Source organism: Kitasatospora sp. NPDC024654, assembly GCF_055559155.1.
In genome coordinates this window covers 1-50672 of record NZ_JBVHLF010000056.1, presented here as the reverse complement: position 1 = coordinate 50672, position 50672 = coordinate 1, and the positions used below count along the sequence as shown (strand labels likewise).

Genomic DNA, 50672 nt, shown 5'->3' with positions numbered 1-50672 from the left:
GCACGCTGTTGAGTTCTCAAGGAACGGACACTTCCTTCAGACCGCTCTCGCAGGCCCTCCGGGCGTTTCGTTCGTTCTGCGTTCAGCTTATCAGACCCGATCCGCACTGTTTCCCGCGGCTCTTTCCCGACTCACTTCCCACAATTTCGCTTCCGGCCTTCCGGCTTTCCGCTGCCCCGACTCTACCAGAGTTTCCGAACCGCACTTTCCTCCGAAAAGGACATGCAGAAACCGAATGCTCATCGCATAATCGGGAGGGGGTTTGTCGCTCTCCCACCACCATCAGGCGCCGGGGCAACCCGGAGAACACTACGCACCCCCACCGACGAAGTCAAACCGGCCCCGGGCGAGCGCCCGGGGCCGGTTCGTGCGGTCGAGCGGGGTCAGGCCCCGACCGGTCAGACCTCGACCACGACCGGCAGGATCATCGGCCGGCGACGGTAGTTGTCGGCCACCCACTTGCCGATGGTGCGGCGCACCAGCTGCTGCACCTGGCGCGGCTCCAGCACGCCGACGTCGGCGGACTTGCGCAGCGCCTCCTCCAGCTTCTGCACCACCGGGCCGAAGGCGTTGTCCTCGATACCCGAACCACGGGCCTGGATGGTCGGACCGCTCACGATCTTGCCGCTGGTCGAGTCGACGACAACGAAGACCGAGATGAAGCCCTCTTCGCCGAGGATCCGGCGGTCCTTGAGCGAGGACTCGGTGATGTCGCCGACCGAGCTGCCGTCCACGTAGACGTACCCGGCCTGCACCTTGCCGACGATCCGCGCGACGCCGTCGACCAGGTCGACCACCACGCCGTCCTCGGCGATGACCGTGTGCTCCTTCGGAACGCCGGTCTTGATGCCCAGGTCGGCGCAGGCCCGCAGGTGGCGCCACTCGCCGTGCACCGGCATCAGGTTCTTCGGCCGGCAGATGTTGAAGAAGTAGAGCAGCTCGCCCGACGAGGCGTGCCCGGAGACGTGCACCTTGGCGTTGCCCTTGTGCACGACGTTCGCGCCCCACCGGGTCAGGCCGTTGATCACCCGGTAGATCGCCGTCTCGTTGCCCGGGATGAGCGACGAGGCGAGCACCACCGTGTCACCCTCGACGATCCGGATCTGGTGGTCACGGTTGGCCATCCGCGACAGCGCCGCCATCGGCTCGCCCTGCGAGCCGGTGCAGATCAGCACGATCTCCTTGTCCGGGAGGTCGTCCAGGGTCTTCACGTCCACGATCAGGTTGCCCGGCACCTTGAGGTACCCGAGATCACGGGCGATGCCCATGTTGCGGACCATCGAGCGGCCGACGAAGGCGACCTTGCGCTTGTACTCGTGCGCGGCGTCCAGCACCTGCTGGATCCGGTGCACGTGGCTGGCGAAGGAGGCGACGATGATCCGGCGCTCGGCGTTGGCGAAGACGTTGCGCAGCGCGGCCGAGATGTCCCGCTCGTGCGGGATGAAGCCGGGGACCTCGGCGTTGGTGGAGTCCACCAGCAGCAGGTCCATGCCCTCCTCGGCCAGCTTGGCGAAGGCCGGCAGGTCGGTGAGCCGGCCGTCCAGCGGCAGCTGGTCCATCTTGAAGTCACCGGTTGCGACCACCATGCCGGCGGCGGTGCGCACGGCGACCGCGAGGGCGTCCGGGATGGAGTGGTTGACCGCGATGAACTCGCAGTTGAAGGGGCCGATCTGCTCGCGCTGCCCCTCCTCGACCTCCAGCACGTACGGGCGGATCCGGTGCTCGGCGAGCTTGGCCTCGATCAGGGCCAGGGTGAGCTTCGAACCGATCAGCGGGATGTCCGGGTTCTCCCGGAGCAGGTACGGGACGGCCCCGATGTGGTCCTCGTGCCCGTGGGTGAGGATGATGCCGTCGATCTTGTCCAGGCGGTCCCGGATGGACGAGAAGTCCGGCAGGATCAGGTCGATGCCGGGCTGTTCGTCCTCGGGGAAGAGGACACCGCAGTCGATGACGAGCAGCCGGCCGGCGTGCTCCAGCACCGTCATGTTGCGGCCGATCTCACCGAGGCCGCCGAGCGGAGTGATCCGGATGGCGTTCGGGGCGAGGGCCGGGGGCTCGCCGAGTTCGGGATGGGGGTGGCTCAAAAGACTCTCCTCACGCAGCACGCCATATGCCCGGGGACCTCCCCCTGGAGACATATGGCGTGCGGCTTCGTTGGCTACCTACTGGGTCGTCCGCCCGTCTCCGAGCGGTTGGCTCTGCTGTGCCCTCGCGCCGTGATCCGGTCCAGCGGCAGGCCCCTCGGTGCAGGGGCCCGGCGAGCCGGGGGCGCGCACGTTTCTGTCTGTTACAGGTGTACCCCGCCTGTGGCGAGATCCTCCTTCAAGCGGGCGATCTCCTCGGCGGTGGCGTCCACCAGGGGCAGCCGGACCGGACCGGCGGGCAGGCCCTGGAGGCTCAGCGCGGCCTTGGTGAGGATGACGCCCTGGGTGCGGAACATCCCGCTGAAGACCGGGAGCAGCGCCTGGTGGGCGGCGGTGGCCGCGGCGACGTTCCCGGCGGTGAAGTCCTCGATCATCCCACGCAGCCGGCCGGCGGCGACATGGGCGACCACGCTGACGATGCCGACGGCCCCGACCGAGAGCAGCGGCAGGTTCAGGATGTCGTCGCCGGAGTACCAGGCCAGGTCGGAGCGGGCGATCGCCCAGGCGGCGGCGCCGAGGTCGCCCTTGGCGTCCTTGTTGGCCACGATCCGCGGGTGCTCGCCGAGCCGGACCAGGGTCTCGTGCTCCAGCGCGACTCCGCTGCGCCCGGGGATGTCGTAGAGCATCACCGGCAGCCCGGTGCTGTCCGCGATCGCGACCGAGTGCCGGTACAGGCCCTCCTGCGGCGGCTTGCTGTAGTACGGCGTGACGACCAGCAGCCCGTGCGCGCCGGCGGCCTCGGCCTGCCGGGCCAGCTCGATGCTGTGCGCCGTGTCGTTGGTGCCGACCCCCGCGATGACGTGCGCCCGGTCGCCGACCGCCGCCACCACGGCCCGGACCAGCTGCGCCTTCTCGGCGTCGGTGGTGGTCGGCGACTCGCCGGTGGTGCCGTTGAGGACCAGGCCGTCGTTGCCCGCGTCGACGAGATGGGCGGCCAGGCGCTGGGCGCCGTCGAGGTCGAGGCCGCCGTCAGCGGTGAACGGGGTCACCATCGCGGTCAGCACCCGGCCGAAGGGGGTCTGCGGTGTGGAGGTCGGAGCCATGGATCCAAAAATACTCGTAGCCGGTGAGGGGGCGGCCAGGCTGGTCCAGTCTTCGGACATCCGCCCTGGATGAACCGGACAAACCATAGGATTCCGGTGCTGCCCGCTCGGGGGTTCAAGCAGCACCGGAATCCGTGCCCCGAGCCTAGGGACGGCCCAGAAACGCTGCAATCCGGACATGTCGGACCGATACATCCATATGCCTATCCACCCAGGTCAGGGCGCGACCCGGCCATGGGTGTTGAAGGCCGCATGGGTGAGCGGCATGAGCTTGGCCCACTCCGCCTCCATCTTTTCGGCCACCATCTCGATCTCGCGCTGTGGGAAGGTCGGCACGATACCGCGCTCGTCCTTGGTGCGCAGCGACAGGAAGTGCATCAGCGACCGGGCGTTGCAGGTGGCGTACATCGAGGAGAACAGACCGACCGGCAGCACCGCGCGGGCCACCTCACGGGCCACGCCCTCGCTCAGCATCTCCTGGTAGGCCTCGTACGACTGCCGGTAGGAGCGCTCCATCGCGGTGGTGACCGTCTTGTACTGCTCCGGCGTGCCCTCGTGGAACTCGTACTTGCCGGGCCGGCCCTGCTGGACCAGCCGGCGGTCCTCGCCCGGCACGTAGAAGACCGGCTCCAGCTCGCGGTAGCGGCCGCTCTCCTCGTTGTACGACCAGCCCGCCCGGTGCCGGTGGAACTCCCGGAAGACGAAGATCGGCGCGCTGACGAAGAAGGTCAGCGAGTTGTGCTCGAACGGCGTGCCGTGCCGGTCCCGCATCAGGTAGTTGATCAGGCCCTTGGACTTCTCCGGGTCCTGCTGGAGCGCCTCCAGGGACTGCTCGCCCGCGGTCGAGACCCGGGCCGCCCAGATCACGTCCGAGTCGGCGGCGGCGCTGCGGACCAGCTCCACCGTGACATCGCTGCGGAACAGCGGGGTGGTCTCCGCACTGTCGGTCACGCGTTACTCCTCTTTCTCACCATCGTCGGCGACAGCCTAAGGCGTGCGCCCGGCGTCACCCTCGAAGCTTGATCGCATGCTGCATGGTCTTGCGTGCCCGCGGGGTGTCGCCGGCGTCCGCGTACGCCACGGCCAGCCGGAACCAGACCCGCCAGTCGGCCGGCTCGGCCTCGGCCTCGGCCTGCCGCCTGGCGAAGACCTCGTCGGCCGAGTCCCGGTCGATCCGGCCGCCGGCGGTGCGCCGCAGCTCGTCCACCGGCAGGCCGCCCTCGGCCTCCAGCTCTCGGGACATCGCCTCGGTGACCCGGCCGAACTTGACGGTCTGCCACAGGAACCAGATCCCGATGGCCGGGATGACGAACGCGCAGACTCCGATGCCGATCCCGAACGGCTTGCCGGTGGCGATCAGTTGGCCCCCCTCGCCGATGCAGATCAGCGAGACGAGCAGGAGGACGGCGGCGAGGATGAAGAACCCGGTGCGCGAGGTCATGGTCGGCTCACAGGTCCAGGAAGTGTTCGAGGCCGAAGGTCAGCCCCGGGGTCTCGGTCACCCGCCGCACGCCCAGCAGGATGCCCGGCATGAAGCAGCTGTGGTGCAGCGAGTCGTGCCGGATGGTCAGGGTCTCCCCGGTGTCCCCGAAGAGCACCTCCTGGTGCGCCAACAGGCCGCGCAGCCGGACCGCGTGCACCGGCACCCCGTCCACGTCGGCACCGCGGGCGCCGGGCAGGCCGTGGCTGGTCGGGTCCTCCTGGCGCGGGCGGCCGGCGGCCTCGCGGGCGGCGGCGATCAGCTGCGCGGTGCGGGTGGCGGTGCCGGAGGGCGCGTCGGCCTTCCGGTTGTGGTGCAGCTCGACCACCTCGACCGACTCGAAGTACTTCGCCGCCTGCTGGGCGAACTGCATGGTGAGCACCGCGCCGATGGAGAAGTTCGGCGCGATCAGGCAGCCCACCGGGCCGGTGCTGGTGCTGGGCGCGGCGGCCAGCCAGCCGGTCAGCAGCTCCAGCCGCTCGGGGGTCCAGCCGGTGGTGCCGACCACGGTGTGGATCCCGTTCGCGGTGCAGTACTCCAGGTTCCGCATCACCGCGTCGGGGTGGGTCAGCTCGACGGCGACCTGGGCACCGCTCTCGACCAGCGTCTCCAGTCCGGAGTCACGGCCCAGGGCGGCGACCAGCTCCAGGTCGGGCGCGGCCTGGACGGCCCGGACGGCCTCGGAGCCGATCCGGCCGGTGGCGCCGATCACGGCGACGCGCAGCGTCATGGGGGGTCCTTTCGGAGGGTCGGGCCGGCTCAGGCCAGCAGGTCGACGAGCTTGGCGGCCCGTCGGTCGGTGATCGGACCGATCAGGGCGAGCGAGGGCCGGTACGCCCCCAGCACATCACGCGCCACCTGCTGGACGTCCTCCAGGGTGACACCGGAGATCTTCGCCAGCATGTCGTCGACCGACAGGTGGCTGCCGTAGCAGAGCTCGGCCTTGCCGATCCGGTTCATCAGCGAGCCGGTGTCCTCCATGCCGAGCACGGTGGAGCCGGAGATCTGGCCGATCGCGCGGCGCAGCTCCTCCTCGGTGATGCCGTCGGCAACCACCTTGGCGAGCTCCTCGCGGCAGATCCGCAGCACCTCCTCGACCCGCTTGGGCTGGCAGCCGGCGTAGATGCCGAACAGGCCGGTGTCGGCGTAGGAGGAGGAGTACGAGTAGACCGAGTAGGCCAGCCCGCGCTTCTCCCGCACCTCCTGGAAGAGCCGCGAGCTCATCCCGCCGCCGAGCGCCGCGTTGAGCACGCCCAGCGCCCAGCGGCGCTCGTCGTGCCGGGGCACGCCGGGCACCCCGAGCACCAGGTGCGCCTGCTCGGTGGCCCGGTTGAGCACCTCGACCTGGCCGGAGGTGCGCACCGGCTTCCGCCCGCGCCGGACCTCGGCCGGGGCGGCGTCCGACTTGGCGAGCACCTCGGCGAAGGCGGCCTCGACCTGCTGGACGACCTTGCGGTGGTCCAGGTTGCCGGCGGCCGCGACGACCAGTTGCTCGGGCCGGTAGCGGCGCTTGAAGAAGCCGGCGATCTGGTCCCTGGTCAGGCCGTTGACGGTCTCCTGGGTACCCAGGATCGGCCGGCCGAGCGGGGCCGAACCGTAGATCACCTTGGCGAACAGGTCGTGCACCACGTCGCCCGGGTCGTCCTCGGCCATCGCCATCTCCTCGAGGATGACGCCGCGCTCGGCCTCCACGTCCTCGGTGCGGATCAGCGAGCCGGTGAGCATGTCGCAGACCACGTCGATGGCCAGCGGCAGGTCGGCGTCCAGCACCCGCGCGTAGTAGCAGGTGTTCTCCTTGGCGGTGAAGGCGTTCATCTCGCCGCCGACCGCGTCCAGCGCGGCCGAGATCTCCAGCGCGCTACGCCGCGCGGTGCCCTTGAAGAGCAGGTGCTCCAGGTAGTGGGTGGCGCCACCCAGGACCGGGGTCTCGTCGCGCGAGCCGACCCCGACCCAGATGCCGAAGGTCGCCGAGCGGACCGTCGGCAGGGTCTCGGTGACGACCCGCAGGCCGCCGGGCAGGACGGTGCGGCGCACCGTTCCGGCGCCGTCCACGCCCTTGAGCAGGGTCCGGGTGCTGCCGGGGCGCTGCTTCGCCGCCGAGGCCTGGGACACGGAACGTCCTTTCACCGGAGCACGGCTCCGGGGTGATGCGGTGACAACAGGGTGCGGCCCGTACGCCGCGAGGGGCGTACGGGCCGCGGGATCAGCGGACGAGCGTCACTCGGCCGCGGCGGCCTCGCCGCCCTCGGCGTCCTCGATGACCGGGATCAGCGAGAGCTTGCCACGCGGGTCGATCTCGGCGATCTCGACCTGGACCTTGGCGCCGACGCCGAGCACGTCCTCGACGTTCTCCACGCGCTTGCCACCGGCCAGCTTGCGGATCTGCGAGATGTGCAGCAGGCCGTCCTTGCCCGGCATGAGCGAGACGAACGCGCCGAACGTCGTGGTCTTCACCACGGTGCCCAGGTAGCGCTCGCCGACCTCCGGCATGGTCGGGTTGGCGATCTGGTTGATCGTCGTACGGGCAGCCTCCGCCGAGGGGCCGTCGACCGCACCGATGTAGATGGTGCCGTCGTCCTCGATGGTGATGTCCGCGCCGGTGTCCTCCTGGATCTGGTTGATCATCTTGCCCTTGGGGCCGATGACCTCACCGATCTTGTCCACCGGGATCTTGATGGTGATGATGCGCGGCGCGTTCGGCGACATCTCGTCGGGCGCGTCGATGGCCTCGTTCATCACGTCGAGGATGTGCAGGCGGGCGTCCTTGGCCTGCTTGAGGGCGGCGGCCAGGACGGAGGCCGGGATGCCGTTCAGCTTGGTGTCAAGCTGCAGGGCGGTGATGAAGTTGCGGGTACCGGCGACCTTGAAGTCCATGTCGCCGTACGCGTCCTCGGCGCCCAGGATGTCGGTCAGCGCGACGTAGTGGGTCTCACCGTCGATCTCCTGCGAGATCAGGCCCATGGCGATACCGGCGACGGCGGCCTTCAGCGGCACACCGGCGTTCAGCAGCGACATGGTGGAGGCGCAGACCGAACCCATCGAGGTGGACCCGTTGGAGCCGAGCGCCTCGGAGACCTGGCGGATCGCGTAGGGGAACTCCTCGCGGGTCGGCAGCACCGGGATGAGCGCCCGCTCGGCCAGCGCGCCGTGACCGATCTCGCGGCGCTTCGGGGAGCCCACCCGACCGGTCTCGCCGACCGAGTACGGCGGGAAGTTGTAGTTGTGCATGTAGCGGCGCCGGGTCTCCGGGGAGAGGGTGTCCAGCTGCTGCTCCATGCGGAGCATGTTCAGGGTGGTGACGCCCAGGATCTGGGTCTCGCCACGCTCGAACAGCGCCGAGCCGTGCACCCGCGGGATCGCCTCGACCTCGGCGGCCAGGGTGCGGATGTCGGTGACGCCGCGGCCGTCGATGCGGACCTTGTCCTTGATGACCCGCTCGCGGACGATCTTCTTGGTCAGCGCGTTGTAGGCGGCGCTGATCTCCTTCTCGCGACCCTCGAACTCGGGGAGCAGCTTCTCGCCGGCCAGCGCCTTGACGCGGTCCAGCTCGTTGTTGCGCTCCTGCTTGCCCGCGATGGTGAGCGCCTGGGCCAGCTCGTCCTTCACGGCGGCGGTCAGCGCGGCGAGCACGTCGTCCTGGTAGTCCAGGAAGACCGGGAACTCGGCGGTGGGCTTGGCGGCCTGGGCGGCCAGCCGGGCCTGCGCCTCGCAGAGCACCTTGATGAACGGCTTGGCGGCGTCCAGACCGCCGGCCACGACCTCCTCGGAGGGGGCCTCGGCGCCACCGGCGACCAGCTTGATGGTCTTGTCGGTGGCCTCGGCCTCGACCATCATGATCGCGACGTCGCCGTCGGCCAGCACCCGGCCGGCGACGACCATGTCGAAGACGGCCTCCTCCAGCTCGCTGTGGGTCGGGAAGGCCACCCACTGGCCGCGGATCAGCGCGACGCGGACGCCGCCGATCGGGCCGGAGAACGGCAGGCCGGCCAGCTGGGTGGAGGCGGAGGCGGCGTTGATCGCGACCACGTCGTACAGGTGGTCGGGGTTGAGCGCCATGACGGTGGCGACGACCTGGACCTCGTTGCGCAGGCCCTTGACGAAGGACGGGCGCAGCGGGCGGTCGATCAGGCGGCAGGTCAGGATGGCGTCCTCGGAGGGGCGGCCCTCACGACGGAAGAACGAACCGGGGATCCGGCCCGCGGCGTACATCCGCTCCTCGACGTCCACGGTCAGCGGGAAGAAGTCGAAGTGCTCCTTCGGCGCCTTGGACGCGCTGGTGGCCGACAGCACCATGGTGTCGTCGTCCAGGTAGGCCACGGCCGAACCGGCGGCCTGGCGGGCCAGCCGGCCGGTCTCGAAGCGGATGGTACGGGTGCCGAAGGAGCCGTTGTCGATCACGGCCTCGGCGTAGAACACGTTCTCTTCCACCTGGAAGATCTCCTCTTTCGTACGTCTCCGGGAGAGCGCCCCCGCGCTGCCTGCCTGCGGGGCCCTGACCTGCCGGGCCGGTCTTCGATCGAAGCCCCCGGGCGCTACCGCGCGGTCTGCGGTACTCCCGGCGGCCACTACCGAGGACCGGCGCCTCTCGGCTGCCTGGCCTGATCGGCGGGCTGCTGCACGCCTCGGCGATTGGACGCTCTCTCGGACGCGGGCGGCTTCCGTTTGAAGCCTGCGGCCCGCTGGGGGTTTGTGCCACTGCTCGGGTGGGGCGCCATGAACCGGCGCCATTTCCCGGCATGCCCACAACCCTACGGTGCAATCCTCGGCTGCCCCGGGAGGCGACCGCGATTTGCTCGCGCGCGGTGTCCGGCGCGCGGTACGCGCGAGGGGCGGCTCCCCGGTGGGGAGCCGCCCCAGGCAGCGGTCTTAGCGGGCGCCGCCGGCGGCACCGCGGCGGATGCCGAGACGGTCGACGAGCGTACGGAAGCGCTCGATGTCCTTCTTGGCCAGGTACTGCAGCAGCCGGCGGCGCTGGCCGACCAGGATCAGCAGGCCACGACGGCTGTGGTGGTCGTGCTTGTGGAACTTGAGGTGCTCGGTCAGGTCCGAGATGCGGCGGGAGAGCATGGCCACCTGGACCTCGGGGGAGCCGGTGTCGCCCTCCTTGGTCCCGTACTCGGCGATGATCTGCTTCTTGACGGCGGCGTCGAGGGCCACTGCGTCTCCTTCTGGGATTCCTACCGAGTGACTCTGGTCTACGGCACAGAGTCTGCTTGAACTCGGATCGAAGGCCAAGGGTACCAGCAGCCGCCCGACCGGCCGTTCCGCACCGTCCGGCCCGACCGGTTGTCCCCTCTGTACCCGAAACCCGGGGTGGCCCCCGCCCGGCGACCGAGGGTGACCGGTGGGCGGGGGCGCGACGGGCGTCGACCGTCCGCCTGTCGGGATTTTCGGGAACTTTTTCCGGGCCGTCGGCTGCGGTTATCGTCGCAGGCCGCGGAGGCGATTGGGGCGCTCTGACATGCCTGGGCCAGCCGTGGCCAGTGTGGCAGCTGACCTTTGATTCATGGGCGCAACATGCAGTTCACCTTTGATCCAAGCCTCGTTGGCCAAAGGTAACAAGTCGGACATCGAGCGCGACGGGCTTAGGTGATCTTCGCTTTGGATAGTCATGCGGTTCGACGCAACGGATTCCGAAGCAATTCCGCCATTGACGCGATCAATACGCCCCCCGCACCATGGGCCGGCCGGGAGCGAGCTGCACCACAGAGGCCGAACACCCCCCGCCGGAGGCGATACCGCTCCCCGCCCAGCACCGCACAGGACCGCGCCCCTCGCGCTGAGCCGATCGGACCCCCGCCATGACCGACACGCTTCGTCCGCCCTCCGCCACCACGCCGGTGACGGTCCGTACCACCGAAGCCCCGCGGACGCTCAAGCGTTCCCTCGGTGTGGTCGGCGGCACGCTGCTGACGCTCTCCTGCGTCACCCCGGCCTCCTCGCTCTTCGTCCTGGTGCCCTCGCTCTTCAACGCGCTGGGCACGGCCACCGCGCTGACCATCGGGATCGGCGCGGTCCTCTGCGTCGCGGTGGCCTTCTGCTACTCCGAGCTGGGCACCCTGATCCCCAGCGCCGGCGGCGAGTACGCGATGGTCGGCACGCTGGCCGGGCGGTTCGCCGGCTGGCTGGTCTTCATCCAGTCGCTGATCGTCGTGATGATCGTCCCGTCGGTGATCGCCATCGGCACGGCCGCCTACCTCGCGCCGATCGTGCACCTCAGCCCGGCGGTGGCCGGCGCCGGCGTGATGCTCGCCGCCACCGTGGCCGGCCTGCTCGACCTGCGCGCCAACGCCTGGATCACCGGCATCTTCCTGGTGCTGGAGGTGATCGCGGCCGGCGTGGTCTCGGTGCTCGGCTTCGCGCACAGCCAGCGCGGCGTCGGCAGCCTGTTCCACGGGGTGCTGGCCGACACCCACGGGGTGACCAGCCCGGTCGGCCTGGGCGCCATCTTCGCCGCGATGGGCACCGCGCTCTTCGTCACCCAGGGCTTCAGCACCGCGATCTACCTCTCCGAGGAGCTGGAGAACCCGCGCCGCAACGTCGCCCGGACCGTGCTGTGGACGCTCGGCCTGTCCGCCGTGGTGATCATGGTCCCGGTCATCGCGATCACCCTGGGCGCGCCCGACCTGGCCACCCTGACCGGCGGCGACATCTCCGGCATGGTGGCCGGCTGGAGCGACTCCGCACTCGGCACCTTCATCAGCCTCTGCATCGCGCTGGCGATCATCAACGCCGGCATCGTCATGGTGATCCAGAACTCCCGGGTGCTCTTCGCCTCCGGCCGCGACAAGGCCTGGCCGGCGCCGGTCAACAAGGCCTTCGGCACCCTGAACAAGTTCAACGCCCCCTGGGTCTCCACCCTCGCGGTCGGCGTGCCCGGCGCGGCGCTCTGCTTCGTTCCCGGCACCCTGCTCACCAACATCACCGGTGTCGCGGTCGCCGCGCTCTACCTGCTGGTCGCCGTCGCCGCGCTGTTCTCCCGCCGGGCGCAGCACAAGGACGTCCCGGCCTGGCGCCAGCCGCTCTGGCCGGTACTGCCGGCGCTGCTGATCCTGGTCCTCTGCTACGTGCTGACCCAGCTGGACACCACCGCGCTGATCTGGACCGGCGGGATCACCGCAGCGGCCAGCCTCTACTGGGTCTTCTTCCTGCGCCCGCGCGCGGAGAGCCACTGGGTGATCACCCTTCCGGAGGACGAGCGGATCTGACCGCCACTTGACCCCACCCGCCCCGGACGGCCCGGGCACCTCCCCCACGGTGCCCGGGCCGTCCGGCTGTCGGGCCGGGGGCCTCAGCCGCCCATCGCGCGGGCCCGTGCGTAGAGGTCGAGCACGCCGAGGCAGAGCGGCACCAGGGAGAGCAGCACCGCGGCGTCCACCAGCTCCAGCAGCCGGCCCCAGCGCGGGGTCAGGCCGCCCCCCGGGACGAGCACGCCGATCGTCAGCAGGACCGCCGCGAGCAGGGTGAGGGCGAGCGCCGGACCGAGCGCCCGGGCACCGGCCGGCGGGTACGTCGCCAGGCCGAGCGTGAGCAGGCAGAACGTGCCGAGGCCGGCCACCAGCAGCGCGACCACCTGCCCGGTGAGCCGGAACAGCCGGGCCCGCAGCAGCGCGGCCAGGCCCAGGGCCGGCGCGAGCAGCCGGGCGAACGCGGAGTCGGTGCCGCCCAGCACCCCGGCGGCCACCACGAGGACGGCCGCGCACCCGCCGACCAGGCCGAGCAGCAGCTCGTGCCCGCGCCGCGCCAGCGCCGCGATCCGCTCGGCGTCCGGCTGGTCGGGGCCACCGGGCCGATCAGGGCCACCATCGTCGGCGCTGCCCCTGCCGCCGTCGCCGCCGTCCAGCGGGTCGCGGAAGGCGATCGGCAGCCGGGCGAACCGCGCCGCGAGGCCGGGCAGGAACCCGATCAGGCCCACCGCCGCGACGCCCGCCACCGCGGCCGCCGCGCTCGGTGCGGCGCCGGTCAGGATCGTCGCGAAGGCGGCCACCACACCGGTGGCCGCCAGCAGCGCGGCCGCCACGAAGGGTGCGTCGCCCAGCGGCAGCAGCACGACCAGCAGCACCGAGGTGACCAGCAGCGCGGTGCACCCGGCGAGCAGCTGCGACCGGCCCGGTCCCGCCCCGGCATCGGGCGGGAGCAGCGCGGTGCCCGCGACCAGCGCGTGCGGCAGGGCACCGAGGCCGAGCGCGACCGCCGAGGGCCGGTCGTCGTACACCCGGGCCCTGGCCCCGGCGAGGGCGACCAGCAGGACGGCCAGCACCGCCGCGGTGGTCCCGGGCAGGCCGCGGGTCAGATGGCGAACCGGGTCGGCGGACCAGAGCAGCAGCGCGGCCAGCGTCAGCAGCAATACCCCGGAGGCCAGGCCGAAGAAGAGCAGCCGGCCGTCGTGCCAGTGCCGCGGGTCGCACCGGACGGCCGCGGCGACGGCCTCCGTGACGTCGTCGTAGATCGGTGCGGGCGGCGGGTGGCCGAACGGGCGCAGCAGCAGCAACTCGCCGTCCAGCACCCGCTGGGCGGCCAGGCTGCGCGAGGGGTCGAGCGCCGAGCCGTCCCGCCGGACGAGTCGGCGGCCGACCGGCTCGCCCTCGGCGGCCGGCTCGCCGCAGAGCCGCCACACCTCCGGGTACAGGTCGGCCAACGGGACGTCCTCCGGAAGGGCCAGATCGACCCGCCGCTCGGCCCCCGTGACGGTGAGCCGGCAGAAGCCGGCGGCGGTGGGCTGCACCAAGCGGACACCTCTCTCTGGTCTCTCTCCGGCCCCTCCCCAGGGGGTCGCCCCGTACCTTAGGCGCGCCGACCGGGTGTCCCGGCCCCACTACGATCGTCGCGGCCCGGGCCGGGAGGCGCCGGGCCGCCGTCAACCGTCGAGGATTGGTGCCGAGTTGAGCGTGGTCACCGTCAAGCGGCTGCCCAGGCTGTCACCCCCGGAGGTGCCGGGTGAGCCGGTCGTTCTGGTGACGCCGCCCGAACTCCCCCCGGAGCGGGACGGTGGGGGCGGGTGGACCGAGCTGCTGCCGCTGCTCGGCATGGGCTCCTCCGCCGCGTTCCTCTTCCTGCCCGGGGCCACCGGATTCATGAAGGTGATGGGTGGCCTGATGGCCGCCTCGACCGTGGCGATGGCGCTGGCCCAGCTCGTCCACGCCCGCCGCGGCGACTCCGGTGACCTGACGCGTGGCCGACGCGACCACCTGCGCCATCTGGGCCAGGCCCGCCGCGGGCTGCGCCGGACCGCCCGGCTGCAGCGGACCGCCGCGCTCTTCACCCACCCCGATCCCGGGCAGCTGTGGGCGCTGGCCGCCGACGGTCGGCGGGTCTGGGAACGCCGGCCGGGGGACCCGGACTTCGGCCAGATCCGGATCGGCACCGGCACCCAGCGGCTCGCCACGCCGATCACGCTGCCGCCGACCGCCCCGCTGGACCGGCTGGAGCCACTGACCGCGCAGGCCGTCCAGCGGCTGGTCGCCACCCACGGCACGCTCGACGCGATGCCGATGACCGTCGCGCTGCGCGGCTTCCGCCACCTCGCACTGGCCGGCGACCCGGAGACGGTCCACGGGGTGACCCGGTCCCTGCTCGCCCAGCTGGCCACCCTGCACTCGCCCGAGGACCTGGTGCTGGCGGTGGCCTGCGGGCCTGGTTCGGCGGCGGCGTGGGAGTGGACCAAGTGGCTGCCGCACGCACAGGACGTCGGCTCGGCCGACGGTGCGGGCAGCGGCCGGCTGATCCGGGGCGGCCTGGACGAGCTGGAGCCCCTGCTGGCGGACCGGTTGACCGGCCGACCGCGGTTCGACCCGGGCGGTCCGCCGGTCCTCGACCGGCCGCACCTGGTGGTGCTGCTGGACGGCGGCCGGGTGCCCGGTGACTCACCGCTGGTCGGCGGCGAGGGCCTGCAGGGCGTGACCGTCATCGAGCTGCTCCGCGGCAGGGCGCGCGGTGACCTGCGGCTCACGGCCGTGCCCGAGCGTCTCTCCGTGGAGCTCCCGGACGGCACGACGTACCGCGGCGGGCCGGACCGGATCAGCGGCGTCCAGGCCGAGGCGCTGGCCCGGCTGCTCGCACCGCTCCGGCCCGCTGGCACCGGTGGCGACGAACCGCCGCTCTCCGGGCTCGACTTCACCGATCTGCTGGAGCGACCGCGCGCCGCGCAGGAGCGGCTGCGGGTGCCGATCGGCGTCGGCGAGGGCGGCGAGCCGGTGCTGCTCGACCTCAAGGAGGCCGCGCAGGAGGGGATGGGACCGCACGGCCTGTGCGTCGGCGCGACCGGCTCCGGCAAGTCCGAGCTGTTGCGCACCCTGGTGCTCGGACTCGCGGCCACCCACTCCCCGGAGAGGCTGAACTTCGTCCTGGCCGACTTCAAGGGTGGTGCCACCTTCGCCGAGCTGGCCGAACTCCCCCACGTGGCAGCGCTGATCACCAACCTGGCCGAAGACCTCGCGCTGGTCGAGCGGATGGCCGAGGCCGTCTCCGGCGAGTTGACCCGCCGCCAGGAACTCCTGCGCGCGGCGGGCAACTTCGCCAACCTCACCGACTACGAACGGGCCCGGACGACCGGCGCGGCGCTCGCGGCGCTGCCCACGCTGCTCCTGGTGATCGACGAGTTCAGTGAACTGCTCACCGCCAGGCCGGAGTTCATCGACGTCTTCATCCAGATCGGCCGGATCGGGCGCTCGTTGGGGGTGCACCTGCTGCTCGCCTCGCAGCGCCTGGAGGAGAGCCGGCTGCACGGCCTGGAGGCCTACCTCTCCTACCGGATCGGGCTGCGGACCTTCTCGGCGGCCGAGTCGCGCACGGCGATCGGCGTGCCGGACGCCTACCACCTGCCGCCGGTCCCGGGCGTCGGCTACCTCAGGACCGGCACCGACGGGCTGGTCCGGTTCACCGCCGGATACGTCTCCGGGCCCCACCGACCGGGCGGTTCGGGCTCTCCGGCCGGCGGCGGGCGGCGTCCGGCGCTGTTCACCGCCGCGCCGGTGCCGCTGCCGGCGGTCGAGCCGCCCGTGGTGGGGGTGGGCGGCGAGACCGTACTGGAGGCGGTGGTGCGGCGCCTCGCGGGCCAGGGCCCGCCGGCGCACCGGGTCTGGCTGCCGCCGCTGGAGCGGTCCCCGTCCCTCGACGGGCTGCTGCCGCCGCTCGGCGCCACTCCCGAGCGCGGGCTCACCGCCCCCGGGCACCCCGCGCTCGGCCGGCTCACCGTGCCGGTCGGCCTGGTGGACCGGCCCGCCCAGCAGCGCCGTGACGTGTGGTCGCTGGACTTCTCCGGCGCGGCCGGCCACGCGCTGGTCGTCGGCGGACCGCGCTCGGGCAAGTCCACCCTGCTGCGAACCGTCATCGCCTCGTTCGGGCTCACCCACACGCCGGCCGAGACCCAGTTCTACTGCCTGGACTTCGGTGGCGGCGGCCTGCTCGCGCTCGACGACCTCCCGCACGTCGGCCAGGTCGCCACCCGGCTCGATCCGGAGCGGGTCCGCCGGACCGTCGCCGAGGTGCACGGCGTGCTGAACGCCCGGGAGGAGCTCTTCCGGGCCGAGCGGATCGACTCGGTGGAGACCTATCGCCGGCACCGGGCGGCCGGCCGGTTCCCGGAGCAGCCCTGGGGTGACGTCTTCCTGGTCATCGACGGCTGGGCCGCCTTCCGCGGCGAGAACGAGCCGCTCGACCCGGTGGTCCAGGACATCGCCGCCCGCGGCCTCAACTTCGGCGTGCACCTGGTGATCACCGCGGCCCGTCCCGGCGAGCTGCGGCCGGGCCTGCGCGACCAGCTGCTCGGCCGGGTCGAGCTGCGGCTGAGCGACCCGATGGACTCCGAGGTCGACCGCCGGCGGGCCGGAACCGTCCCGATCGGCCGGCCGGGCCGTGGCCTGACCCCCGACCGGCTGCACTGGCTGGCCGGACTGCCCCGACTGGACGGCTCGGCCGCCGTCGAGGACCTCGCGGACGGCACCGCGGCCCTGGTGACGGCGGTGCGCGACGCCTGGCCGGGCGCGCCGGCGCCCCGGGTGCGGCTGCTGCCCGAGCTGCTGGACGCCGACCAACTGCCCGGGGGCGGCGAGCAGCCGCGCTCCGGGGTCGCCTTCGGCATCGACGAGGACGCGCTGGCGCCGGTCTTCGTCGACTTCGAGACCGACCCGCTGTTCCTGGTCTACGGCGGCGCGGAGTCGGGCAAGAGCGCGCTGCTGCGGCTGCTGACGCACCAGATCGCCGAGCGCTACCCGCCGGAGCGGGCGCTGCTGGTGGTCGCCGACTACCGGCGGGCGCACCTCGGGCGGTTGCCGGAACGCCACCTGCACCAGTACTGCACCGCGCAGCCGCAGCTGCGGGAGGTGTTGACCTCGCTGGCCGGTTCGATGGGCCGCCGGCTGCCCGGACCGGACGTCACCCCCGAGCAGCTGGAGGAGCGCAGCTGGTACCACCAGCCGGACGCCTTCGTCGTCGTCGACGACTACGACCTGGTGGCGGTCGCCGGTGGCAACCCGCTGCAACCGCTGCTGGAGTACCTCCCGTTCGCCCGCGACCTCGGGCTGCGGGTGATCGTCGCGCGGAACTCGGCCGGCGCCGGGCGCGCCTCGTTCGAGCCGGTGACCACGCGGATGCGGGAGTTGGGCGCGCAGGGCGTACTGCTCTCCGGGGACGCCGCCGAGGGCCCGCTGCTCGGCGGCGTCAGGCCGCGGGCACTGCCGCCGGGGCGCGGAGTCTTCGTCGGGCGAAGGGGCGCGCCGCGCGTGGTCCAGACTGGGTGGCACGCAATCCGGTGAGGATGTTCCAGATGGTGAGGGGGTCGGGTCAGTGGTCGAGGTGACCAGGGGTCATGGTTGTCTGTCGGCCGGCACGCCCCCGCCGACCGCCGGCACCACCCAGCACCACCTATCTGCCGCCGACTGCCGTCCGCAGCGGCCCGCAGCGTGAGGACTCGACTGACATGAGCAACTACCAGCAGCACCTGGGGCCCGGTGGGCAGCCGTACGCGCAACAGCAGCAGCCGCAGGCCTGGGCGCAGCAGGCACCACCGGCACCACGGCAGCCCGCTCCGGCGCCGCCGGCCGGGCGCAGGCTGTTCGGGCCGGTCAACTGGCGGGTGGTCAGGATCTCCATCCCGATCATCGTGGTGGTCGAGGGCCTGATCACGGCGCTCGCCTGGCCCGCCATCAGCAGGCAGGCCCAGCCCACCGTGTCCATGCACAAGCTGGTCGAGCCGCCGGCCGTCACGCTCAACGGCCTGCCGCTGAAGCTGGTGCCGCTCACCAGCGACGACCGGCCCGGAACGGACGCGGAGACCAACCAGACCGGGCACAACAAGCAGGACCTCGGGCTGACCCGGCTGGACAGCCTCACCTACAGCCCGGACGGGCGGATGGGCTCGGCACCCGGCTACCAGGTCTTCTCCGCCTACGGGGACATCAAGGACCCGGCCGCGCGGATGAAGCTGGCGATCGCCAACATCAGGGTGGTCGGCGCGCAGCAGCTCGGACCGATGCTGCAGTTCCCCGCGAAGGGCAACAACTCCGGTGACGTCGCGATCGAGTGCACGGGCATGGAGGTCAACGGCGCCATGGGCACCGAGGGCTGGTGCACCTGGTCGAACCGGAGCACCATCGGCACGGTCACGCTGATCAGCCAGACCCCCGGCGGGCCCTCGGCCGCCGAACTGGGCAGGCTCGCCGACGCCACCGCGCAGCTGCGCGACCAGATGTACGCGCCGAGCTGACGGGCGGTCGCTCCGGGGTCCGGTCAGCCGAACGGGCTCTCCGGGCGCGGCACGGTGTACGGCCGCGCCCGGACGGGATCGGCGGGATCGGCGGGGTCGGCGGCGCGCCGGTACGACCGCGCCAGCAGGTCCACCGCGGACCGCCAGCCCGGACCCGCGGGCTCGGCGGCCGGCCCGGTGACCGCCCGCAGCGGGACCGCGACCGCGCTCTCGACCCCCTTCGCGACCAGGCGGTTGGCCAGCCAGTCGCGCTTCGGCACGTCGGCGCGCAGCAACCGCCCGACCCGGCCGGCCCGGCGGATCTCCGCCGCCACCCGGCGTGCCTCGTTGCCCTTCCGGAGCCGGTCGGCGACCCGCTCGGCCCGCCGCAGCTCCCGGGCCGCGCGCTCCAGACGCCGCAGCGTCAGGCCCAGTTGGACCGAGACCCGCTCCACCCGGGCCACCCAGCCGGCGATCTGGGCCGCCGACAGCACCGGCTCCAGCAGCACGGCCAGGCCCGCGCTGGCGACGTCGACCAGCGCCATCGCCGCGAGTTCGGCGATCAGCCACTCGACCGCCTCCCGGACCAGCCCGACCGCCACCTCCTCGGCCTGCCGGCACTCCCGCGCGGCCTGCGCCAGGATCCCGGCGGTCCGCGCCGCGTCCTCGGCCGTCGCGTCGATCGCCGCGACGACTTCGCCCAGGTACCCGCCGAAGGCGTCCGAGGCCATCCCCTCCCACTGGGCGGCGACGGTGAGCGCGCCGGTGCGCAGCGCCCCGGCGACCTCCGCCAGGGTGACGGCCTGCCGGTGCCACTCCTCGGCCGCCGCCCGGACCTCGGCGGACCGTCCGGTCACCGACTCCAGCAGGGCCGGCAGGCCGGTGGCCCGCAGTGCGGTCCGGACCAGCCGGTCGAGCCCGTGGTCCGGCGGGGCTGGGGCCGGCTCCGGCGGGTCGGGCAGCGCGGGGAGGGGCTGCGGGTCGCCGTCCCGGGCCCACCGGTAGGCGTCGTCCGTCGGGCGTCCCACTACCCGTCGCCGCTGAGACCGGCGGCCGCGTCGTCCTCGGCCTGGCGGTAGGCCCGGGCGTTGTCGCGGAGCCCCCGGGCCGTGCGGGCGAGGGCCTCCAGCAGGGCCTGGCGGTCGCGCTGCCCGGCCCGGTCGTGCCGCGCGCACGTGTCGTGCAGCACGGCGGAGTCCGGCAGCCGGCCGAAGGCGTCGGGTGGGAGCCGGACGTCCGCCAGGGCGGCCCCGGCGGCGCTCAGCCGCTCGTGCTCGGCTTCGACGATCGCGGCGAACTCCTCCAACGCCTGGAGGTGGACGGCGTATCTGACCATTCCTCGGCCTTCTGTGCGGTGCGCTCACGCCTCGTTCGGGGCGGCGCGTTCGTCGGGATCCTTCGTGGGAACCGGGGCCGGGGTCGGGGCCGGAACCACCGCCGGGGCCGGGAGCACCACCGGGTAGCGCCGGCGCCGCCCCGCGTCGCTGGACACCGCGATCAGCGCGGAGACCACGCTGATCAGCGAGAAGAGAACCAGCAGGCTGCTGTCGGGGACGATCGCGGCCAGTGCGCCGGGCTCCGCGGGGCCCACCCGCCCCTCCGGGTCCTCCAGGACCGTGAGGGTCTCCCCCGCGTGACGGTCACGGCAGTTGGTGGTCGGGCCGCCCGGCACCGGGCTCCCGTCCAGGTGCGTGACCCTGCAGGTGTAGTAACTGTCCTGCGGGTCACGGTAGTTCTTGTGGAAAACCGCGTCCTGCACGGTCACCACCTGGACCTGGCGGCCGTGCAGCGCCAGCAGTGCCAGGTCCGCCGCGTGGCTGCCCGTCGCGGCACCGATCAGGCAGCCGGTCATCACCATCACCGTGCCGCCGATCCGGTTGGCCGGCAGGGCGTCCCGCTGCAGCAGGAACACCAGGCCCGCGAAGGCGATCCAGAGCACCACCCGCGGGACGATCCCCAGATACGGCATCAGGAAGGTCAGGCCGGTCGCGCCGATCGGCACCAGCACGATGATCATCAGTGCCCGGCGCAGGGCGAGTAACTTCCGCCGGCGCGGCCCGGCCGGGGCGGGTCGCGCCGCTGCGGTACTCAACTCCGGTTCAGTACTCAACGCCGGTCCCCTCATCCGAATACGCTACGCACATCATCGCGTACCGTCACCGCTCCGGTCGCCGTAGTCACGGATGACGGCTCCCCGTCCCGTGGTTCCGTCGCCGACACACTGGCCAGGACGTGCGAGAACACCCCGAGGTAGTCGCTCCAGCTGTCCGCGTCCCGGGTGGTCAGGGTCAGGATCGCGGCCCGGTCGTGCGTGAGCAGCGGCAGGCCGGCCCGCAGCTGGTAGACCTGCTCGACCTGGGGATGCCCGACCCCGAACACCGCTGCCGGCACCAGGACCTCACGACGGGAGGCGAGCAGCGCGACCGGCCCGTACGGCACCTCCAGCACGCCCGCCTCCAGCTCGGCCCCCTCCTCGCCGGCCCACTGCCGCGCGGTGCTCCGGGCGAACCGCCGCCGGTCGCGGCAGCGCGCCCCGACGAGCTGGACCGCGAGCAGGGCGGTGGTGAGCCCACCGCCGTCCGTCCGGAACAGACAGCCGGCCAGGTAGGCCGTTCCCGCGGCGAGCAGTCGCCGGGCAGCGGCCTCGCTGCTCCGCAGCAGGCTCAGCTTCTGCTGGGGGGTGGCGTGCGGGAAGAGCGGCGCGAGGGCGTCCGCGAAGGTCGGCAGGCGGTTCTCGAGGGCCCCGGTCAGCGGGATCTCCAGGAAGCCGGCGGGCAGCGTGAACCAGAACGCCGATGGCGGGTGCGGGAGTTGCTCAGTGCTGGTGCGCATGGCTCGCGTACCACTTGCCGAGGCCCACGGTGCTGCCGATCGCCGCGCCGGCGCCGGCGATCGCGGCGACCCTGTTCCGCTCCGCCGACATCGGCACGCCGGTGACGACGTTGCCGCCACCGGTGGCGTAGACCGAGGCGTCGGTGGCGGTCGGGTCGCCGCCCTCCTCGTCCTCCGCGTAGGCCGCCCAGGCGGTCGGCGCGGCGAACGCGACACCGGTCCCCGCCTGCGCCACGTCACCGGTCAGCTGCACTGCGTCCGGCGACGCGCCGAGCCGGCTCGCCAACGCCTCCGGCAGCCTGGTGACGAGCGGGTTGGTCGGATCGTCGGCCTTGGTCCAGCCGGCGAACTCCCGGACTCCGACGGTCACTCCGGACCGGAGACCGGCGACCGTACCCTCCTCCGCCACGGTTGCCGCCCGAGCCGCCCGAGCCGCCGTGAACCCCTTGGCCGCCGGGCCGATCCCCGGGATCGCCCCCAACAGGTCACCGCCGAGCGTCAGATAGTCGCCGATATGCCGTCCCGGCGGCCACAGCCGGCCGGTGGTGGCGTACTGGGTGGTGTGCACTCCCAGCGCCAGCAGGCTGAGTCCGACGGTCAGCACCGCGAACGCCGGACAGAAGACCGCGATCGCCCCGCTGATCCCGGCCGCCACACTGAGCCAGTCCGAGTGCGACTCCACCCACCCCCAGGCCTGGTCGAGCCAGTCCGGCTCTGGCGGCGCCTTGCTGTCGGCGGCCTCGCGGATCAGGTCCGCTCGGGCGTCGGCGACGCGCTGGTGCTCGTCCTGGAGGCGGTCGGCGGCGGCGAGGAGGGCGTCGAGCGAGGTCGTCGCCGTGTCGAGCCGGGTCTGCGCGTCGCTCAGCACGGCGACCGCCCGGTCGTAGCGGCGTTGCGCGGCGGCGAGCGCGTCGGGACCGGGGTAGGTGCGGGCACGATCCACGAGCCTTAGGTCGGGGTCGGCGGCGGCCCGCTGGTGGGACGCTCGGGCGTCGGCCAACTCGGCCCGGGCGCTGGCCGCCTGGCGCTCCAGGTCGGCCGCCTTGGCGTGGTTGTCGTTGAGCTCCGTCCACCAGGCGCTGAGGGCGTCGCGCGCCTTGCGCACCGAGTCGCCGGCCTGCTGGAGGTAGCCGGGCAGCTCGCCGAGCTTGGCGGCGAAGGCCTCGGCGGCCGAGCCGGTCCACTCGCCGTCGTTCCTACCGATGGTGGCGAGGGTGTCGTGCACCGAGACCAGGTGATCGGCCACCTTGCCCAGGCCGGCGGCCAGGGCCTGCACACTCGCGGGATCCCCCGGTGCCGGATCGAACCCGAGGCCGGGCCAGGGCGTCGCCGCGGTGTTCGAGGACGCGGTGTTCGAGGACGCGGTGTTCGAGGACGCGGTGCTCAAGGGCTCGTCTCCTTGCCGATCGAGGCGGCCACCTCGGTTTCGGTCTGCTGGTAGTTCCGCCTGACCGCGGCCAGGCCACCGTCGAGCGCCTGCACACAGTCCCGGAGCCGGCCGAGGCCGTGCTGCCACCTGCCCCTGAAGTGCTCGCAGGCCTGGTCGATCGACTCGGTGCCCGTGCGATGGCCATCGGCGGGGCCGAGGCCGCCCAGCGCGGTCGCCAGGTCGTCGGCGCTGGATCTGAGGCCTGCGACGAGCTTGTCCAGCTCGGCGAGGTCGACGCTGAAGTCGGTGCTCACGATGGCTCCTCGGAAGATCGGGAGGATCGGGAAGATCGGCGGACTTCCCTGCGCCGCCGGATCACCACGTACGCCGCGCCGAGCAAGCCGCCCAGCGCGAGGGTCGTCGCGCCGGCGGTGAATGCGGTGCCGGGCCTTCCCGGACTCGCGGTGGGGGCGGGGGTGGCGGCGGGCTGCGGAAGCGGGCCGGCCGCCGGCCCGGGATCGATGTCCATGGTCAGCGCGGAGTACGGGCGGACGAACCCGTACCCCAGCCGCGGATCGGGGAGCGCGAGATGCGCGCCCTGAACGGAGGGGGGCAGGCCCGCGCTCCTGATCAGACGGTTCACGACCTGACCGGCCGTGAGATGGGGAAACCTGGCCCGCACGAGCGCGGCGGCCGCGGAGACGTAGGCGGTCGCATCGGAGGTGCCATCGGCTTGGCTGTACGCCCCGTGGGGCGCGGTGGAGACGATCCCCACGGCGGGCGCGAGGAGGGTGAGGTAACGGCTGGAGTTGGACTCACGCCAAAGCTCGCCGTTCTGGTCGACCCCGCCAACGGAGACTACGCCGGGGAAGGTGGGGAGGCCGATGTCGTTCTCGGTGGCGGTCTGGCCGATGCCGACAACGACGATGACGTCCTTGTCGTGGGCATACTGCAGGGCGTCCCGCTCGGGCTGGCCGAGGACGTTGAGCAGGGCTGAGATGTTGATGACCTTGGCACCATGATCCACTGCGTAGCGGATGCCACGGGCAAGGGGATTTCCGGAGCCGTAAGTCGAGCCACCATCGCTCAGCTTTACCGGGAGAATCTTGGCACCCGGGGCCAATCCTTTGACCCCTTGACTGCCATCAGGACCATGACCCTTGGCGGCAATTAGCCCCGAGATACGGGTGCCATGGCCAAAGTTGTCTGCGGCATTTGCAAGATCCCCTCCTCGAATCATGCTAATACCCGATAAGGTCTGCCCAACCAAGTCAGGATGGCCACTATCCACTCCACTATCGAGCACTCCGACGGCGACTCCCGTACCAGTTGAGACTTTCCAAACTGCGTCCACATTAAAAGCAGAGAGGGCCCACTGCTTGCTGCGATAGTAGTCTTCCGCAACCGCCGAATTAGACGCCAGGCACACCGAGGCCACCATCAATGGCGCACAAGAAACACCCGCAGCCCGCCACCAGAAACACCCCTTGAGGCGGATCCGCGACAATTTAGAGCAGCGCCAAACCTCACAAACTACTTGATAACCGGGGGAATAATTTCCCGCTTCGGCAGCCATGTCTCCCGATCCTCAACTAAGTAGCTCGGACAATTCTCCCCACTCACTCTTCGATTCTTGCACCGCCCTCCACCAGGCATGCCACCCACTATTCCATTGCCCTCAATCCCATACCCCTCGCTCTGGCCGCCTTGTAGACCAGGATCAGCGGCGGAATCACGGATCATAGGGTCGTGATCCACAGGTGCACTTGTTGCCCTGCCAATACCGGGGAGGCCCACCGAACGACCTTTCACAATTGCGAAACGAGGATCACCCCTCATGCCTTCTTCGCCTCGAAAGATGACTCCGGAAGATTCTTCTGGCCAGCCGTTGACCGTAGCTTCTTCAGCTCTATCCAGACCGCTTTCGATGAACTTATCTTCCGAAACTTCACTCGGGCCATAGATACCCTCGGAGCTGTCGGTGAGGTAGCCATCCGATTCCCTCGCAGCACTGCTATCCTCTGAGATTCCAGGACTGGCAGCCCCAAGGAGAGAAGCAGGTCCTCCGCCAGGAATAGCAACTGAGCTGCTTTTTTCTGGGACAGTTCCCAACCCCAATCCAAGGTCACCACTGAGCCCCGCGCCATTACCTTTGCTGGCAGACGAAACTAGCATTGACCCATAAAATCCATGGTCGCTCCTGCTGGGTTGCAACGGATTTCTCTCGCCAGCCGATCCCCGTGGCTCTCCCGACACGGCCCGCCTGCCCCCAAAACGGGAAATATAATTCCCCACACCACGCGAAGGGAATGCTACTTCAGGAGGTGAGAAAAATGCAGGGGCTGGAGGGATCGTCGTAGCGCTGTTGTCCACATATGACAGCGATCCCAGCACCCCCTGCCACCCCTTATAACTACTCGCCAACCCCTCCAACACCACCGCCGCCCTCAACTCCTGCTGCCTCCCCAGTGACAGCGTGCCCCGGTTCAGTTCCAGGGCCGTTGCCGTGTCGATTTCCGGGTTGGCCAGGTCCTTCGTCAACTGGCGGTCGTCGTACCTCGTCGTCATCGCGTGCATCACGTTCGCGGCCTCGCTCGGTGTGCGGATCGCGGCGATTGCACCCTGCGCCTGGCGGAGGGAGTCGGCTGCGCCTTTCAGGGCCTTGCTCGTGTTGGCGATGTAGCCCGCGCCGTTGGTGAGTTGGGTGGCGATCGAGGCTGCTTCTGTCGCGAAGGCGTCGGCGGCGGGGCCGGTCCAGGTGGTCAGGGTCCGGGAGACGGCGGAGTTGAGCTGATCGCTGATGCCGCCGGGGCCGATCAAGGCGTCGTGGACGTTGTCCCAGTGGCCGGCGATGGTTTCCACCTGGCCGGGGTCGGCGTTCTCGATCAGGGCCTTGAGTTGGTCGAGGCGGAGGTTGGTGAAGCAGCTGTCCGGTTTCGGGGCCCCGTTCGCCGGCTTCGCTCGGGCTTCGCGGAGGAGTTTCGCGCGGTGTTTCTGGGCCTTCGCCGCTGCGCGGTCGTCGGCACTGGCGTTGATGGCCCTGCTGTCCCAGGCACCGTCGGGCATTTTCGAACTCCCCTACTGCATCAGGTGCTTGGCTGCCGCGTCGCTGTCCTGGTAACTGCCGTGCACGATCCCGGTCTTGGTGCGGTAGCCGTCGATGAGGCTGGTGAGGTGGGTGACGATCGCGCCGATCGACTCCTTCGCCGTGTCATGGGCGAGGCGCAGGCCGGCCGCCTCCTGGAAGCGGTCTTCGCGGGCGCCGAGGCAGCCGGCCGGGATCGTCGTCTTGTACTTGGCGTCCACGGCGGTGCCGTCCAGCTGGTCGAGCATGGTGTTCAGCCGGCGCCGGACCTCCTCCAGCGCGCTCAGGTCCACGGTGAAGCGGTCCACGGTGCTCATGGTGCGGTTCCTCTTTCTCGGCGGCGGTCGCGGCGGTCACGGTGACCTCGGCGGCCTCGCAGGTCGCGTTGGACGGTCGCGACCCCGGCGATCAGAACGGTGGCCAGGAACCCGACGGCCACCACGCACGTCGCGTCCCGGATGCGGCGCCGGGACGCCGGGTCCTCGGTTGAGACGGCGACGGGGGTGACGCCGCCCGCGGGGGCGGGCGGGTCGGGGTCGGGAGTCGGGGCCTCGATCGGGCCGGCGGTGTCCCTGGTGAGGGCGGCCAGCGGGTCGACCACGCCCCAGCCCACGGAGTCGTTGCGGCCGCGGTCGGTGCGTTGCGCCGTCTGCTCGATCTGCGCCACGACCTCCCGGGCCGTCCAGCTCGGGTGCTTGGCCCGGATCAGGGCGGCCACGCCGGCCGCGTAGGGGGCGGCGAAGCTGGTGCCCTGGTCGGTGCAGTGCCCGCCGGCCGGGACCGTGGAGACGATGTCCACGCCGGGCGCCGCGACCCCGACGAAGCCACCCCGCTGCGAGAAGGGCGCGCGTTCGTTGTCGCGATCGGCGGCGGCCACGGCCAGCACACCGGGGTAGGCGGCCGGGTAACTGACCTTGGCCTGCCCGGTGGCGCCGTCGTTGCCGGCGGCGGCGACGATCACCACGTCCGCCGCCAGGGCGTTGCCGACGGCCCGGCGCAGGGGCGGCGGATCCTGGTCGAGCGCGGTCTCCTGGCTGATGTTGACGACTTTCGCGCCCTCGGCCACCACCCGGTCGATCGCGGTGACCAGCCCCTCGACCGGGCCGTTGCCGTGCCCGTCGTTCTGCCGGACGGCGATGAGACCGGCCTCCGGAGCGAGTCCGACGAAGCCGGTGCCGGCCAGCGGGCGGGCCGCGATGATGCCGGCCACCTTCGTGCCGTGGCCGTAGTCGTCCCTGGTGCCGTTGCCGGCCGGGTCGAGCACGTCGAAGCCGTCGCCGGTGGAAACGGCCGGGGCGAGCTGCGGGTTCACCACGTCCACTCCGCTGTCGATGACCGCGACCTTGACGCCCCGGCCGGTGGACTGCTCGCGCAGTTCGGCGAGCGGGATGCGCTGGAGCGCCCACGGGGTACCGGGGATCGACTTGGCCGGGAAGGCGCAGTCGCCGCCGTCGGCCGCGGTGGCACCCGGGCCGACGGCGAGCAGCGCACCGGTCAGGAGTGGGCCCACGGCGAGCGGCCACCACCGCATCACGGCCGGTCAGTCCTGGTGCCACACGCTCGTGTTGGCGCGTTCGGTGGCGGAGTAGTTCTGCGCGGCCGCGTCGAGCTTGCCGGCGATCTGCTCCAGGGTGACCCGCAGGGCCGCCGCCTTCCGGTCCCACTCGGCCTGCCTGGCCCGGTAGGCGGTCTGCGCGGATCCCTCCCAGCTCTGCGCGACGCGGCTGACGCCCGCGGCCAGCTCGTCCAGCTGGCCCTGGATGTTGCCCGCGGTGGTGCGGATGTCCTGGGCCGCCTGGGAGATGGTCTGCGAGTTGACGAGAATGGGTGCTCCGGACACGGTCCGAACTCCTTACCTCAGACGCCAGATGGCTCGCCGAAGACGGCTCGCCGAGTGGATCGGTTCAGCCGAACACGCTGCCCTGCGATGCGAGGCCGGCCAGGTCGGCGCGCTGCTCCTCGTCGCTGCGCGCGTAGTTGGTCGTAGTGACGTCGATCGCGTCCTTGATGCCACGCAGGATGTCGTTCAGCCGGGTGGCGTCCTGGTTCACCTCCGCCTGCAGCGCCTGGTACGCGCCGGCGGCGGCGCCGCGCCAGCCCGAGGTGATGGTGTCGACGACCACCTGCAGGCGGGCGATCTCGGCCTGCACCTGCCCGTTGACCGCGTCGATGCGGGCGGAGAAGGCGCGCATCTCGGCTTCGGTGGTGGTGAACTGCTCTGCCATGCGGGACCCCTCGCGCTGGACGCGGCGAACGAACTCCGGGAACACGTCCGGTCGTTCGGCCGTCACCTTAGCCAACACGGCGGGTGACGATCAACACGGTTCGTAGTGGAAAGTCGGCGCTGCGTAGTCACGGCTGGCGCGCCCGGCGGGCCGTGGCGGTGTCGAGCACGGGTCCCCTGGGCAGCAGGTCGGACCACGGCCGGGGGACGGCGGTCGGCTCGATCCGGTCGTAGCCGAGCCTGGTCCTGGCCTGGTCGCCCGGTGGTCCGCCACCCGCCAGCGCGTAGCGCAGACCGGTGTCGGTCAGCAGGTAGGCCGGCCCTGAGCGGGCCTCCGACTCCTCCGGCTCCCCGCCCGCCGGGCCGCTCAGCTCGCGGTACAGCAGCCCCGTCCCGGGCGAGACGTAGACGCTCGACGTCGCCGCGAGCGCGGCCACCGGGAACCCGGCACCCGCCCAGGCGCCGAGCACCGGGCGGCCCGGTCCGTCCGTCCGGCCCTGGTGCAGCACGGCGCAGACGGTCGGCTGTCCCGTGGTCCCGTCGAGCCCGGCCGAACGACCGTTGACCACCGTCGGGACCGACCCCGGCCAACCCCGGTCGGCGTCGAAGGCGGTGTTGTCCGGGGCCACCGACGCCGCCGCGACCGGGATGGCGGCCACCCGCCCCTCGGGATAGCGGCCGACCGCCTGCGGACCGTTCAGCAGCAGATGGGCGGTCAGGTCCGAGACCGGGGCGATCCGGTCCGTGAGCACCACGTACTTGTGGGTGGCCGTGCCCGAAGCGGCCTCGACGACCGTCCCGACCCGGTTGCTCCGCGCGTCCAGCCCGGGCGCGGTGGAGGTCAGGCCGACCCCCGGCACGGTCGGGATGTCCAGCGGGGTGCCCCGACCGAGCACCGCCAGCCACTGCGCGCCGACCGGCTGCGGGCGAACGCCCTGGCCGAAGAGCAGTCGGGCCAGCAGCGAGCGCTCGGCGTCGGTGGCGCCGCCGAGCGGGAACGCGGTGCCCGCGGCGTCGACCAGGTAGCGCCGGCCGTCCGGCCCCTCGACGTACAGCGCCGCGCTGCCGCTCAGCGTGCCGGCGGCGGTCAGCGCCTGCCCCGCCTGGCGCGGTGAGAGCACGAACACCTCCTGCCGGGCGGCCAGGCCCGCGCCGGCGCTGGTGGGCTGCGCGCAGACCGCCCACACCTTCGGTTCGGCGGCGACCGGGGGTTCGGGCAACCGGTCCGGCGCGTACGGGATGCCGATGGCCGGCCCGTGCGGGAGGGTCGGGCCGTCCAGGACCCGTTCGTCGACCTTGAGCACCCGGAACCTGGCCGGGTCCAGCAGCAGGCGGGCCGAGGCGAGGTTCAGCACCGGACGCAGCTCGCGGACGCCGTCGGTCTCCAGGACCACGTACCGGGTGGTGGACCGGCTGCCCACCAGGACGTTGCCGCCGACGGTGGCCCAGCCGGGCGGGGCTCCGGGCCGGAAGATGCCCCAGGCGCCGAACGCGGCGAGCAGCAGCACACCTGCCAGCACGCTCGGCAGCAGCGCACCGAGCGCGCTCGGCGGCGGGGCCTCGGTGGCGGTGAGCGCGGGTTGCAGGAAGGCCGCGACGGTGCGCCGGCGGGCGAAGGCGTAGGCGCTCAGCTGATCCTTTCGGGTGACCACGGCCACTCCCTCCCGTCCTCGTCGTCCGCCTCGCCGTCCGCCTCGCCGTCGGCCGCTCCGGCCGTCGCGACAGGCGGTTCTCCGGCTGCCGCAACGGCGTGCCGACACCGCGCCGACACCGCGCCGACCGGACGCCGTCGGCCGGTTCGGGCGCCTACTATGCCGAAGCCGCCCACCGCGACCAGGCCGGAACGTGCGCAGGGTGCCGGGCTGCCACCGCAAGGGAGGGATCCGGGGGATGCCCGACGCCACCAGGCTGCGTCACCGTCCGATCAGCACGGGCCACGAGCCGCGACCTCGCGCGGCCCGTCCGCCGGGATCACCCGGACGAGCGACCCCGCCGGTGCCGCTGATCGCCCGCACTCCGGGGCAACGGGTGCGGCAGCTGGTGCTGTCGGAGGTCGCGGTCGGGGCGGTGGCCGCCGTCCGGGTGTGGGCCCCGCGCGCGTTGGTGCCCGCCGTCGTGCTGGCGGTGCTGGTGCTGGCCGGACTGCTGCCCGAACCGGAGCGGCGGCCGTTCGGACAGCTCCGGGCCCTGCGCCGACGCCGGCGCGTGGCCGATCGACGGGGCGAAACCGCCGACGCCACGGGGATGTCCGCCGCCCTGCTGGAGTGCGATCCGGCGCTGCGCACGCTGACCCACCGGGGCCGGGACGGCCGCGCGGTCGGCTTGGTCGGCGACGGCACCTTCCTGACCGCCGTGCTCGCGGTGCGCCCGGCCTGCTCGCCGCTGCGCACCGCCCGCGAGCAGCCCTCGCTCGATCTGGCGCTGCTGCATGGCGCGTTGCGCACCGCGGGGGTCCGGCTGGAGTCGGTCCAGCTGCTGCAGTACGTCCAGCCGGGCCCCGCACCGCGACTGGCTTCGGAGCAGCCGGGGTTGGCGCCCCCTGCGGTACGGCTGAGCTGGCTCTGCCTCAAGCTCGCCCCCGAACTCTGCCCGGAGGCCGTACTCGCCCGCGGCGGAGGACAGTTGGGCGCGCGACGCTGCGTCGTACTGGCCGCCGACCAACTGGCCCGGGCGGTGCGGCAGTCCGGCTTCGAGGCCGCGCTGCTCGACGAGACCGGGCTGCTCACTGCGCTCGGGACCGCACTGTGCGTGCACACACACTCCGAACTGCGTGTGGGCACACACACTGAACCATGTGCGGGTACACACACTGAACTGTGCGCATGCCGACACGGGGAGCCGTGTGCATGCACACACACCCAACCGCGTGCGTGCACACGCATCGAACCACATGCGTCCACGCACACCCAATCGCATGCGTGCACACACACCGCCGACCGACACCAGCGCAGCACGGAGACCGCCACCCACTGGCAGCGCGGCGACCGGTGGCACTCGGTGTTCTGGCTCGGCCGATGGCCCGAGCTCACCCCGGGTGCGCTGCCGGAGCTGACCCGGCGGCTGACGGCACTGCCGGCACTCGCCACCGTGCTCAGCATCACCGTCTGCGACGGCCCGTACGGCACCGCCGAGTTGACCGGCAACCTGCGACTGGTGACCCAAAGCGTCGACGAACTCGACCTTCTGAGCGACGAGTTGAGCGCGGCGGCAACCAACTCCGGCGCGCTGCTGGTCCGGCTGGACCGCGAGCAGCTGCCCGGCGTGCTGGCCACCCTGCCGTTGGGCGGTACCCGCTGATGGCCACGGCACGCCCGGCCGGCCCGACCGGCGTCCCGCCCGCACCCGGCCGTGGCCTGCTCGGCCCGCGCCGGCCGCGGCACCGGGTCGACCTCGGTGCCGCTTCGGCGACGCTGCCGCTCGGCGATGACGGGCTGCCGCTGGGCGTCGACCCCGCCGGGGAGCCGGTGCGCTGTGGGCTGTTCCGGGACGGCCCGTTGGACCTGGTCGTGGTGGGTGGCCGGTGGCTCACCCAGGTCCTCACCCTGCGGGCGGTCGCGCTCGGCGCCCGGGTGGTGGTGGAGACCGGCCGTCCGCGGGACTGGCACGGGCTCGACCAGGCGACCGTCGGCGTCCAGGGCGTCGGCCGGCCCGGCGAGCAGGACGCGAGCGCGGCCCGGCCGGTGCTGGTGGTCCTGGACCGCGGCGCCCGACCGGGCCGCCATCGGCCGACCGCGCTCCCCTGGCAGACCACGCTCACCCTGCTCCCGTTTCTCGCGCCGGACGCGGAGCACCTGCCGGCCACGGCCGACCTGGTCGCCCTGCAACGGCTCTCGCCGGCCGAGGCGGCGGCCGCCGGCTGCGCGCTGGGCCTGCCGGCGGCGGACGTCCAGGCGCTCCCCCGGCTCGGGGAGGACCAGGCGCTCTGGGACGCCGGCGGGCACCGGTGCCTGGTGCGGACCGTCGTGACCGCCGCAGAGCGGCAATCCCTCGGTCCGGCCCGCAGGCTTGACTGACCGTCCGCACTCGCGGCCGGTCGGGACGGCGTGAACGGCCGGGCCGGGGGCGGAAGACGGTCCGGGCTGTGAGCCGCCGACGGCATAGGTTCTAGTCTGGTGCCCACGACACTGCGGGACAGCGGCGGCGAACACGAGGGAGTCCAGGGTGAGCAGCGATCGGGACGGCGTCTACGTCGGCGGCAACCCGCCGGAAGAGGACGACTGGTCGGACGCCCCCGACTACACGCCCCCCTCCTGGTACACCCAGGGCGAGCCCGCCCGGGTCAACACCCCGCCGCAGGACGCCGCACCCGTGGCGCCCGTGGCCGAGCCCGCCACCGAGCCGGCGCCCAAGCCCCAGCCCGAGCCCGAGCCGGCGGAGGCCGTCGCGCCGCCCCGGCTGCCGAACCAGGCCCGGACCGAGGCCGAGCCCCGGGAGCAGGAGCAGGCCGAGCCCGCGCCGCCCGCCGCACCCCGGCCGACGTCGCCGGTCGCGCCCACGGCTAAGCTGCCCGCGCTGGACCTGGACGCCCTCATCTCCCAGCCGCCCGCACCCCAGCCCTCCACGCCGCAGCCGTCCGTACCCCAGCAGTCGGCCGCGCCCGTGCCGCCCCAGGACGCCGCGGCCCCGAACCCGTGGCCCGGCACCGAGCAGCCGCCGTTCCAGCAGCCCCCCGCGCCGTACCAGCCGGGCCGCCCCGGGCCGGAGACGGCCGGCCCCACCCCGTACCCGCCGTACCGGCAGCCGGTTCCGCCCGGCGAGCGGCAGCAGCCCTTCCCGGCCCAGCCCGGCCCGCACGCCCAACCCGGCCCGCAAGCGCCGCACGCGTCCGAGGCGCCGCACGCCGCGCAGCAGCCCCAGCCCGGTCGCGGTGCCGGCGCCCCCTGGCCCCAGCAGCCCGCCGCCCCGGCCGACCCGCGGACCGACCCGCGGACCGGCGGCTGGCCGCAGCCGAACACCGCCGGCCACCCCGGCACCGCCCCGGGCCGGCAGCCCTACCCGCCGGCGGCCCCCGGCGCCTTCGCCCAGCCCGGCGCCCCGGGCGCCCCGCTCGGCTACACCGCCGCCGTCGAGCTCTCCTCCGACCGCCTGCTGCGCAGCCAGCCCAAGCAGCCGCGCCAGCTCCCGCGGATCAGGTTCGGCGGCAAGGCCGCGCAGGCCGAGCGCGAGCGCCGGCTCGGCATCATCCGGACCCCGGTGCTCAGCTGCTACCGGATCGCGGTGATCAGCCTCAAGGGCGGGGTCGGCAAGACCACGACCACCACCGCGCTCGGCGCCACCCTCGCCAGCGAGCGCCAGGACAAGGTGATCGCGATCGACGCCAACCCGGACGCCGGCACCCTCGGTCGCCGGATCAAGCGGCAGACCGGCGCCACCATCCGCGACCTCGTGACGGCCATCCCGCGGCTGCACAGCTACATGGACATCCGTCAGTTCACCTCGCAGGACCAGCACTCCGGCCTGGAGATCCTGGCGAACGACGTCGACCCGGCGGTCTCCACGACGTTCGACGACTCGGACTACCGCCAGGTCATCGACGTGCTGGGCCGCCAGTACCCGATCATCCTCACCGACTCGGGCACCGGCCTGCTCTACAGTGCGATGCGCGGCGTGCTCGACCTCGCCGACCAGCTGATCATCGTGGCCACCCCGAGCGTGGACGGCGCGAGCAGCGCCAGCACCACGCTCGACTGGCTCTCCGCGCACGGCTACGCCGAGCTGGTGCAGCGCAGCATCACCGTGGTCTCCGGGGTGCGCGAGACCAGCAAGATGATCCGGGTCGAGGACATCGTGGCGCACTTCGAGACCCGCTGCCGGGGCGTGGTGGTGGTCCCGTTCGACGAGAGCCTGGCGGCTGGGGCCGAGGTCAACCTCGACATGATGCGGCCCAAGGTCCGGGAGGCCTACTTCGAGCTGGCCACCCTGGTCGGCGAGGACATCATCCGGGCCCAGCAGGCGATCGCCGGCGCCGGCGGCGGCTGGCAGCAGGCCGCCCAGCCGCAGGCGCAACCGCCCTACCAGCAGCCCCCGTACCAGCAGTCCGCGCAGCAACAGCCCCCTCAGCAGTGGCCCGCGCCGCCCCACGGGTACGGCTACCCGCAGCCCGGCCAGCCCTGGCCCGGCCCGGCCGACCCCCGCCAGGCCGTCCCCCACCAGGCCGACCCGCAGCACGGCGATCCCCGCCAGGCGGATCCGCGCCAGCCCGGCCCGGCACACCCCGACCCGTACCCACGCCCCGACGAGCACGGCCACCCGGCCCCGCCCGCGCAGCCGTACCACTCGGGGCCACCCCCGCAGGGCTACGGCTACCCGCCCCAGCAACACCGGCAGTAGCTGGCAAGCCCGGAGGGCTCGCCGGGAAATCCCCGGCGGGCCCTACAGGACCAGCGCTCCAGGCAACCAGCGCCTCGAGCAACCGCAGCCGCTCAGCCGGCCTCGGTCAGCTCCCGGGCCTGCTTGACGTCGGCCGCCATCCGGTCGAGCAGGGCCTCGATCGAGTCGAACTTCTCCATCCCGCGCAGGAACGCGAGGAAGTCGACCGCGACGTGCAGCCCGTACAGGTCCAGCCCCACCCGGTCGATGGCGTACGCCTCCACCGTGCGGGTCCGGCCGTCGAAGGTCGGGTTGGTGCCCACCGAGATCGCCGCCGGCATCCGCTCCTCGCCCACCGTGAGCCACCCGGCGTAGACGCCGTCGGCCGGGATCGCGCTGTGCGGCACGGTGTCCACGTTGGCGGTCGGGTAGCCGAGCTCCCGCCCGCGCTGCGCCCCGCGCACCACGATCCCCTCGACCCGGTGCGGGCGGCCCAGCACCTCGACCGCCGAGGCAACGTCACCCTCCGCCACCAGCCGCCGGACCAGGCTGGACGAGAACGGCTCGCCGCCCCCGGCCTCACCGCGGACCTGCAGGTCAACCACCTCGACCTCGAAGTCGGCGGCCCGGCCCAGCTCGGTCAGCAGCGCGACGTCCCCGGCCGCGCGGTGGCCGAAGCGGAAGTTCGGCCCCTCGATCACCAGCCGCGCGTGGAGCGCGTCCACCAGCACCTGCTGGACGAAGAACTCCGGCGACTCCCGGGAGAACTCCGCGGTGAACGGCAGCACCAGCACCGCGTCCACGCCCAGCGTCGCCATCAGCTCGGCCCGCCGCGGGTGCGGAGCCAGCAGCGGCGGGTGGCTGCCGGGGCGGATCACCTCGCGCGGGTGCGGGTCGAAGGTCACCACCACGGCCTTGACCCCGAGTTCACGGGCCCGGGCCACCGCGCGGTTGATGATCAGTTGGTGTCCCAGGTGCACACCGTCGAAGGAACCGATGGTGACGACGCTACGTCCCCAGTCGCCGGGAATCTCCTCCAGGCCACGCCAGCGCTGCACCCTGACCGCTCCTCTTCCGCCGCGCGCACCGCTCCGGTGCTCGAACGCTCGAACTCGAACCCCTATAGCGTGCCATGCGCCCGACCGAGCCCCGGCACCGGAACACCCGCCGAGGCGGCCGGGGCCGGCACGGGCGCGGTCCGGACCGGGGCCCGCTCGGCCTCGGCGGCGGCGTACTGGGGGTCGCGCCCCTCGGCGACCAGGGCGCGCATCCGGGCCAGCAGCGGACCACCGACGGGCGGTCGGGCGTCGGCCGGCCACTCGGCGAGCAGCAGCGCGAAGCCGGCGCTGCGACCCGCGCAGCGCACCAGGGCGGCGTCGAGTGCCGCGGCCCGGGCGCGGTCCCAGGAGGCGGCGATCCGCCGGACCACCGCGCGCAGCCGGTCCGGCCGGTGCGCGGCGCAGGTCAGCGCCAGCCGTTCCAGCACCGGCCCGAGCACGGCCGGGTCCGGCTCGGCGGCCAGCAACCGGTCCAGCAGCTCCTCGCGCAGCGGGTCGGCGGGCCCGGGCGCGGCCAGCACCAGCGCGAACGCCCGGCGCACCGGTGCGGGCCGGTCGGCCGGCCGCGGACCGAGCAGCGCGGTCAGGTCGCCGCGCGCCGCCGTGCCGCGGACCAGCCGCTGCCCGAGGTACTCGGCGACCAGCTCGGCCCGCTCCGGCCGGTCCCGCAGCAGCCGCCCGGCCAGCCGGGTGGCCGAGTCCGGCAACCCGTCCGGCATCGGCCGGCCCGCGCCGGCGGGCGGCGCCGCCGCGAGCACCCGCAGCACCGCGGCCACCCCGCCGCCGGGCTCGGCGAGTCGCGCTTCGAAGGCCGCCAGCACCGCCTCCTGGTGACCGTCGAGCGCCGGTGCCAGCACGTCCGGGGTGACGAACGGGTCGTCCGCCCGGTAGGCGGCCAGGGCGGCAGGCAGTCGGGCGGCCCGGGTGCCCGGGTCCCGCACCAGCAGCGCCAGCGCCGCGCCGTGCAGGCCGGGCTCGTCCTCCCGCGCCAGCAGCGCGGCGGCGGCGTGCCGGAGCAGCTCGCGGCCGGCGCCGGTGGCGTACGGCGCCGCGCGCAGCGCGTGCACCGCGGCCGCCACGTGCCGCTCCGGGCGCCGGTCGTGGCTCCACCGGTCGACCGCCCGGCAGAGCGCCGACGGCTCCTCCACCGCCAGCACGGTCAGCAGCGCGTCCGCCCGCGGGTGCGCGGCCTCGACCAGGGCCTCCGTCAACTCGTCCACGGCCAGGGCGCGGTGGGCGTAGAGCAGGTCCTGGGCCAGGTCCGCGACGCTCGCCCCCGGCCGGCCCGGCAGCAGCCGGCCGTCGTCGAACCAGCGGCAGAGCAGCGGCAGCACGGTCGGCGGGTCGGCCCGCAGCAGGCCGGCCGCCATCGTCAGGAAGCCCTGCTCGGGGCCGTCCGCCCGGACCAGCGAGCGCAGCAGGTCGAGCCGGTCGGGCGGCGGCAGCGGCAGCGCGGCCCAGAACGCCGGACCGAACGGATCGGGACGGGCCGCGGGCTGCCCCGCCGGCTCGGCCAGCCGGGCCGCCAGCCGGTCCAGCAGCACCCGATGGGCCGCCGGGTCGGGGACCGCGCGCAGGCTCGCCGCCAACAGCCGGGCCGCCCACCAGTGCGGCTCACCGCCGGGCGGAGAGCTCTCCAGCGCCCGCAGCAGCCGGTGCAGCCAGAGGTCGAGCGCGACCGGGCCACGGGTCTCGTCGATGGTGCGCAGGGCCGCCGCGACCGCGCCGAGCCGGTGCCGCGGCACGGTCCGCCCCGGCGGTCGGGCCGGGGCGCCGGACAGGCCCTCGTCCTCGGCCAGCAGCAGCCGCAGCGCGCCGTCCAGGTCCAGGTGCAGGCCCTGCAACCAGTCCGCCAGCTCCTCGTGCGCCAGCCGGTAGCCGTCCCCGGCGGGGACGAAGAGCCCCTCGGCGAGCACCGCCCGCGCCCAGCCGGTGTCCGGTGGGAAGAGCTCCTCGAAGGCGGCCCGGCCCAGCCCGCCCTGGCCCGGGCCGAGCATCCGCCGGGCCGCCTCGTGCACCCGCCCGGCGACGACGGCCGCCAGCCGGCGCAACTGCCCGGGCGAGGGCGGCGCGGCCGGACGGACCTGGCCGCCGCGCCGGTGGGTGCCCGGGCGGCCGGGCTGGGCGGCCGCGGTCTCGGCGATCCGCCGGCCGATCCGCAGGCAGGCCAGGTCCAGGGTGGCGGAGCAGAGCGCCGAACGGTCGGGGGCCGGCCGATCCACCCCGGCGGCGCGCAGTTCGCCGGCCCACCGCAGCGCGAGCGGGTCCACCGGTCCGGTCGGCGGCGGCACGCCGTGGCGCCGGGCGACCCGCTCGGCCGCCTCGCCGCTCAGCGGGCCGAACCGGTGCAGCTGGACGCTGCCGGCCTCGACCCCGTCGGCGTACTGCTCCCAGGTCTCCGGGCGGCAGGCGAGCAGCAGCCGGACCCCCAGGGCACGCAGCCAGCGCGCGGTCTCCCGGTGCCAGGCCGGGCCGAGCACGGCCGGTGCCTCCTCCGGGCCGTCCAGCACGACCAGCAGCGGCCGACCCGCCGTCGCGGCGACCCGGGCGACCGCCTCCGCCAGCGCCTCGGCACCGGTCGCCCGCGCGCCCGGGATGCCCGCCTCGGCCCGGGCCAGCGCCCGGCCGACCGCCTCGGCCGGCGAGCGGTCGCCGGCCCGCAGGTCGGCGCCGCGCAGCCAGAGCGTGGGCAGCGGCCGGGGGCCGTCCGCCCGGCGCACCGCGAGCGCGGCCAGTTCGGTGCTCCGGCCGCTGCCGGGCCCGCCGACCAGCACGGTGAGTTCGGCCCGCGGCTCCTCGCCGGCCAGCCCGTCCGGTCGGTCCACCCGGTCCGCGGCCAGGTCGGCGATCCGCGCCGGGCCGGCGGCGGCGCCGGCCAGCTGCCGGGACGCCAGCTCCAGCACCCCGCCGAGGTTGAGCGCCCGGCCGTAGCCGGGAACGGTCGCCGCGTTGCGCGCCAGCAGGGCGGCGAGCGGACCGGCGGCGCCGGTCGGCCGGACCGGCACGGCGGCCGGCACCCCCGGCGCCACCCCGCGCAGCCCCGGCGCGAGCAGACCCAGTACCGCGCCGCACTCGGCGTCCAGCACCGGCAGCCCGGCCGACGCGGGCGCCATCGGCCCGGCCGCCGCCGGCAGGTCGAAGAGCAGCGTGCCCTCCAGCAGCAGGGGCCGTCCCGGGCCGGGCAGCAGCGCCGAGCCGGTGCCCAGCAGCGCGCCCGCGAGCACCGCGCCGGTCGGCCCCGCCTGCGCGAGGAACGCGAACGACGACTCGGACGGTTCGTCGGGGCGGAGCAGCAGCACCGGCTGCCCGGCCCGGTACGGCCCGAGGACGAGCGGTGGCCCGATCGGCCCGCCCGCGTCGAGCAGCGCCAGGCCGTGCTCCGGCAGCGCGGTCACCCGCTCCGCCGGCAGCTCCCGGCACTCCCCGCCGGCCGTCTCCAGCAGCAGGCCGCGGCCGTCGGCCACCACCTCGTAGCCGGTCAGTACCGTGCCGTCCGGATCGGCCGCGATCCCGTAACCGCGCGGCCGCCCGTCCAGTCCGCGGATCCTCAGCAGGGACCGCCAGGATCCCTCCGCCGCTCCGTCCGCCAGGCCACCCGCCATCCGCGCTGCCCTCCCCCGGCGGGCCGGGCGGGCTCCTGCTGGGCCCTCTGACCGCTCCCGTGCTCGCCGCGGGGAACCTTGCCCACGGCACGGGCCGGGCGACCCCGGCCACCCCGTTCACCCCGGGCGTTCACTTCGCGCGCTCGCCCGTTCGGGTGAAGCGGTGCGTCAGCCCGCTGACTCGTGGGCAAGTCCCCGAGCTGGCACGGGCGACGGTTCGATCGACGGTGCGGCTCAGCCGACGAAGACCGCCACCGGCCGGGCCTGCCCGGCCTTCTCCTCCACCAGCGCGAGGAAGGTCCCGTCCGGCCCGAACACCGCGATCGGCCCGTCCACCCCGAGCCCCGGCGCCTTCAGCCGGACCCCGGTGGAGAGCAGCCGCGCCTCGTCCGGGCCGATGTCCCAACGCGGGAAGGCCGCGGCCGCCGCCTCGGCGATCGGCAGCACCTCGAACTTCTCCTCCAGCTGCTCCAGGGTGCGCGCCGACTCCACCCCGTACGGGCCGACCTTGGTGCGCCGCAGCGCGGTCAGGTGGCCACCGACGCCGAGAGCCGCGCCGAGGTCCCGGGCCAGCGCCCGGATGTAGGTGCCGGAGGAGCACTCGACGGTGACGTCCAGGTCCACCACCGGCGTGCCGTCCTCGGCCACCGCGGCCCGCTGCTCGTGCACGGTGAAGGAGTGCACGGTGGTCGGCCTGGCCGGGATCTCGAACTCCTCGCCCTCCCGGACCCGGTGGTACGAGCGCTTGCCGTCGATCTTGATCGCGCTGACCTTGGACGGCACCTGCAGGATCTCGCCGGTCAGCGCGGCGATCCCGGCGTCGATCGCCTCCCGGGTCACCGCCGTGGCCGGCACCGACGCGGTGACCTCGCCCTCGCGGTCGTCGGTCACGGTGGTCTGGCCGAGCCGGATGGTCGCCTCGTACGTCTTCGAGGTGAGCATCAGGTGCCCGAGCAGCCGGGTGGCCCGCTCGACCCCGACCACCAGGACCCCGGTGGCCATCGGGTCCAGCGTGCCCGCGTGCCCGACCTTGCGGGTCCCGGCCAGCCAACGGGTCTTGGCGACCACCCCGTGCGAGGTGATGCCCTCCGGCTTGTCGACGATGACCAGGCCGTCGGGCCCGGTGCCTTTGCGCTTCATCAGTTCGTTTCTCTGCGATCGGTCAACTGACCGAGTGGTCAACTGGCCGGCCGGCCACATGGGTCAGCCGGTCGGGTCGAGCGCGGCCCGGAACCGGGCCACCGTGCTCGGCACGTCCGCGCGGACCGCGAACCCGGCCGCGTGGGTGTGCCCGCCACCGCCCAGCTCGGCACAGGCGGCGGCCACGTCGACCGCTCCCCGGGCGCGGCAGGAGCCGCGCAGCGTGCCGTCCGGGTCCTGCTTGAGCACCAGCGCGACCTCGGCCTCGGCCGGGCGGCGCAGGATGTCGATCAGGCCCTCGATCTCCTCGACCGTGACGCTGAACAGCGCCAGGTCCTGGTACGGCACCCAGGTCCACACCAGGCCCCGCCCGCCGACCGCCGCCGGCTCGTAGACCGCGCGCTCCAGCGCGGCGGCGAGCACCTTGAGGTAGCCGAAGGAGGAGGTGTCCCAGAGCTGCCGGGAGATCAGGTCGTGCCGGATCCCGGTGGCCAGCAGCCGCCCGGCCAGCTCGTGGGTGGCCGGCGTGGTACTGGCGTACTTGAACGAGCCGGTGTCGGTGGCCACCCCGGTGTAGAGGCAGGTGGCCAACTCCTGGTCGAGCGGCACGCCGAGCCGCCGCAGCAGCTCGTCCACCAGCACGGCGGTGGCCGGCGCGGTCGGGTCGATCAGCCGGTGGGTGCCGAAGCCGGGGTTGGAGGCGTGGTGGTCGATGACCACCAGGGTGCGGGCCGCGAAGGCCTTGGCGTGCAGCAGTCCGAGCCGCCCCTCGGCGGCCACGTCGAAGCAGAGCACCAGGTCCGGGGCGTCCGGCACCCGCGCCGCCGGGACCAGCAGCTCCTGCCCGGGCAGGAAGGAGAGCGACTCCGGGATCACCTGCGGGTCGTCGCCGAACGAGACCCGCACCTCCCGGCCCAGCCCGCGCAGCGCGATCCCGGCCGCCAGGGCCGAGCCGAGCGCGTCGCCGTCCGGGCTGATGTGGCAGATCAGGTCGATCGAGCCGGCTCGCCCGATCTCGGCGACCACCCGCTGCCACTCCTCCTCGAACCGACCGTCCGGGCCGCAACCGGCCGGACCGGACGGCTCGGACAACCCGGAACCGAGCGGTGACTCGGTGCGAGGGCCCGGAAGCACCGCGAGGGCGTCCTCCACCGTGCTGGTGGAGGACGCCCTCACCGAACCGGCCGCCGCCGGCTCGCCGGCCATGGCCTACTCGTCCTCGTCGGCGGCGTCGCGCTCGGACGCCGGCGCCTTGTAGGGGTCCGCCTCGCCCGCGTACGTCGCGCCCGCCGCGGCGGTCCGGACGGCCGCGTCGGAGGCCCGGACCTTGTCGAGCAGGTCGTCGATGGTCCGGGCGGTGTCCGGCAGCGCGTCCGCGACGAAGGTCAGCGACGGGGTGAAGCGCACCCCGGTCTGCTTGCCGACCTCGGAGCGGAGCACGCCCTTGGCGCTCTCCAGCGCGGCGGCCGTCGCCTCCCGCTCGGTGTCGTCACCGAAGACCGTGTAGAAGACCGTGGCCTCCCGCAGGTCACCGGTGACGCGGGTGTCGGTGATGGTCACGAACCCGAGCCGCGGGTCCTTGATCCGCCGCTCCAGGGTCTGGGCGACGACCACCTGGATGCGGTCGGCGAGCTTGCGCGCCCTTGCGGTGTCGGTCACGTTGCCTCCTCGTGCAGTGGGCACAGTACCCGGGTCGACTGCTCACCCGTCGGGGCCCATGCCCCAAAGTACCGGCCCGCGCCCAGCCTTGTGAGCGCTCTCGGTCGTCCTCCGGGTGTGACGGTGGCGACTGTTCCCCAGTCGTCCGCCGCACCCCGAGCTCATTCATCGTCGTCGCCGTGGTAGCGCCTGCGTGCGGAGAGCAGTTGCACCTCGGGGCGGCCGGCGACCAGCCGCTCACAGCTGTCCAGGATCTCGGTGACGTACCCGGCTTCGCCGGACACCACCGCCAGGCCGATCTCGGCCCTGCGGTGCAGCTCCTGGTTCCCGGTTTCCGCTGCGCACACGCTGTACCTGCGCTGCAGCTCGGCCACGATGGGCCGCACGATCGAGCGCTTCTCCTTGAGCGAGTGGACGTCGCCCAGGAGCAGGTCGAAGGTGAGTGTTCCCACGAACATGTAAGGCAGGTCTCGCCGACCTGAAGGCCTCGTAGGGCGCCCCCGCCCGAGCGGGAGCTCGTGCCAGGACCCTACACAGCGAGACCGGGGCCGGTCGACGGGAAATTTCCCGGCCGACCGGCCCCGGCTGCTACGCGGCTCAGGCGCGCGGCTTCTCGCGCATCTCGAAGGTCTCGATGATGTCGTCGACCTTGATGTCGTTGAACGACCCCAGGGTCACACCGGCCTCGAAGCCCTCGCGGACCTCGGTCGCGTCGTCCTTGAAGCGGCGCAGACCCTCGATGGTGAGGTTCTCCGCCACGACCTTTCCGTCGCGGATGAGGCGGGCCTTGGCGTTGCGGCGCAGCAGGCCCTCGCGGACGATGACACCCGCGATGTTGCCGAACTTGGAGCTGCGGAACACCTCGCGGATCTCCGCGGAGCCGAGGCGCACCTCCTCGTACTCGGGCTTGAGCAGGCCCTTGAGCGCCGCCTCGATCTCCTCGATCGCCTGGTAGATGACCGAGTAGTACCGGACGTCGACGCCCTCGCGCTCGGCCGCCGTGCGAGCACGGCCCTCGGCGCGGACGTTGAAGCCGATGATGATGGCGTCCGAGCCCATCGCCAGGTCCACGTCGGACTCGGTGATGGCACCCACACCGCGGTGCAGGATCCGGAGCTCGACCTCCTCGCCCACGTCGAGCTTGACGAGAGCGTCCTCCAGGGCCTCCACCGAACCGGAGACGTCACCCTTGATGATGAGGTTGAGCTGCTGGATGCCGCCGGCCGCGATCGCCTGGTCCAGGTTCTCCAGGGAGATCCGCAGCGGACGCTTGGCGAACATGGCGTTGCGGTCACGGGCCGAGCGCTTCTCGGCGATCTGGCGCGCGGTGCGGTCGTCGTCGACGACGATGAAGCTGTCGCCGGCGCGCGGCACCGAGGTCAGACCGAGCAGCAGGACCGGACGGGACGGACCGGCCTCCTCGACGTTCTTGCCGTTCTCGTCGAGCATCGCCCGGACGCGGCCGTGGGCGTCGCCCACCGCGATCGAGTCGCCGACGCGCAGCGTGCCGCGCTGGACCAGGACGGTCGCCATGGCGCCGCGGCCCTTGTCGAGGTGTGCCTCGATGGCGATACCCTGCGCGGCCTGCTCCGGGTTGGCCCGCAGGTCGAGCGAGGCGTCCGCGGTCAGGACCACGGCCTCCAGCAGCTGGTCGATGTGCAGGCCCTGGCGCGCGGAGATGTCGACGAACATGGTGTCGCCGCCGTACTCCTCGGCCACCAGGCCGAACTCGGTCAGCTGGCCGCGGACCTTGGTCGGGTCGGCACCCTCGACGTCGATCTTGTTGACCGCGACCACGATCGGCACACCGGCGGCCTTGGCGTGGTTGAGCGCCTCGACCGTCTGCGGCATGACGCCGTCGTTGGCCGCGACCACCAGGATCGCGATGTCGGTGGACTTCGCACCACGAGCACGCATGGCGGAGAACGCCTCGTGACCCGGGGTGTCGAGGAAGGTGATCCGGCGCTCCTCGCCGTTCACCTCCGCCGAGACCTGGTACGCACCGATGTGCTGGGTGATGCCACCGGCCTCGCCGGCGACCACGTTGGTCTTGCGGATCGCGTCGAGCAGGCGGGTCTTACCGTGGTCGACGTGACCCATCACGGTCACCACCGGCGGACGCGGCATGAGCTCGTCCTCGTCGCCCTCGTCGGCACCGAAGTCGATGTCGAAGGACTCGAGCAGCTCACGGTCCTCGTCGTCCCGGCTGACGATCTCCAGCACGAAGCCCATCTCGCCGGCCAGCAGCTCGAGGGTCGAGTCGGCTACCGACTGGGTCGCGGTGACCATCTCACCGAGGTTGAACATCACCGAGACGAGCGCGGCCGGGTTGGCGTTGATCTTCTCCGCGAAGTCCATCAGCGAGGCACCACGCGACAGGCGGACGGTCTGCCCGTTGCCGCGAGGCAGCATCACACCGCCGACGGACGGGGCCTGCATGGCCTCGTACTCCTGGCGACGCTGACGCTTCGACTTGCGGCCACGGGCCGGACGACCGCCCGGGCCACGACCGAAGGCACCCTGCGTGCCGCCACGGGCACCCGGACCGCCGGGACGGCCGCCGAAGCCACCCGGACGCGGGCCGCCACCGAAGCCACCGCCGGCACCGCCGCCACCCGGACGCGGGCCGCCGAAGCCGCCACCGGCCGGACGCGAGCCCGGACCGGCCGGACGACCGGCGAAGCCCGGACGGGCGCCACCGGCGCCCGGACCACCGGGACGGCCGCCGGGGCCACCCGGGCCACGGCCGCCGGGGCCCGGACGCGGGCCGGCGCCCGGGGCGGGACGCTGCGGCATCATGCCGGGGTTGGGACGCGGCATGCCGGACGGGCTCGGCGCACCCGGACGGGGGCCGGCCGGACGGGGCATGCCGTCGGGACGCGGACGGTCGCCACCGGGACGCGGCGCACCAGCACCGGGACCGCCGGCGGGACGCGGACGGTCGCCGCCCGGACGCGGACGCTCGCCACCGGGCGCACCGGCCGGACGCGGACGGTCGCCGCCCGGACGCGGACGCTCGCCACCGGGCGCACCGGCCGGACGCGGACGCTCACCCGGAGCGGCCGGACGACGGTCGCCGGGGCGGGCCATCCCGGTCGCGCTGCCCGAGGTGAAGGGGTTGTTACCCGGACGCGGGCCGGCCGGACGCGGGCCCGGACGGGCGCCACCGGCCACGGGGCCGGCCGCCGGACGCGGGGCCGGGGCGGCGGGACGCGCGGCGGCGTCACCGGCCGGAGCCGGCGAGGAGAACTCGGCCGCGGGGGCGGCCGGGGCCGCCGGAGCGGCGGGGCGGGCCACCGGGCGCGGGGCCGGGGTGGCCGGGCGCGGCGCGGCGGGGGCGGCCGGAGCGGCCGCCGCGGGACCCGCCGCCGGCGTGGGCCGGGGGCCGGGGGTCGCGGTGGGACGCGGACCCGGCGTGGGGGCACCCGGCTTGGGTGCGGCCGCACCGGCACCGCCGGCGGGCGTGGGCGCCGCGGGCTTCCGCGGGCCAGGCTTCGCGGAGGAACCACCGGACGGCGGAGTCGCTCCCAAAGCGTCAGTCAACTTGCGCACGACCGGCGCCTCGATCGTCGAGGACGCCGAACGGACGAACTCACCCAGCTCGGTGAGCTTGGCCATCACGGCCTTGCTCTCCAAACCGAGCTCCTTGGCGAGTTCGTATACCCGGACCTTAGCCACTTCGCTCCTGTCTATAAGTCCGGGGTGATCGTCCGCCGGACCGTCGCTACTTCATGGGCGTACTCATCGCGTACTCATCGAGTGCTCATCGCAATCTCGACCTACTTCCATCTCGCGAGGTACCTGACTGGTGGCGCGCCGCACCGGGGTGCGCGCACCGTGCTCATTGCGGTGGTTCTCCCCCGCGGGCGGGGGTCTGCGTCGCCCTCCGAGCCGGCCCGAGGGGAACCCTCAGGACGCCGGGGCCCCTTCTGCCCGGGCCTCGACGTGCGCGCGCAGCGCCTCCGTGTCGAGCGCGCCCTGGAGCCGGAAGGCCCTCGGGAACGCCCGGCGGCGGACTGCCAGGTCGAGGCAGGTCAGGTCGGGATGCAGGTACGCGCCCCGCCCGGGCAGCGTCCCACGGGGATCGGGGACGCAGACGCCCTCGACCGCCGTGACACGCAACAGCTCGTGCTTGGCCGCTCGCTTGCGGCAGCCCACGCAAGTGCGTTCAGGGCATGCGCGGACACGCGTCCGGCCGGACACCATCAAGTCTACCCCTCCACAGGGACTGACCGCGGCCCCGTCGATCAGGACGGGGCCGTGATTATGGAATCACAACGTGTTTACTCGGCCGCCGATTCCCCGTTCCGGTCCTCGGTTCCGGCCTCGGTGTCCGGCCGGATGTCGATCCGCCATCCGGTCAGGCGGGCGGCCAGTCGGGCGTTCTGGCCCTCCTTGCCGATCGCCAGCGACAGCTGGTAGTCCGGCACGATCACCCGGGCGGAGCGCTGCGCGTAGTCGACGATCTCGACCTTCGTCACCCGCGCGGGCGACAGCGCGCTGGCCACCATCTCGGCCGGGTCCTCCGACCAGTCGACGATGTCGATCTTCTCGCCGTGCAGCTCGGCCATCACGTTGCGGACCCGGCCGCCCATCGGGCCGATGCAGGCGCCCTTGGCGTTCAGGCCCGAACGGCGCGAGACCACCGCGATCTTGGTGCGGTGCCCGGCCTCGCGGGCGATCGCGGCGATCTCGACGCTGCCGTCGGCGATCTCCGGGACCTCGAGCGCGAAGAGCTTCTTCACCAGGTTGGGGTGGGTGCGCGAGAGCGTCACCGAAGCGCCGCGGACACCGCGCCGGACGGCCACCACGTAGCAGCGCAGCCGGGTGCCGTGCTTGTAGTCCTCGCCGGGGACCTGCTCCTGCGGGGGCAGGATGGCCTCCAGCTTGCCGATGTCGACCAGCACGTTCTTCGGGTCGTTGCCCTGCTGGACGACACCGGTGACGATGTCGCCCTCCTTGCCCGCGTACTCGCCGAAGGTCTGGTCGTCGGCGGCGTCCCGCAGGCGCTGCAGGATCACCTGCTTGGCGGTGCTGGCGGCGATCCGGCCGAAGCCGCTCGGGGTGTCGTCGAACTCCCTGGGCTCGACGCCCTCCTCCAGCTCGCCCGCGTCCTCAAGCGCCCACACGGTCACATGGCCGGTCTTGCGGTCCAGCTCGACCCGGGCCCGGCGGCGCGATCCCTCGGTCCGGTGGTACGCGATGAGGAGCGCCGACTCGATCGACTCGACCAACAGGTCGAACGGGATGTTCTTCTCGGTCACCAGCCCGCGCAGGGCACTCATGTCGATGTCCACGGCTACGCCTCCTCTGCTCTCTTACTCACTGCTCGTCGTCGTTGGTGTCGTCGGCGCCATCGACATCCGCCTCCGCGTCGTCGGCGAGCAGCTGCTCGTCCTCCTTGCGGTTGAACTCGACCTGGATCCGGGCCTTGGCGACCTCCGCGAAGGCCAGCCGGCGCTCCTTGGCGCGACCGCGGCCCTTGATCGGCTGCACCTCGACCAGCGCGCCGTCCTCGTCCGCTTCCAGGATGCGCGCGACCAGCTCGCCACCCTCGGCGAGCTGGACCTTGACCAGCCGGCCGGTGTTGCGGCGCCAGTGGCGCGGCTCGGTGAGCGGGCGGTCGACGCCCGGGGAACCGACCTCCAGCACGTACGCGGCACTGCCCATCAGATCGGACTCGTCCAGCGCCTGGCCCACCTCGCGGCTGAACTCGGCGATCGCGTCGAGGTCCACACCGCCATCGGCGTCCACGTCGATCTGGACCTGGCGGCGGCTACCGGCCTGGCTCACCTTGACGTCCTCAAGGTCCAGGCCCGCCTGCTCGGCCAGCGGCTCCAACAGGGCACGCAACCGATCGGTGGGGGTGGTGCTCATCCGGGTGACTCCTCGGCCGCGTCTGCTGTTGTCAGAAGGTCGTAACTCGTCCCAAAGCCTATCGGGTCCACCCCCGAACCGCCGATTCCGCCCGGCACCCCAGGCGGTCAACCGTGTCGCGAGCGTGACATCGCCGTGACACGGACGGCGACCGGACGGTAGCGTCCGGGCGGGGGCGCGACGGCTGACGAGGGCTGACGAGAATTCAGAACCCCCTCACCGACACGGCAGCGGGGGCACCGGTGGCACTCGCACGATCCCGCGTCGCCGGCAGCAGCGGGGCAGTGCGGCTGTCCGCCGCCACCGCGCTGCGCGAGTGCCTGCTGGCGGCCCAGCAGTGGGGCGCCACGAGCGGCCCACTGCCCGGCCTGCCCGAACCCGCCGACAGCGGCCCGCCGACCGCCTCGGCCGGCCCGTCCGGGCCCGCCTGACCAGCGCCGCCGACCGGTCACCGCAGGCCCCGATACCCGACAATGGACGGGTACCAGGGGGCACGCCCAGCCGGGAGGCCAGCATGGCGGCAGCAGCAAGGCAGATCAGCGTCCCGGACCGGCTGCGCGACCACGTCCTCGATCAGGAGGGCGAGCGCGGCGCGGCCTGGCTGACTCGGCTACCCGCCCGGTTCACCGAGCAGCTCACCCGCTGGGGCCTCACCCTGGAGCGGATCTGCGAGCCCGGCGGACGGCTCAGCCTGGTCGGCTACGTCCGGCGGGACGACGGCAGTCCGGCGGTGCTGAAGGCCGGCCTGGTCACCCCGGAGACCGCGCAGGAGTCCGCCGCGCTCGCCCACTGGGCCGGCCGCGGCGCCGTCCTGCTGCTGAACTCCGAGCCCGCCGAGGGCCTGCTGCTGCTGGAGCGGCTGCACGGCGACATCCCGCTGCTCTCGCTCGCCGAGGCCAAGGCGATGCTGGAGGCGGTCGGCCTGCTGCAGCGCCTCTGGACGCCGCCCAACGCCCGGCACCCGTTCGGTTCGGTGGCCGAGCGGGTCGGCGAGGAGTGCCGGCGGCTGCGCGAGCGCCGTCCGCTGGCCGAGCGGCTGGACGCCCAGCCGCTGGTCGACGAGGCGCTGGAGACCGCGGCCGAGCTGCTCGCCTCCGGCACCGAGCGGTTCGTGCTGCACGGCGACTTCCACCACGGCAACGTGATGGCCGCCGACCGCGCCCCCTGGCTGGCCATCGACCCCAAACCGCTGGTCGGCGAGCGCGCCTACGACCTGGCCTGGCTGGCGCAGGACCGCTCGGAGACGCTGGCCGGCGCCCCCGGCCCGCAGGCCGCCCTGCGGCGCCGGCTGCACCTGCTCTCCGAGGCGGTCGAGGTGGATCGCGACCGGTTGCGCGGCTGGACCCTGTTCCGCTCGGTCGAGGCCGGCCTGGCCAGCCTGGCGGCCGGCGACCGGGGCCGGGGCGAACTCCACCTGGAGTTCGCCGGCTGGCTCTGAGTCCTACTGCTGTCCGAGCAGCGGCAGCCGGGCGCCCATCACCGCGTACGGACGGTCGGTGTTGGGGAACCGCACCGCCCGGGCCAGGTCCCGGTAGCCGAGCGAGCGGTAGAGCCGGCGGGCCGGGGTCTCCGCGTCGATCGCGGAGAGGATGCTGCGCGGCAGACCGGAGCGCCCGCACAGGGTGCGGATCAGCGAGGTGCCCAGCCCGTGTCCCTGGAACTCGGGCAGCACGTGCAGCTCGGTGATCGCGAACACCTCGTCCAGCCAGTCGCCGAAGCCGCCCGCCTCCAGGTGCGGTTCGATGACCGTGCTCCACCAGTGCTCGCGCCGGTTGGGCATCCCGTAGCCGAAACCGACCAGCCGGTTGCCCTGCAGCGCCCCCAGCGCGAGCACCCCGGGCTGCTGCGCGTGCCGGGCGACGATGTGCAGTCGGACCGCGACCTCCTGCGGGGTGAGCCCGAAGGCGGCCGACTGAACCTCCAGCGCGTACGGGGCCCAGGCCGCCAGGTCGATCGGCTGGATGGTCACCTCGGTCAGCTGCTCCATGCCCGGGACGTTACTCCGCTTTCAGAACAGCACCGACATGAAGGCGCCGATCTCGCGGAAGCCGACCCGGTGGTAGGCGGCCCGGGCGGCCAGGTTGTAGTCGTTCACGTAGAGGCTGACCACCGGCGCGACCTCGCGCAGCGCGATCTCCAGGACGGCCGCCATGCCGCTCTCTGAGAGCCGCCGCCCGCGGTGCTCCGGGGCGACCCAGACCCCCTGGATCTGGCAGGCGCCCTTGGTGACCGCGCCGATCTCGGCCTTGAAGACCACCTGGCCGTCCTCCGAGATCCGGGCGAACGAGCGTCCGGTCGAGACCAGTTCGGCCACCCTGGCCTGGTAGAGCAGACCGCCGTCGCCGGCCAGCGGGGAGACCCCGACCTCCTCGGTGAACATCGCCACGCAGGCCGGCATCAGCAACTCGATCTCGTCCCGGCGGACCCGGCGGACCAGCGGGTCCGGGGCGACCTCGGCGGACGGCTCGGTGGTGGCCAGCAGCGGCTGGTGCCCGCGCACCTCGCGGGCCGGGCCCCAGCTGCGCTCCAGCAGTGCCCAGAGCCCGGCGGTGGCCTCGGCCGGCCCGACGATCGAGGAGCAGCGGCGGCCCTGCCGGCGGGCCCGCTCGGCGAACGCCCGGAGCGCCTCCGGCCCGGCGTTCACCGGGACCAGGTTGGCGCCGGCGTAGCAGAGCGACTCCAGCCGGCCGTCCTGGTCGAACCAGCCCCACATCTCGCCGCCGAGCCGCCAGGGGTCGAGCCCGACCGCCTCGACCCGGGTGGCGACGAACGCGTTGGCCACCGGGTCGCGGTGCAGCACCTCGAGGGTGTCCGCGAGATCCGCGCTCTCCAGGACCCGGGTGGCTTCCCCCAGCCTCCGGCCGGGGGGACCGCCACGGCCCCGTGCGGCCTGCAGCGAGCTGGGCAGCATCACACCTCGATCGAGCACGGCACCTCATTCAACGGCTTCCGCCGCACCCTACCCCCAGGGCAGGATACGGCGGCCGCGGGGTCGTCCGTCCGCGGACGGACGACCCCGCGCGGATTGACGAGCGGTCAGTCGGCGGCGACCACGGTCGGCGTGCCGGAGGCCACGCCCTCGGCCTGCATCTCCTCGGCGAGCTTGAGGGCCTCCTCGATCAGGGTCTCCACGATCCTCGACTCCGGCACGGTCTTGATCACCTCACCC

Annotated in this window: 41 protein-coding genes and 2 pseudogenes; 8 read left to right on the top strand and 35 right to left on the bottom strand. The window is 73.3% G+C overall.

Annotated features, from left to right (window positions below):
* Positions 1-398: 398 nt before the first annotated feature.
* The 8 genes from ACZ38L_RS27290 to rpsO all read right to left on the bottom strand — a co-directional run bounded on the left by ACZ38L_RS27290 (position 399) and on the right by rpsO (position 9824).
* Positions 399-2084, bottom strand: coding sequence for a ribonuclease J (locus ACZ38L_RS27290; RefSeq protein ID WP_465698101.1), 1686 nt, complete (start codon positions 2082-2084; stop codon positions 399-401).
* A 203-nt stretch (positions 2085-2287) separates the two neighbouring features.
* Positions 2288-3187 (bottom strand): 4-hydroxy-tetrahydrodipicolinate synthase, encoded by a 900-nt coding sequence (dapA, locus tag ACZ38L_RS27285; RefSeq protein ID WP_465698099.1) that lies wholly within the window; start codon positions 3185-3187, stop codon positions 2288-2290.
* Positions 3188-3403: 216 nt separating this feature from the next.
* A complete protein-coding gene (gene thyX / locus ACZ38L_RS27280; RefSeq protein ID WP_465698097.1) occupies positions 3404-4138 on the bottom strand; it encodes an FAD-dependent thymidylate synthase in 735 nt (244 codons plus the stop codon).
* A gap of 55 nt (positions 4139-4193) precedes the next feature.
* Positions 4194-4628 carry a hypothetical protein gene (locus tag ACZ38L_RS27275; protein ID WP_465698095.1) on the bottom strand — a complete coding sequence of 145 codons (435 nt, stop codon included), beginning with the start codon at positions 4626-4628 and terminating at the stop codon, positions 4194-4196.
* 7 nt (positions 4629-4635) lie between these two features.
* Positions 4636-5397 carry a 4-hydroxy-tetrahydrodipicolinate reductase gene (gene dapB / locus ACZ38L_RS27270; RefSeq protein WP_465698093.1) on the bottom strand — a complete coding sequence of 254 codons (762 nt, stop codon included), beginning with the start codon at positions 5395-5397 and terminating at the stop codon, positions 4636-4638.
* A gap of 29 nt (positions 5398-5426) precedes the next feature.
* Positions 5427-6779, bottom strand: coding sequence for a M16 family metallopeptidase (locus ACZ38L_RS27265; protein ID WP_465698091.1), 1353 nt, complete (start codon positions 6777-6779; stop codon positions 5427-5429).
* Between the two features lie 105 nt (positions 6780-6884).
* Positions 6885-9095, bottom strand: coding sequence for a polyribonucleotide nucleotidyltransferase (locus ACZ38L_RS27260; RefSeq protein ID WP_465698089.1), 2211 nt, complete (start codon positions 9093-9095; stop codon positions 6885-6887).
* Between the two features lie 438 nt (positions 9096-9533).
* Positions 9534-9824, bottom strand: coding sequence for a 30S ribosomal protein S15 (gene rpsO / locus ACZ38L_RS27255; protein WP_396568200.1), 291 nt, complete (start codon positions 9822-9824; stop codon positions 9534-9536).
* A gap of 644 nt (positions 9825-10468) precedes the next feature.
* Between rpsO and ACZ38L_RS27250 the strand changes: the two genes are divergently transcribed.
* On the top strand, positions 10469-11875 hold the full coding sequence (locus ACZ38L_RS27250) for an APC family permease (protein WP_465698087.1): 1407 nt from the start codon (positions 10469-10471) through the stop codon (positions 11873-11875).
* An 83-nt stretch (positions 11876-11958) separates the two neighbouring features.
* On the opposite strand, the gene eccD is transcribed toward ACZ38L_RS27250, so the two are convergent.
* Positions 11959-13395, bottom strand: a complete 1437-nt coding sequence (eccD, locus tag ACZ38L_RS27245; RefSeq protein ID WP_465698085.1) for a type VII secretion integral membrane protein EccD — start codon at positions 13393-13395, stop codon at positions 11959-11961.
* Positions 13396-13549: 154 nt separating this feature from the next.
* Here eccD and eccCb point away from each other — a divergent pair, with 154 nt between their 5' ends.
* Positions 13550-17419, top strand: coding sequence for a type VII secretion protein EccCb (eccCb, locus tag ACZ38L_RS27240; RefSeq protein ID WP_465698083.1), 3870 nt, complete (start codon positions 13550-13552; stop codon positions 17417-17419).
* A 164-nt stretch (positions 17420-17583) separates the two neighbouring features.
* Positions 17584-18369 (top strand): hypothetical protein, encoded by a 786-nt coding sequence (locus ACZ38L_RS27235; protein ID WP_465698081.1) that lies wholly within the window; start codon positions 17584-17586, stop codon positions 18367-18369.
* 23 nt (positions 18370-18392) lie between these two features.
* On the opposite strand, the gene ACZ38L_RS27230 is transcribed toward ACZ38L_RS27235, so the two are convergent.
* From ACZ38L_RS27230 to eccB, 13 genes are all read right to left on the bottom strand, one after another.
* Positions 18393-19376: a WXG100 family type VII secretion target gene (locus ACZ38L_RS27230; protein WP_465698079.1), complete on the bottom strand. Its 984-nt coding sequence runs from the start codon at positions 19374-19376 to the stop codon at positions 18393-18395.
* Entirely contained in the window at positions 19376-19684 is a 309-nt protein-coding gene (locus tag ACZ38L_RS27225; protein ID WP_465698077.1) for a hypothetical protein, read from the bottom strand. The genes ACZ38L_RS27230 and ACZ38L_RS27225 overlap by 1 nt, the downstream gene beginning before the upstream one ends.
* 24 nt (positions 19685-19708) lie before the next feature.
* On the bottom strand, positions 19709-20458 hold the full coding sequence (locus ACZ38L_RS27220) for a hypothetical protein (protein WP_465698075.1): 750 nt from the start codon (positions 20456-20458) through the stop codon (positions 19709-19711).
* 11 nt (positions 20459-20469) lie between these two features.
* Positions 20470-21180 (bottom strand): hypothetical protein, encoded by a 711-nt coding sequence (locus tag ACZ38L_RS27215; RefSeq protein WP_465698073.1) that lies wholly within the window; start codon positions 21178-21180, stop codon positions 20470-20472.
* On the bottom strand, positions 21164-22567 hold the full coding sequence (locus ACZ38L_RS27210; RefSeq protein WP_465698071.1) for a WXG100 family type VII secretion target: 1404 nt from the start codon (positions 22565-22567) through the stop codon (positions 21164-21166). Before ACZ38L_RS27210 ends, ACZ38L_RS27215 begins: the two co-directional genes overlap by 17 nt.
* Entirely contained in the window at positions 22564-22863 is a 300-nt protein-coding gene (locus ACZ38L_RS27205; RefSeq protein ID WP_465698069.1) for a hypothetical protein, read from the bottom strand. Before ACZ38L_RS27205 ends, ACZ38L_RS27210 begins: the two co-directional genes overlap by 4 nt.
* Entirely contained in the window at positions 22860-23990 is a 1131-nt protein-coding gene (locus tag ACZ38L_RS27200) for a S8 family serine peptidase (RefSeq protein WP_465698105.1), read from the bottom strand. The genes ACZ38L_RS27205 and ACZ38L_RS27200 overlap by 4 nt, the downstream gene beginning before the upstream one ends.
* Positions 23991-24082: 92 nt before the next feature.
* Positions 24083-25615 carry a WXG100 family type VII secretion target gene (locus ACZ38L_RS27195; RefSeq protein WP_465698067.1) on the bottom strand — a complete coding sequence of 511 codons (1533 nt, stop codon included), beginning with the start codon at positions 25613-25615 and terminating at the stop codon, positions 24083-24085.
* A 12-nt stretch (positions 25616-25627) separates the two neighbouring features.
* The gene (locus ACZ38L_RS27190; RefSeq protein ID WP_465698065.1) at positions 25628-25951 is read right to left on the bottom strand and encodes a hypothetical protein; all 324 of its coding nucleotides are present in this window, start codon (positions 25949-25951) and stop codon (positions 25628-25630) included.
* On the bottom strand, positions 25948-27144 hold the full coding sequence (mycP, locus tag ACZ38L_RS27185) for a type VII secretion-associated serine protease mycosin (RefSeq protein ID WP_465698063.1): 1197 nt from the start codon (positions 27142-27144) through the stop codon (positions 25948-25950). The genes ACZ38L_RS27190 and mycP overlap by 4 nt, the downstream gene beginning before the upstream one ends.
* Positions 27145-27174: 30 nt before the next feature.
* Positions 27175-27474, bottom strand: a complete 300-nt coding sequence (locus ACZ38L_RS27180) for a WXG100 family type VII secretion target (RefSeq protein ID WP_465698061.1) — start codon at positions 27472-27474, stop codon at positions 27175-27177.
* A gap of 64 nt (positions 27475-27538) precedes the next feature.
* On the bottom strand, positions 27539-27859 hold the full coding sequence (locus ACZ38L_RS27175; RefSeq protein ID WP_465698059.1) for a WXG100 family type VII secretion target: 321 nt from the start codon (positions 27857-27859) through the stop codon (positions 27539-27541).
* Between the two features lie 127 nt (positions 27860-27986).
* Positions 27987-29510, bottom strand: coding sequence for a type VII secretion protein EccB (gene eccB, locus ACZ38L_RS27170; RefSeq protein ID WP_465698057.1), 1524 nt, complete (start codon positions 29508-29510; stop codon positions 27987-27989).
* A gap of 343 nt (positions 29511-29853) precedes the next feature.
* Here eccB and eccE point away from each other — a divergent pair, with 343 nt between their 5' ends.
* From eccE to ACZ38L_RS27155, 3 genes and pseudogenes are all read left to right on the top strand, one after another.
* A complete protein-coding gene (eccE, locus tag ACZ38L_RS27165; RefSeq protein ID WP_465698055.1) occupies positions 29854-31155 on the top strand; it encodes a type VII secretion protein EccE in 1302 nt (433 codons plus the stop codon).
* Positions 31155-31871 (top strand): hypothetical protein, encoded by a 717-nt coding sequence (locus ACZ38L_RS27160; protein WP_465698053.1) that lies wholly within the window; start codon positions 31155-31157, stop codon positions 31869-31871. The genes eccE and ACZ38L_RS27160 overlap by 1 nt, the downstream gene beginning before the upstream one ends.
* A gap of 526 nt (positions 31872-32397) precedes the next feature.
* Positions 32398-34188 (top strand): annotated as a pseudogene (locus ACZ38L_RS27155) (MinD/ParA family ATP-binding protein); the annotation flags it as partial.
* 92 nt (positions 34189-34280) lie between these two features.
* Here the strand turns inward: ACZ38L_RS27155 and ACZ38L_RS27150 are convergent.
* The 10 genes from ACZ38L_RS27150 to rimP all read right to left on the bottom strand — a co-directional run bounded on the left by ACZ38L_RS27150 (position 34281) and on the right by rimP (position 47503).
* Positions 34281-35225, bottom strand: a complete 945-nt coding sequence (locus tag ACZ38L_RS27150; protein WP_465698051.1) for a bifunctional riboflavin kinase/FAD synthetase — start codon at positions 35223-35225, stop codon at positions 34281-34283.
* A gap of 62 nt (positions 35226-35287) precedes the next feature.
* Positions 35288-38827 (bottom strand): serine protease, encoded by a 3540-nt coding sequence (locus ACZ38L_RS27145; protein ID WP_465698049.1) that lies wholly within the window; start codon positions 38825-38827, stop codon positions 35288-35290.
* Between the two features lie 234 nt (positions 38828-39061).
* The gene (gene truB, locus ACZ38L_RS27140; protein ID WP_465698047.1) at positions 39062-39967 is read right to left on the bottom strand and encodes a tRNA pseudouridine(55) synthase TruB; all 906 of its coding nucleotides are present in this window, start codon (positions 39965-39967) and stop codon (positions 39062-39064) included.
* 63 nt (positions 39968-40030) lie between these two features.
* Complete coding sequence (locus ACZ38L_RS27135) at positions 40031-41173, bottom strand: DHH family phosphoesterase (RefSeq protein WP_465698045.1); 1143 nt, start codon at positions 41171-41173, stop codon at positions 40031-40033.
* Between the two features lie 3 nt (positions 41174-41176).
* On the bottom strand, positions 41177-41626 hold the full coding sequence (gene rbfA, locus ACZ38L_RS27130; RefSeq protein ID WP_396568175.1) for a 30S ribosome-binding factor RbfA: 450 nt from the start codon (positions 41624-41626) through the stop codon (positions 41177-41179).
* Positions 41627-41787: 161 nt separating this feature from the next.
* Positions 41788-42084, bottom strand: a complete 297-nt coding sequence (locus ACZ38L_RS27125; protein WP_396568174.1) for a DUF503 domain-containing protein — start codon at positions 42082-42084, stop codon at positions 41788-41790.
* Between the two features lie 139 nt (positions 42085-42223).
* Entirely contained in the window at positions 42224-45304 is a 3081-nt protein-coding gene (infB, locus tag ACZ38L_RS27120) for a translation initiation factor IF-2 (protein WP_465698043.1), read from the bottom strand.
* Between the two features lie 231 nt (positions 45305-45535).
* Entirely contained in the window at positions 45536-45829 is a 294-nt protein-coding gene (locus ACZ38L_RS27115) for a YlxR family protein (RefSeq protein WP_465698103.1), read from the bottom strand.
* 80 nt (positions 45830-45909) lie between these two features.
* The gene (gene nusA, locus ACZ38L_RS27110; RefSeq protein ID WP_465698041.1) at positions 45910-46923 is read right to left on the bottom strand and encodes a transcription termination factor NusA; all 1014 of its coding nucleotides are present in this window, start codon (positions 46921-46923) and stop codon (positions 45910-45912) included.
* Positions 46924-46948: 25 nt separating this feature from the next.
* Positions 46949-47503, bottom strand: a complete 555-nt coding sequence (gene rimP / locus ACZ38L_RS27105) for a ribosome maturation factor RimP (RefSeq protein ID WP_465698039.1) — start codon at positions 47501-47503, stop codon at positions 46949-46951.
* 242 nt (positions 47504-47745) lie between these two features.
* On the opposite strand from rimP, the gene ACZ38L_RS27100 reads away from it, so the two are divergent.
* Both ACZ38L_RS27100 and ACZ38L_RS27095 read left to right on the top strand, forming a co-directional pair.
* Positions 47746-47934: a hypothetical protein gene (locus tag ACZ38L_RS27100; RefSeq protein WP_465698037.1), complete on the top strand. Its 189-nt coding sequence runs from the start codon at positions 47746-47748 to the stop codon at positions 47932-47934.
* 83 nt (positions 47935-48017) lie between these two features.
* Positions 48018-48941, top strand: coding sequence for an aminoglycoside phosphotransferase family protein (locus ACZ38L_RS27095; protein ID WP_465698035.1), 924 nt, complete (start codon positions 48018-48020; stop codon positions 48939-48941).
* 3 nt (positions 48942-48944) lie between these two features.
* Here the strand turns inward: ACZ38L_RS27095 and ACZ38L_RS27090 are convergent, their stop codons facing one another.
* The 3 genes and pseudogenes from ACZ38L_RS27090 to ACZ38L_RS27080 all read right to left on the bottom strand — a co-directional run.
* Positions 48945-49490, bottom strand: coding sequence for a GNAT family N-acetyltransferase (locus tag ACZ38L_RS27090; protein WP_465698033.1), 546 nt, complete (start codon positions 49488-49490; stop codon positions 48945-48947).
* A 21-nt stretch (positions 49491-49511) separates the two neighbouring features.
* Positions 49512-50432, bottom strand: coding sequence for a GNAT family N-acetyltransferase (locus ACZ38L_RS27085; protein ID WP_465698031.1), 921 nt, complete (start codon positions 50430-50432; stop codon positions 49512-49514).
* 107 nt (positions 50433-50539) lie between these two features.
* Positions 50540-50672, bottom strand: a pseudogene (locus ACZ38L_RS27080) (flavodoxin-dependent (E)-4-hydroxy-3-methylbut-2-enyl-diphosphate synthase); the annotation flags it as partial.

Coding starts and splice junctions, on each gene's coding strand:
- dapA (WP_465698099.1), bottom strand. CDS start 3,187: ATGGCTCCGACCTCCACACCGCAGACCCCCTTCGGCCGGGTGCTGACC.
- ACZ38L_RS27275 (WP_465698095.1), bottom strand. CDS start 4,628: ATGACCTCGCGCACCGGGTTCTTCATCCTCGCCGCCGTCCTCCTGCTC.
- dapB (WP_465698093.1), bottom strand. CDS start 5,397: ATGACGCTGCGCGTCGCCGTGATCGGCGCCACCGGCCGGATCGGCTCC.
- ACZ38L_RS27250 (WP_465698087.1), top strand. CDS start 10,469: ATGACCGACACGCTTCGTCCGCCCTCCGCCACCACGCCGGTGACGGTC.
- ACZ38L_RS27235 (WP_465698081.1), top strand. CDS start 17,584: ATGAGCAACTACCAGCAGCACCTGGGGCCCGGTGGGCAGCCGTACGCG.
- ACZ38L_RS27225 (WP_465698077.1), bottom strand. CDS start 19,684: ATGGTCAGATACGCCGTCCACCTCCAGGCGTTGGAGGAGTTCGCCGCG.
- ACZ38L_RS27215 (WP_465698073.1), bottom strand. CDS start 21,180: ATGCGCACCAGCACTGAGCAACTCCCGCACCCGCCATCGGCGTTCTGG.
- ACZ38L_RS27200 (WP_465698105.1), bottom strand. CDS start 23,990: ATGGTGGCCTCGGTGTGCCTGGCGTCTAATTCGGCGGTTGCGGAAGAC.
- ACZ38L_RS27195 (WP_465698067.1), bottom strand. CDS start 25,615: ATGCCCGACGGTGCCTGGGACAGCAGGGCCATCAACGCCAGTGCCGAC.
- ACZ38L_RS27190 (WP_465698065.1), bottom strand. CDS start 25,951: ATGAGCACCGTGGACCGCTTCACCGTGGACCTGAGCGCGCTGGAGGAG.
- ACZ38L_RS27175 (WP_465698059.1), bottom strand. CDS start 27,859: ATGGCAGAGCAGTTCACCACCACCGAAGCCGAGATGCGCGCCTTCTCC.
- ACZ38L_RS27160 (WP_465698053.1), top strand. CDS start 31,155: ATGGCCACGGCACGCCCGGCCGGCCCGACCGGCGTCCCGCCCGCACCC.
- ACZ38L_RS27145 (WP_465698049.1), bottom strand. CDS start 38,827: ATGGCGGGTGGCCTGGCGGACGGAGCGGCGGAGGGATCCTGGCGGTCC.
- truB (WP_465698047.1), bottom strand. CDS start 39,967: ATGAAGCGCAAAGGCACCGGGCCCGACGGCCTGGTCATCGTCGACAAG.
- ACZ38L_RS27135 (WP_465698045.1), bottom strand. CDS start 41,173: ATGGCCGGCGAGCCGGCGGCGGCCGGTTCGGTGAGGGCGTCCTCCACC.
- ACZ38L_RS27125 (WP_396568174.1), bottom strand. CDS start 42,084: ATGTTCGTGGGAACACTCACCTTCGACCTGCTCCTGGGCGACGTCCAC.
- rimP (WP_465698039.1), bottom strand. CDS start 47,503: ATGAGCACCACCCCCACCGATCGGTTGCGTGCCCTGTTGGAGCCGCTG.
- ACZ38L_RS27095 (WP_465698035.1), top strand. CDS start 48,018: ATGGCGGCAGCAGCAAGGCAGATCAGCGTCCCGGACCGGCTGCGCGAC.
- ACZ38L_RS27090 (WP_465698033.1), bottom strand. CDS start 49,490: ATGGAGCAGCTGACCGAGGTGACCATCCAGCCGATCGACCTGGCGGCC.